At 57.5% G+C, this 57,671-nt stretch carries 49 protein-coding genes and 3 pseudogenes (1 of these 52 running past the window's edge); 15 read left to right on the forward strand and 37 right to left on the reverse strand.

The features are described 5' to 3' along the window. The first annotated feature begins 239 nt into the window (after positions 1 to 239). Positions 240 to 635 (forward strand): hypothetical protein, encoded by a 396-nt coding sequence (locus tag VDP61_RS06900; protein WP_323006213.1) that lies wholly within the window; start codon positions 240 to 242, stop codon positions 633 to 635. A gap of 208 nt (positions 636 to 843) precedes the next feature. Here VDP61_RS06900 and VDP61_RS17830 read toward each other — a convergent pair. The 4 genes and pseudogenes from VDP61_RS17830 to VDP61_RS06915 all read right to left on the reverse strand — a co-directional run. Next, positions 844 to 1,347, reverse strand: a pseudogene (locus VDP61_RS17830) (Stf0 family sulfotransferase); the annotation flags it as partial. Then, positions 1,307 to 1,633, reverse strand: coding sequence for a hypothetical protein (locus tag VDP61_RS06905; RefSeq protein WP_323006214.1), 327 nt, complete (start codon positions 1,631 to 1,633; stop codon positions 1,307 to 1,309). The pseudogene VDP61_RS17830 and the gene VDP61_RS06905, both read right to left, overlap by 41 nt. Next, positions 1,560 to 2,672, reverse strand: a complete 1,113-nt coding sequence (locus VDP61_RS06910) for a glycosyltransferase (protein ID WP_416236502.1) — start codon at positions 2,670 to 2,672, stop codon at positions 1,560 to 1,562. Before VDP61_RS06910 ends, VDP61_RS06905 begins: the two co-directional genes overlap by 74 nt. A gap of 34 nt (positions 2,673 to 2,706) precedes the next feature. Then, positions 2,707 to 4,248 (reverse strand): glycosyltransferase family 2 protein, encoded by a 1,542-nt coding sequence (locus tag VDP61_RS06915; protein WP_323006216.1) that lies wholly within the window; start codon positions 4,246 to 4,248, stop codon positions 2,707 to 2,709. Positions 4,249 to 4,438: 190 nt separating this feature from the next. Between VDP61_RS06915 and VDP61_RS06920 the strand changes: the two are divergent. After that, positions 4,439 to 4,651 (forward strand): annotated as a pseudogene (locus tag VDP61_RS06920) (IS3 family transposase); the annotation flags it as partial. Positions 4,652 to 4,801: 150 nt separating this feature from the next. Here the strand turns inward: VDP61_RS06920 and VDP61_RS06925 are convergent. Then, the gene (locus tag VDP61_RS06925; protein ID WP_323006217.1) at positions 4,802 to 5,068 is read right to left on the reverse strand and encodes a spike base protein, RCAP_Rcc01079 family; all 267 of its coding nucleotides are present in this window, start codon (positions 5,066 to 5,068) and stop codon (positions 4,802 to 4,804) included. A 316-nt stretch (positions 5,069 to 5,384) separates the two neighbouring features. Between VDP61_RS06925 and VDP61_RS06930 the strand changes: the two genes are divergently transcribed. After that, positions 5,385 to 6,407 (forward strand): NAD-dependent epimerase/dehydratase family protein, encoded by a 1,023-nt coding sequence (locus tag VDP61_RS06930; RefSeq protein WP_416236498.1) that lies wholly within the window; start codon positions 5,385 to 5,387, stop codon positions 6,405 to 6,407. A gap of 125 nt (positions 6,408 to 6,532) precedes the next feature. On the opposite strand, the gene VDP61_RS06935 is transcribed toward VDP61_RS06930, so the two are convergent. Then, the gene (locus VDP61_RS06935) at positions 6,533 to 7,672 is read right to left on the reverse strand and encodes a GSCFA domain-containing protein (protein WP_323006218.1); all 1,140 of its coding nucleotides are present in this window, start codon (positions 7,670 to 7,672) and stop codon (positions 6,533 to 6,535) included. 538 nt (positions 7,673 to 8,210) lie between these two features. Between VDP61_RS06935 and VDP61_RS06940 the strand changes: the two genes are divergently transcribed. Next, positions 8,211 to 9,221 carry a DUF2793 domain-containing protein gene (locus VDP61_RS06940; RefSeq protein ID WP_323006219.1) on the forward strand — a complete coding sequence of 337 codons (1,011 nt, stop codon included), beginning with the start codon at positions 8,211 to 8,213 and terminating at the stop codon, positions 9,219 to 9,221. Positions 9,222 to 9,379: 158 nt separating this feature from the next. Here the strand turns inward: VDP61_RS06940 and glmM are convergent, their stop codons facing one another. From glmM to rfbC, 10 genes are all read right to left on the reverse strand, one after another. Next, positions 9,380 to 10,720 (reverse strand): phosphoglucosamine mutase, encoded by a 1,341-nt coding sequence (gene glmM, locus VDP61_RS06945; RefSeq protein WP_323006220.1) that lies wholly within the window; start codon positions 10,718 to 10,720, stop codon positions 9,380 to 9,382. Positions 10,721 to 10,859: 139 nt separating this feature from the next. Continuing rightward, the gene (locus VDP61_RS06950) at positions 10,860 to 12,311 is read right to left on the reverse strand and encodes a glycosyltransferase (RefSeq protein WP_323006221.1); all 1,452 of its coding nucleotides are present in this window, start codon (positions 12,309 to 12,311) and stop codon (positions 10,860 to 10,862) included. Further along, the gene (locus VDP61_RS06955; protein ID WP_323006222.1) at positions 12,304 to 15,648 is read right to left on the reverse strand and encodes a glycosyltransferase family 2 protein; all 3,345 of its coding nucleotides are present in this window, start codon (positions 15,646 to 15,648) and stop codon (positions 12,304 to 12,306) included. Before VDP61_RS06955 ends, VDP61_RS06950 begins: the two co-directional genes overlap by 8 nt. A gap of 25 nt (positions 15,649 to 15,673) precedes the next feature. Next, on the reverse strand, positions 15,674 to 16,471 hold the full coding sequence (locus tag VDP61_RS06960) for a sulfotransferase (RefSeq protein WP_323006223.1): 798 nt from the start codon (positions 16,469 to 16,471) through the stop codon (positions 15,674 to 15,676). 217 nt (positions 16,472 to 16,688) lie between these two features. Then, a complete protein-coding gene (locus tag VDP61_RS06965; RefSeq protein ID WP_323006224.1) occupies positions 16,689 to 17,744 on the reverse strand; it encodes a polysaccharide biosynthesis/export family protein in 1,056 nt (351 codons plus the stop codon). Between the two features lie 263 nt (positions 17,745 to 18,007). Beyond that, positions 18,008 to 20,503: a calcium-binding protein gene (locus tag VDP61_RS06970; protein WP_323006225.1), complete on the reverse strand. Its 2,496-nt coding sequence runs from the start codon at positions 20,501 to 20,503 to the stop codon at positions 18,008 to 18,010. Between the two features lie 121 nt (positions 20,504 to 20,624). Continuing rightward, positions 20,625 to 21,506, reverse strand: a complete 882-nt coding sequence (rfbA, locus tag VDP61_RS06975) for a glucose-1-phosphate thymidylyltransferase RfbA (RefSeq protein WP_323006226.1) — start codon at positions 21,504 to 21,506, stop codon at positions 20,625 to 20,627. Then, entirely contained in the window at positions 21,506 to 22,375 is an 870-nt protein-coding gene (gene rfbD, locus VDP61_RS06980; RefSeq protein ID WP_323006227.1) for a dTDP-4-dehydrorhamnose reductase, read from the reverse strand. Before rfbD ends, rfbA begins: the two co-directional genes overlap by 1 nt. A gap of 76 nt (positions 22,376 to 22,451) precedes the next feature. Beyond that, positions 22,452 to 23,501 (reverse strand): dTDP-glucose 4,6-dehydratase, encoded by a 1,050-nt coding sequence (rfbB, locus tag VDP61_RS06985; RefSeq protein ID WP_323006228.1) that lies wholly within the window; start codon positions 23,499 to 23,501, stop codon positions 22,452 to 22,454. Then, the gene (rfbC, locus tag VDP61_RS06990; RefSeq protein ID WP_323006229.1) at positions 23,498 to 24,082 is read right to left on the reverse strand and encodes a dTDP-4-dehydrorhamnose 3,5-epimerase; all 585 of its coding nucleotides are present in this window, start codon (positions 24,080 to 24,082) and stop codon (positions 23,498 to 23,500) included. Before rfbC ends, rfbB begins: the two co-directional genes overlap by 4 nt. A 239-nt stretch (positions 24,083 to 24,321) precedes the next feature. On the opposite strand from rfbC, the gene VDP61_RS06995 reads away from it, so the two are divergent. Beyond that, the gene (locus VDP61_RS06995) at positions 24,322 to 24,447 is read left to right on the forward strand and encodes a hypothetical protein (protein ID WP_323006230.1); all 126 of its coding nucleotides are present in this window, start codon (positions 24,322 to 24,324) and stop codon (positions 24,445 to 24,447) included. Between the two features lie 665 nt (positions 24,448 to 25,112). Next, positions 25,113 to 25,562, forward strand: a complete 450-nt coding sequence (locus VDP61_RS07000; protein WP_323006231.1) for a hypothetical protein — start codon at positions 25,113 to 25,115, stop codon at positions 25,560 to 25,562. A gap of 120 nt (positions 25,563 to 25,682) precedes the next feature. On the opposite strand, the gene VDP61_RS07005 is transcribed toward VDP61_RS07000, so the two are convergent. From VDP61_RS07005 to VDP61_RS07050, 10 genes and pseudogenes are all read right to left on the reverse strand, one after another. Further along, positions 25,683 to 25,847: a transposase domain-containing protein gene (locus VDP61_RS07005; RefSeq protein WP_416236499.1), complete on the reverse strand. Its 165-nt coding sequence runs from the start codon at positions 25,845 to 25,847 to the stop codon at positions 25,683 to 25,685. After that, positions 25,817 to 26,533, reverse strand: a complete 717-nt coding sequence (locus VDP61_RS07010; protein ID WP_323006232.1) for a hypothetical protein — start codon at positions 26,531 to 26,533, stop codon at positions 25,817 to 25,819. The genes VDP61_RS07005 and VDP61_RS07010 overlap by 31 nt, the downstream gene beginning before the upstream one ends. A gap of 37 nt (positions 26,534 to 26,570) precedes the next feature. Beyond that, complete coding sequence (locus VDP61_RS07015; protein WP_323006233.1) at positions 26,571 to 27,224, reverse strand: hypothetical protein; 654 nt, start codon at positions 27,222 to 27,224, stop codon at positions 26,571 to 26,573. 459 nt (positions 27,225 to 27,683) lie between these two features. Next, positions 27,684 to 29,207 carry a murein biosynthesis integral membrane protein MurJ gene (murJ, locus tag VDP61_RS07020; RefSeq protein WP_323006234.1) on the reverse strand — a complete coding sequence of 508 codons (1,524 nt, stop codon included), beginning with the start codon at positions 29,205 to 29,207 and terminating at the stop codon, positions 27,684 to 27,686. A 39-nt stretch (positions 29,208 to 29,246) separates the two neighbouring features. Continuing rightward, a complete protein-coding gene (locus VDP61_RS07025) occupies positions 29,247 to 30,341 on the reverse strand; it encodes a hypothetical protein (RefSeq protein ID WP_323006235.1) in 1,095 nt (364 codons plus the stop codon). Between the two features lie 19 nt (positions 30,342 to 30,360). Then, positions 30,361 to 32,232, reverse strand: a complete 1,872-nt coding sequence (locus VDP61_RS07030) for a glycosyltransferase (protein ID WP_323006236.1) — start codon at positions 32,230 to 32,232, stop codon at positions 30,361 to 30,363. Further along, positions 32,229 to 33,203, reverse strand: coding sequence for a glycosyltransferase (locus tag VDP61_RS07035; protein WP_323006237.1), 975 nt, complete (start codon positions 33,201 to 33,203; stop codon positions 32,229 to 32,231). Before VDP61_RS07035 ends, VDP61_RS07030 begins: the two co-directional genes overlap by 4 nt. Beyond that, the gene (locus tag VDP61_RS07040) at positions 33,200 to 34,198 is read right to left on the reverse strand and encodes a haloacid dehalogenase-like hydrolase (protein WP_323006238.1); all 999 of its coding nucleotides are present in this window, start codon (positions 34,196 to 34,198) and stop codon (positions 33,200 to 33,202) included. The genes VDP61_RS07035 and VDP61_RS07040 overlap by 4 nt, the downstream gene beginning before the upstream one ends. Beyond that, positions 34,134 to 34,784: a phosphoribosyltransferase gene (locus tag VDP61_RS07045; protein ID WP_323006239.1), complete on the reverse strand. Its 651-nt coding sequence runs from the start codon at positions 34,782 to 34,784 to the stop codon at positions 34,134 to 34,136. The genes VDP61_RS07040 and VDP61_RS07045 overlap by 65 nt, the downstream gene beginning before the upstream one ends. 229 nt (positions 34,785 to 35,013) lie before the next feature. Further along, positions 35,014 to 35,412, reverse strand: a pseudogene (locus tag VDP61_RS07050) (transposase); the annotation flags it as partial. A gap of 70 nt (positions 35,413 to 35,482) precedes the next feature. Between VDP61_RS07050 and VDP61_RS07055 the strand changes: the two are divergent. Then, positions 35,483 to 36,916: a mannose-1-phosphate guanylyltransferase/mannose-6-phosphate isomerase gene (locus VDP61_RS07055; protein ID WP_323006240.1), complete on the forward strand. Its 1,434-nt coding sequence runs from the start codon at positions 35,483 to 35,485 to the stop codon at positions 36,914 to 36,916. Between the two features lie 554 nt (positions 36,917 to 37,470). On the opposite strand, the gene VDP61_RS07060 is transcribed toward VDP61_RS07055, so the two are convergent. The 6 genes from VDP61_RS07060 to VDP61_RS07085 all read right to left on the reverse strand — a co-directional run bounded on the left by VDP61_RS07060 (position 37,471) and on the right by VDP61_RS07085 (position 41,468). Next, positions 37,471 to 38,295, reverse strand: coding sequence for a replication initiator protein A (locus VDP61_RS07060; protein ID WP_323006241.1), 825 nt, complete (start codon positions 38,293 to 38,295; stop codon positions 37,471 to 37,473). Beyond that, positions 38,292 to 38,552, reverse strand: coding sequence for a hypothetical protein (locus VDP61_RS07065; RefSeq protein WP_323006242.1), 261 nt, complete (start codon positions 38,550 to 38,552; stop codon positions 38,292 to 38,294). Before VDP61_RS07065 ends, VDP61_RS07060 begins: the two co-directional genes overlap by 4 nt. Beyond that, positions 38,536 to 39,213, reverse strand: a complete 678-nt coding sequence (locus VDP61_RS07070; protein WP_323006243.1) for a ParA family protein — start codon at positions 39,211 to 39,213, stop codon at positions 38,536 to 38,538. The genes VDP61_RS07065 and VDP61_RS07070 overlap by 17 nt, the downstream gene beginning before the upstream one ends. A gap of 348 nt (positions 39,214 to 39,561) precedes the next feature. Beyond that, a complete protein-coding gene (locus tag VDP61_RS07075; protein ID WP_323006244.1) occupies positions 39,562 to 40,176 on the reverse strand; it encodes a recombinase family protein in 615 nt (204 codons plus the stop codon). Positions 40,177 to 40,602: 426 nt separating this feature from the next. Next, a complete protein-coding gene (locus tag VDP61_RS07080; protein WP_323006245.1) occupies positions 40,603 to 41,223 on the reverse strand; it encodes an IS630 family transposase in 621 nt (206 codons plus the stop codon). After that, the gene (locus VDP61_RS07085) at positions 41,220 to 41,468 is read right to left on the reverse strand and encodes a hypothetical protein (RefSeq protein ID WP_416236500.1); all 249 of its coding nucleotides are present in this window, start codon (positions 41,466 to 41,468) and stop codon (positions 41,220 to 41,222) included. Before VDP61_RS07085 ends, VDP61_RS07080 begins: the two co-directional genes overlap by 4 nt. Before the next feature lie 600 nt (positions 41,469 to 42,068). Between VDP61_RS07085 and VDP61_RS07090 the strand changes: the two genes are divergently transcribed. Both VDP61_RS07090 and VDP61_RS07095 read left to right on the forward strand, forming a co-directional pair. Continuing rightward, positions 42,069 to 42,845, forward strand: a complete 777-nt coding sequence (locus VDP61_RS07090) for an enoyl-CoA hydratase/isomerase family protein (protein WP_323006247.1) — start codon at positions 42,069 to 42,071, stop codon at positions 42,843 to 42,845. A 32-nt stretch (positions 42,846 to 42,877) separates the two neighbouring features. Beyond that, positions 42,878 to 43,777 carry an FAS1-like dehydratase domain-containing protein gene (locus VDP61_RS07095; protein ID WP_323006248.1) on the forward strand — a complete coding sequence of 300 codons (900 nt, stop codon included), beginning with the start codon at positions 42,878 to 42,880 and terminating at the stop codon, positions 43,775 to 43,777. Here VDP61_RS07095 and VDP61_RS07100 read toward each other — a convergent pair. The 5 genes from VDP61_RS07100 to VDP61_RS07120 form a co-directional block, all read right to left on the reverse strand. Beyond that, positions 43,766 to 44,449, reverse strand: a complete 684-nt coding sequence (locus tag VDP61_RS07100) for a TetR/AcrR family transcriptional regulator (RefSeq protein ID WP_323006249.1) — start codon at positions 44,447 to 44,449, stop codon at positions 43,766 to 43,768. The two genes, VDP61_RS07095 and VDP61_RS07100, sit on opposite strands and share 12 nt — an antisense overlap. A 339-nt stretch (positions 44,450 to 44,788) precedes the next feature. Further along, on the reverse strand, positions 44,789 to 46,228 hold the full coding sequence (locus VDP61_RS07105) for an aldehyde dehydrogenase family protein (protein ID WP_323006250.1): 1,440 nt from the start codon (positions 46,226 to 46,228) through the stop codon (positions 44,789 to 44,791). 48 nt (positions 46,229 to 46,276) lie between these two features. Next, positions 46,277 to 47,167, reverse strand: a complete 891-nt coding sequence (locus tag VDP61_RS07110; RefSeq protein ID WP_323006251.1) for an enoyl-CoA hydratase — start codon at positions 47,165 to 47,167, stop codon at positions 46,277 to 46,279. Continuing rightward, a complete protein-coding gene (locus tag VDP61_RS07115) occupies positions 47,154 to 48,338 on the reverse strand; it encodes an acetyl-CoA C-acyltransferase (RefSeq protein ID WP_323006252.1) in 1,185 nt (394 codons plus the stop codon). The genes VDP61_RS07110 and VDP61_RS07115 overlap by 14 nt, the downstream gene beginning before the upstream one ends. Positions 48,339 to 48,373: 35 nt before the next feature. Beyond that, entirely contained in the window at positions 48,374 to 50,476 is a 2,103-nt protein-coding gene (locus VDP61_RS07120; protein WP_323006253.1) for a 3-hydroxyacyl-CoA dehydrogenase NAD-binding domain-containing protein, read from the reverse strand. Positions 50,477 to 50,736: 260 nt separating this feature from the next. Here VDP61_RS07120 and VDP61_RS07125 point away from each other — a divergent pair, with 260 nt between their 5' ends. From VDP61_RS07125 to VDP61_RS07150, 6 genes are all read left to right on the forward strand, one after another. Further along, on the forward strand, positions 50,737 to 51,954 hold the full coding sequence (locus VDP61_RS07125; protein ID WP_323006254.1) for an ABC transporter substrate-binding protein: 1,218 nt from the start codon (positions 50,737 to 50,739) through the stop codon (positions 51,952 to 51,954). A gap of 82 nt (positions 51,955 to 52,036) precedes the next feature. Further along, complete coding sequence (locus tag VDP61_RS07130) at positions 52,037 to 53,776, forward strand: AMP-binding protein (protein ID WP_323006255.1); 1,740 nt, start codon at positions 52,037 to 52,039, stop codon at positions 53,774 to 53,776. Between the two features lie 66 nt (positions 53,777 to 53,842). Next, a complete protein-coding gene (locus tag VDP61_RS07135) occupies positions 53,843 to 55,453 on the forward strand; it encodes an AMP-binding protein (RefSeq protein WP_323006256.1) in 1,611 nt (536 codons plus the stop codon). 75 nt (positions 55,454 to 55,528) lie between these two features. Further along, entirely contained in the window at positions 55,529 to 56,281 is a 753-nt protein-coding gene (locus VDP61_RS07140) for an ABC transporter ATP-binding protein (RefSeq protein ID WP_323006257.1), read from the forward strand. Between the two features lies 1 nt (position 56,282). Further along, the gene (locus VDP61_RS07145) at positions 56,283 to 57,005 is read left to right on the forward strand and encodes an ABC transporter ATP-binding protein (protein ID WP_416236501.1); all 723 of its coding nucleotides are present in this window, start codon (positions 56,283 to 56,285) and stop codon (positions 57,003 to 57,005) included. A 14-nt stretch (positions 57,006 to 57,019) separates the two neighbouring features. Then, on the forward strand, positions 57,020 to 57,671 hold the 5' portion of the coding sequence (locus tag VDP61_RS07150; RefSeq protein WP_323006258.1) for a branched-chain amino acid ABC transporter permease. The gene runs 236 nt beyond the window's last position; the window shows 652 of its 888 coding nt (coding positions 1-652); the start codon lies at positions 57,020 to 57,022; its stop codon lies beyond the right edge, outside the window.

Below are 57,671 nucleotides of genomic sequence, written 5' to 3' on the forward strand. Positions count from 1 at the left end.
CGGCGCGGGCCTGGGTTGCGCTGTCGGATCAAGATGATGTCTGGCTGCCGAACCGGCTTGAACATGCTGTGCAGGTCATGATGGCCCAAATGAAAACCGGGGGCGGGCAGGGCTGCGTCTATGCCAGCCGAACTATTATGACCGATGCTTAGTATTGGCCTTGCGGGGAGGCGTGCCGCCACCCCAAGGCCCCGGATTTTGGCAATGCGCTGGTGCAAAATGTGCTGGCCGGGAACACGATGGTCCTTGATCCGGCCGCCGCCGCATTGCTGCAAGCGACGGCCCCTGCCGCAATGCGGGCGGGGATCAACCATCATGACTGGTGGATTTATCTGCTGTTGTCCGGCGCAGGGGCTGTAAAAATCAATGATGATGGGCCCGGTCTTTATTATCGCCAGCACAAAAAAAATCACGGTGGCGCCAACCGCGGCCTTGGCAAGGCCTGGAGCCGCTTTGCCATGATCTGGGATCGGCGTTATGCCGATTGGATCGGGCGCAACCTGGCGGCCCTGACCGAGATGTCTGACCTGCTGACCCCGGAAAACCGGGCCCGTGCCGCGCTGTTTTCTGCGTGGCTTTCGCGACGCCACTCTTGCCCCCGGATCCGGAGCAGGATTTGGGGGGCCAGGAACTAAGGGGCCAAAGCTTGGCGATCTGGGGCAGATTGGCGTCTGGCGGCAGAGCCGGGCTGGAAATCTGATGCTGCATCTGGCGGCGGCGGCAGGGCGGCTGTAACCCGTCAGGGGGGTGCCGCATCTGGCGTCGGAAGGGGGTGGATCTTGCCCAGCATGGTGGCGCGCTGCGCTCCAGTTGGTTTATCAGGGCCGGGTGTTCGTTGCGGAACCGTTCGGCAAACTGCTGGTTTCTGTCATTGCCGACCTTGCGGTGAGAGCTGACAAAGGCTAGGCCTTGCGGCAGATCAACCCCGATATGCGCGGCGATTGCCCGGATACAGGCCGCAGCCGGCGCGGCGGCGTTATCTTCATAGCAAAGCCGCAGGGGGGCCTGCGCGCCTGTTTCTTGCAGCCGGGCAATCAAGGCTTCGGTCGCGCGCTCGATATGGCGCAGGTGGTCTATCCAATAGCAAATCGCGGCCGCGTAATAGATCAGGCCTGCCGCCGCGTGGTGCAGCGCATCTGCGGATAGGTGGGGGGAATGCGAAACGCCAGTTGTGACCATTTTATACAGCGATACCGCCTGAAGAACCAGATCACGGCGGATCAGCCAGATGGTGGGGCAATGCCCGTATCGCGCAAGATAACCGGCTCTCGTTGCCAAAGACCACTTGCAGTTGTGGCTGGGTAATCTAAAACCCCGCCACCCGACCTTTTTGCATGCGGCGCTCAAGCATCAGGCAATAGTCTTCCAGACTGGCCGCATTCATCGCGCGGGTCATGTTTGGCATGAAATTGGGGTTGAAGCTTTCGGTAACGCGCCCCATCCGCTTGGTGCGGCTGAGCATATCCGCAACGCGGGAACTGCCCGAACGCGGGGTGAAAAACATTACATATTGCTGCTGCGGGACGGGGCGCAGCATGTCTTGGTCAAACTGGGCCCGGTCAAGCGCGCTTATCGGGGCGTATCCCGCCCATTTGCGGCGCAGCAATTGGCGCAAACGGGCGATACCCCTCATGTAGGTTTCCGGTCCCCTCCTGCGCCGTCTCAACCTGTCGGGGCGCCGCGCCCAGAATTGTGCCCAGAACGGCGCCCAGAACCGCAGCAGCAAGCCCGCCGCCGGGGGAATAGCGCAGGGCAATCCCGTTCGGGGCGGCCCGCACCGCCTCGCCTTGCGCGCCGATGTCAAAGGCCAGAACCGGCAGGCCGGTCGCCAAGGCTTCATGCGTTGCAAGAGAGAATGTTTCCGGCCAGATTGAGGGGATAAGCCAATGTGTGATCCCGTAATGGGCCGCCAGAACCGGAATATCGGCCGGGATATAGGTACCGTGGACAGGGCAGCTGCGGGGCAGGGCATAGGCCGGGTCAATATTCCCGATCAGCGCCAGTCGGCACCCACGCTTTGCATCGCCCATCTGCGCCAGCTCTTGCACAAGGGCCGCCCCTTTATGCGGCGCGATATTGCCGAGGACCCCAATTCCAAGGCCCTGCACCCGGCGGTTGTGCAAAGGGTCACCCCCCGGACCCTTGGCGGAAAGCTGGTGCGGCTGAACGGTTATGCGGTCACGCAGGCCGGGCCAGGCCGCAGCAACCAGGGCGGCACCCGAAGGGCAGAACACCCGGATTTCATCTGCGGCCTGTAACAGACAGCCCCAGGCGTGCTGCCATTCGGCCAAGCCTATGGCCTGCCCACCGGGGCGGGTGCCCTGATAGGCCGCCGCCGCTTTCGCAGACAGTGGCGCTATCGTTTCGGACGTGACAGGGCCATGAAAGCGCCCCACGCCATCCAGCAGATGAAACGACGGCGAGACGGGCAGAAAATCATGGAACAAAACCTCAACCCGGTCTTGTGGTTGCCGTTTCAATGAAATCAGCCGGGTGGGCAAATCAAAAGGGTCGGGGTCGCCAACACCGCAGGAATAGATAATACGGCGCTGTGTCAGCGGTTCTAAAAGCCTTTCTATCAATGAAAAATCATTGGTTTGCCCGATCACATTGCCTGTGGCTGCATGCACCTCTATTTGCCAGCGATCCGGGCCGCCCACCCGCAGCACCACCAAAGGGCGGCCCGCCCTGCCCGCCGTTGCGATTTCAGCCGCCAGCCAGCCTTCTGGCCCCCCCCCCCAGCGAATGCGCCAGATAGATCGGTACAGGCGCGTCCGGGGTGGCCGATGCGGCCCAGGCAACGGCAAGCGCAAGGCGCGGTCCCCGCAGGGGGTCTTGGTGCAAAAATGCCTGTACGTCCTGATCATAGCCAGAATAACGCGCGGTGATCAGTGCCGCATTCCGGGCGATCTGTTTTTGCTTTTGGTCCGTGCCAAAACTGCCCCCGCCGCGATGTTCGACAAAAAGACGCGCCGTGCCCAGATGGTGCCCCCCGCTTGCGCGCAGTTTTTGGCACCAATCCACCTCTTCGCCGTAGCCCCGGCCAAAGGCTGTATCAAACCGCGGAACGCGGGCCAGAAATTGCGGGGCGATGGCCATGCAAAAGCCGACGCCGGTAGGGGCCCGGGCAAGGGCCGCTGCAGGCAAAAGCTGTTGGGCAACGGCATCAATCGCCTCTGCCTGACCGGGTTGCAAATCGCTGCGCGCACAGATCTGCGGCACCGAAAAGATTTCGGCATCATTCGACAGGGGTGTCACGCTGGCCACTGTGGCATCGGAAAGCGGTTCCGTCAGCCGTGACGCCCAGCCCTTCGGCACCAGCGCGTCAGAATTAAGCAAGACAACAGGCTGTCCGGCCAAATCTGGCCGCGCCTCCAGGCAGGCAAAGGCGGTGTTCATACTGGTGACAAATCCGCCATTCACCTCTTGCTCGATCAAAATCACAGGCCCCTCGCTGCGCATTTGCGCATTATTGCGGGCCTTGGCAAAGGCGCGCAGATAGGGCCGAACCCTGACATCTGTAGAGACATCTTCAACCAGGATCAGTGTCCATGGCAGGTCAGTATGGGCGACCACCCGTTCCAGACACTCGCACAACACATCAAAGGCATTGTAAACGGGCACGATTATCACGATAGGCCCGCCAGCAGGGGCGCGCCTTTCGAAAGCAGGATCGGACTGAGGGGCCGGGGTGAACAGACCCGGTGCAATCGGCCCGCCATCGGGGGGCGGATCAATCCGCAGCGCGTGTTTGACCCGCCTGCGTTGGCCAAGGTCACCAGCGACCCGCCATTTCAAGATTGCAGGGCCGAGGCGCAGCAAAATCCAGATCAGTTCCATCGTCAGCAAGGCGGTTTGCCGCCGCACGGGACCGAGGGCGATAGAGGTGCGCTCGTATCGTGCGGTTTCCGCGTCCGGTGCCTCATCCGACGCTATAATCTCGGCCAGGCCGCTTTGCGGTGTCAGGTTCATCGGCCAGGGCAGGGTCACTGAAAACGGTGCCATTGAGGGGGATGGCGGTGAGGCGGGGGCCGGGAGCCGAACTATCGTGCTGATATCACCAAGCCGCAACGTGACGGTTCCGCAGCCTGCCTGCCCCGAAACATGCAGCCTGTTACGCCGCCACCGCACGGTATCCCCCCGGATCAAGACCTTGCCGTCCGGGGCCTGTAGCGTGAAGGGCTTGCCGTCAAGTTTCAGGTTGGCAAAAAGAAAGCGGGCGCGGAGTGAGGCCATCTGGCGAAACATATATGCGGGCCCTCTACCTTTCAGGAACAACCATAAGTATTGCAGAGCCAGCCTAGGCAGAAAATCCTGACACGTCTTTAACGCCGTCGGAGCTATGCGGGAATTTGGGTGATGGCGTGAATTGAAAGGCGATGCTTGCATTCATTGCCAGGCAGTAAATGAAAGCAATCATTTGCGAAACGGGCGGCGGATGAGCGGCAAGGGAAATTCTTATGACAATTCGATGGTTGAGACATTCTTCCAATCCATCAAGGCAGAGCTGATCTGGCGCAATCGTTGGGACACAGGCCGCCAGGCAGAAGGCACGATATTCCAGTATATCAAGGGCTTCTATAATCCGCGCCGACGTCACTCATCGCTCGGCGAGAAAAGCCCCTTGGCCTTCGAAAGAAAGACCGCATGAATGAGATGAGAGATCGAAACCAAACCGCAACAAGGCCAGTTTGCAACGGGTCAAAAAAGAACCCCTTGGTGCCCGCCGAAAACAACCCGGCGGGCAGGGCGGTTGATCATTGCACTTGCGGGCATGTAATCCCGATGCCGAAATCCAGTCTCATCCGATAACCAGTGCATGAATGCCGGTGGCGGTGGTTCCCGTTGCGCGCACACGCAAGGCCCCAACCGGTAGGATCGAATTGCCCGCCACCTGGACCGTACGGGTTTGCCCTGCAACCGTAATAAAGCTGATTGCCCCCGCCGATTCGACGTAGAGCGCCAGCGCAACCTGGCCAAGGTTGACGCTGTCGTTCGGAATGACCGGCAGAATATCTGTGGCCGGACCGCTAAGCGAGCGGGCACGGTTTTCAAAAGGGTTTGTCATCTCTGTTCTCCAGTTGGGTCAGCCGGATGCATTGAAGGCGCAAAGCGGCCCCTGCATCGGTCGCTACAAATCTGACCTGCAAAGGTTAACTCTCTGCAACGGGACCGTACGCTTGAAGACATGGGTGCGGATGGCGGCGCTACCGCCCTTTGATTGCCCGCTGCCCGTAGGGGGCTTGCCGTTTCTGGGGATCGGTGCTGTTAAGGAAGGACGGCTGACGGATGCGATCAAGACCGTCCCACCAACACCCGGCTAAACCTGCCGCGGGGGGCTTTGAAATACCCCGATTGACACCAACACCCTAATATCCGAGGCCATGATGATTGTAAAAACAGGCAGCCCCCTTCTGGTGACCGGATCGGCCGGATTTATCGGCTTTCACCTTTGCAAAAGACTGCTGCAAGAGGGATGCACCGTGATTGGTCTGGACGCGATGACCGATTATTATGACGTGACCCTGAAACAGCGCCGGCATCAGATCTTGTCTGATATGGCTGGGTTCACCGCTGTCGAGGCCCGTCTGGAAACGCCAGGCCTGTTGCGGGATTTGATGGCGCAGCACCGGCCGAGGGCGGTGGTGCATCTCGCGGCGCAGGCTGGGGTGCGCTATTCCATAGAGGCGCCCCGCTCTTATCTGGACTCGAACCTGATTGGCACGTTCGAGTTGCTGGAAGCGGCCCGCGCCTTTCCGCCAGAGCATTTGCTGATGGCCTCGACCTCATCGGTTTTCGGCGCGAATGAGAAGATGCCCTATGCCGAAACCGATAAGGCTGATTTGCAGATGTCGTTCTATGCAGCGACCAAGAAGGCGAATGAGGCGATGGCGCATTCCTATGCCCATCTTTATGATTTGCCGACAACCATGTTCCGCTTTTTTACCGTCTATGGCCCTTGGGGGCGCCCGGATATGGCGCTGTTCAAATTCACCCGCGCCGTGCTGCAAGATGAGGCGATCGATATTTATAATAACGGCAATATGATGCGAGATTTTACCTATGTGGAGGATCTGGTCTATGCCGTGCGCAAGCTGATGGATACAGCCCCCCTGCGTGGTGCAACGCCGCTGTTTGGGGATAGTCTTAGCCCGGTGGCCCCGTTCAGGGTGGTCAATATCGGCAATTCAGAGCCGGTCAAACTTATGGCTTTCGTCGCCGCGATCGAAGCTGTGCTGGGGCGTGAGGCCAAAAAGAACTTTATGGAAATGCAACCCGGCGATGTGCCCGCCACCTGGGCCGATGCCAGCCTGCTGACCCAATTGATTGGCCCGATGCCAAAGACCGATATCGGCACGGGTGTTGCGCAGTTTGTAAGCTGGTACAGGGATTATTATGCGGTCTGATGGCAGTTTAGCGGCGGCCCGCGCCCGCGCAGTTCAGGTTGGGCCTTTGTGGCTGGGCAAGAGAAGATAAGCCTTGGTGTTCGAACCTGCTACCGCTTTGATCGGTAGCAGGGTTCATGCGCAGATCAGCCCTGCACCTGGCGCAATTGCTTTTGTAGCTGCAAGACCATGTTCTTGTATTTATTCACTTCCTGATTAAGTTTTACCAGCAGTGCATCATGGCTCTCTGCGTTTTCAGACCATTTGAGAAACATCGGATCTTCATAAAGTGCGCTGATCATGGCGCTGTCGGGTTCCATAATATCGGCAATGACGCCATAGCGCTGCATGAAGGTCTGAATGATCTGTCCTACAACCACATCACTGACATGGCGCAGGTCGCGCTGCCAACTCAGGGCGGGGTCGCTGTGGAGCACGGCCTCATAGCTGGGAAAATAATCCATATCGACGTATTTTTCTGTCAGCCGCAGGGCTGCGACCCGAAGGGTGGATTTGGACGTGGTATTGGCAATGATAATGTCATCTTCGGTAAATGTCCGGCCAAGCGGCACCGGTGACACCGTGATGATCTGTTTTTGATCGGGCCTGCCATGCGCCTTCAGGATCGCCGCGATATCCGCCAGCGCCGCCTCGCATTGCTCAAGGCTCAGACGCTCAAAGGAAAAGCGCTTCGAATAGCGCAGCAAAACTTTCGGGTGGGGGGCCTCATTCAGGCTTAGCCCGGTTTCAAGGTCGGTCCAGGATTCTGTCAGCCCCAGGGTTAAAACAGCAATATTGGCCGAAAATATCTGGGCAAAATACTGCCCGATCTGGGCGCGACGTGTCATCAGGCTTTCAACCGGGCCGCGCCCTGCCTTTCCCGAAAGATAGGGGTCATAGCAGTCGTCTCCGCCCCCGACCGGCAGCAGCGCTTCTGCGGGATAAACCTCCAGCCCGGCCGCCCATTTCAGCTCCTGAAGAATGGAAAGGGGGGTATATTTGTTGAACATGCCCCCGGCGCGCGCCGAGCCATTCCCGAGATCATCAACCTTGATATCCAGGCTGGTCACCCTTGCCCCGGCCTGGGCCAGACGTTCCTCGACATTACGCGCAAAGCAGGAGCCCACAGCAAAAAACGTATCCGAGGGGGCGGCCGTAAAGCTTTGCCGCCCAAGAGGAATGACAATCCGTTCCTTGATCCTTTGCTCGGCCGATCCTTCGGCCCCTGTCCAACGGTCATGGGCATTCGCACGGGCGGTATTTAATGCGTGTTGGGTCGATACCATGTGTCGTCAGTCCCTCTGATGTATATGCTTGTCTGGGGCCACAGTGTGGCATGGCGGTGTTTAACGAATGGTCACTGAAGGTGCGGATTTGGCTGATACCGAAACTGGATCCGGGAAGGCGTGAAACGGGTCCAACATGCAGCCTGCCTGATAATTGCCCTGCCATAAGATGCCGCATTTTTGGTCTTGTTGCAGTTTTGTTCCGAACTCAGGCCTATGTTAAGCAAAGCTTTGTGCGGATGTCACTGAAGTTTTGCACGCCAAGGTTGAGCGCGTTCGATGCCACCAAAGCCCCCTATTGTTCAAACCCGCAATGTAGCCCGATTGAAAGGCGGGCCGGTTCAGCAGGGGGGCCATTAGCGGGGGGATAGATCGGGGGCTTCATAAAACATTAGCCACTCTCTCCTAGCTTCCGGCTCTGCAATCCCTATCGGAGCCGTCGCCATGTCGCAGTCCTCTTCTCTCCTCGCTTTGCCCTATATTCAGGCGGCGCAGGCCCAAAAGCACGTCACCCACAACGAGGCGCTTCGCATCCTCGATGCGGTGGTTCAGCTCTCGGTTGCGGGTATTTCCAACACGCCCCCCCCCCGTGCCCCTCTCTGGAAGTCGGTGGATTGTGGGCACCAGCGCGTCAGGGGCCTGGGCCGGGCAGGCAGATAGGGTCGCAATCTGGCAAGACGATGGTTGGTGGGAGTTTCACACCCCCAATGAGGGTTGGACGGCCTGGGATGCACAGGGCCGCCGATCACTGTTATGGGACGGGACCGCCTGGATCGCCGCTGCCGAGCGCGTTGCACGTTTGGGGATTGGGGCGGATGCCAGCGCAATAAACCGCCTTACCGTTGCCGCCGAGGCAACGCTGCTGACCCATGACGGGGCTGATCATCGGCTGACCGTGAACAAAGCGGCGGCAGGCGACACGGCAAGCCTTCTGTTCCAGACTGGCTGGTCAGGCCGTGCCGAGATGGGCACAGTTGGCGATGATGATTTTGTGGTGAAGGTCAGCGAGGACGCGACCACCTGGCTTGAGGGTCTGCGGATAGCGGCGGCAACGGGGGCAGCAAAGCTGCAGAGCCTGACGCTGCAGGGGGCGGCCGGTTTTGATGACTATCTTGGCCGTGCTGGCGCCTATCCCGATGGGCTTCCGGTTGATCTCGCGGCCTTCGATTTGATGCTGGCGGGCGGTAGCACCACCAATATTGTGCTGGCCTCCAAGGCCAACTCTGCGGGAGAGGGGGTTTCCTTTGGCTGGCTGGCGGGCGGGGCCTATACGGAACGGATGCGGCTTGATGTGGTGGGCGGGCGGCTTGGCATTGGGACTGCGGCCCCCTCGGCGGCCCTGCATGTAGAGGGGCCTGTGCGGGTGGGGCAAACGAATGTCGCCAGTTTGCCAACCGCCGCCTCTGTGGGGGCAGGGACACTTCTTTATGTGTCCGACGCCGTGGGGGGGGGCGATCCTGGCCTTTTCGGATGGTACGGTGTGGCGGCGTTCAGATACAAGGGCGGTGATTACCTGACAATCGGGCCGGCTGGGGGGCCAAGACCATGACGACAGGCGCGGGAAGCGAACCCAAAGCACGCACGCCCGTCTTGGTACGGCCCCTTAAAGCGTTTCGCCTTGAAGCCTTCCTCACATATCGCGGCCTGAAATCAAATATTTCAACGCGTTATGTGATAGGGCTTGGTTCAAGTCAAAGGCGAAACGCGCTAGCTGGCGGCTTTCACGGCTTTGACAATCCGCTCCATCACCTGATCCAGTAGCGCCAGATCTTCGGTTTCGCCCATGACCCGGATCAGCGGTTCAGTGCCGGATTTGCGGATCAGCAACCGGCCAGCCCCTTTCAGCGCCGCCTCGCCCTGGGCGATTGCTGCCTGTACGGCTTCGGTCTCCAGCGGTGCGCTGCCTTCGGGGATGCGCAGATTGACCAGACGTTGCGGCACTGGCACAAACACCTGCGCCAATTGGCTGGCCTTTTCGTCCGACCCGACCATGAAGCCAAGAAACTGTAGCGCCGCGATCAGCCCATCGCCGGTGGTGGTGTGGTCGGTCATCACCAGATGGCCCGATTGCTCGCCTCCCAGGTTGAACCCGCCCGCCAGCATCCGCTCAACCACATGGCGATCGCCGACAGCAGTACGCTCCATGCCGATCCCCTGTGCTGCCAGATGTCGTTCAAGGCCCAGGTTTGACATCACAGTTGTGACCAAGGTGTTGCCCTTCAGCTTGCCCTCTTGCGCCCAACGCGAGGCGATCAAACCCATGATCTGATCGCCATCCGCCACCCGCCCCGTCTCATCTATCAAGATCAGGCGGTCGGCATCGCCATCCAGGCAAATACCGATATCGGCGCGGGTCTCCAATACCTTTCTTGCGGCAGCCTCAGGGTGGGTGGAGCCGCATTGACGGTTGATATTGGTGCCGTCCGGCTCAACCCCGATGGCAATCACATCGGCGCCCAATTCCCACAGCACGGCAGGGGCGGTGCGGTAAGCGGCCCCATTGGCGCAATCGACGACGATACGCAGCCCATCCAGCCGTTTGCCGCTGGGAAAGGTGGTTTTGGCATATTCAACATAACGGCCGCGGGCATCATCAAAGCGGCGGGCGCGGCCGATGTTTTCAGGGGCGGCGGGCGGCACGCCGGTGCCCAGCAGCCGGGTAATCTCGGCCTCGGCCTCATCCGACAGTTTGAAACCATCGGGACCAAAGAACTTGATACCGTTATCGGTGGCGGGGTTATGGCTGGCCGAGATCATCACGCCGACATCCGCGCGCAACGAATGGGTCAGATAGCCGACCGCAGGCGTCGGCACCGGCCCCAGCAAAAACACATTCATACCAGATGAAACAAACCCCGCCGTCAGCGCGTTTTCGATCATATAGCCCGACAGCCGGGTATCCTTGCCGATCACGACGCGGTGGTCTTGCTTGTCGCGCCGAAAGTAGCGCCCGGCAGCGGCCCCAAGCCTTAGCGCAACCTCGGCGGTCATCGGCCAGCTGTTGGCCCGTCCGCGTACACCATCCGTGCCAAAAAGCTTTTCTGCCATGATACCCTCTTTCCTTCGTCAGACTATCCCGGCCCCTGCGCGGCCTGTCGGGGTTATCTTCCTTTAAAGCCAGCGGCCGAGACTGTCCAACGCTGTGTGAAAGCAGGTCTGTACCCATCGCACCCTTTTTTGGGGGCGGTCAGTATGTCAGCCGTTTGCGGGCGGCAATCACGTCGATGATCCTGGCAAGCTCTGCCGCGCGGTGGTCAAAGGTATGGGCCGCCTGAACGATATCATGCGCCCGCATGGCCCGTTCCAGGTAAGGGGTGGGCGCATCAAGACAATCTTCAATGATCGCGGCAAACTGGTCGATATCCGCGGCAACAGAAATTGTATCGCCGAACACATCCGCCAGCCCCACCACAGGATCGGTCAAAAGCGGCGTTGCCACGGCGCTGCCATCAAACAAGCGGTTGGACAGAAAGCCAAACTCTCGCATACTGTCCCAATGGTCATTCAGCAAGATCAGGTGCGCGCCATAAAGCCTTGGCAGGTCAGCATTGGCGACCGAGGTGCCGCGCACGCTGCCTTGTGGTAAAATGCCCTCCCACCCGCCGCCGTACAGATCCAGTGCGATCTGTTTTTGGATACACCACTTTACCATCGTCCGGTATTCACGGCGTGAATTGCCAACGAAAAGGCTGGAGGCCTTGCGAACGCGTGTAGGATCACTTTTGAACAATGTGGCATCTGCCGCCTGATGCAGCACACTGACCGAGGGCACCCCCTTGGCCCGCAGGATTTCCGCATAGACATCCGAGGCGACGGCAATATGGTCGTAATCGGTGTATTCATCCTCTGGGATCCGGTCAGGATGCGAGATGATCCACATGATATTGATCTTGCTGCGGTCCACCTTGACGCGGTGGCGGCCCCGGATAGACAAGACCACATCTTCCTGCTGCGACTGCTGATACCACATATCGGCGGTATCGACGGTGGCCTGCTGCCCGACCCGCTCAAAAGCGGCGGCCAGCGAATTGGCAAAATGAAAATCACCCCACATCGGCGCCTCTTTCAGGCTGGGCGTCGAGATCTTGATACGGATGGCCATATCCTGCAAAGGCCGGGGGGTCAGGCACAAAGCCGCAGCAGGCCGATGCCGGGGCTGAAAAACCAGCTCGCCGCCCTCAAGCACATAGTCGGACCCGGCAATCCCCAGCGTCAAGGCCGAGGCGCTGCCCGCACCGGTCACCTGGGGGGGCAAAACCATTAAAAACCGCCCGCCCTCAGCAGCGCAGGTTGTCGCAACAGCCTTAACCCCGGTCTGTGTATAGGCAAGAATGGCGAGGTTTTGGCCGGGGCGGCGCAGGTTGCGCGCCCAGCCGGTAATGACCCCGCCCTGAACCCGGTCAACCCGGCCAGACCAACCGCCCACCTGAATGGCCAAGGGGGCGGCCCCGGCCTGCATGACCCGCAGGTCACTGTCAGGGAGCTGCTCGATCAAAAGTTGGCCCGTCTGCCCAATGGCAAGCAAGACCGGGCTGCTGCCATCCGCAAGCGTGACCGAAATATCCTTGGCTGCTGCACGGCTTGCCACGATAATCCCATCGCGGACCACCGGCACAAGAAAAGGCTCTGCGTCAGCCATCAATCACCTCACGTTCCGGGGTTTCATGCAACAATCGGTACAGGGCATAGGCCATCCGCTCTCGCGCAAGTTCGGGGTGATAGGCAATGCGGTGCGCCGTCTGGCTGCGTTCGCCAAGCCGTTCCATACCGGCCGCATCCCCCAGCAGCTTGCGGGTCTTGTCAAAAATCCATTTCGGCTCATTGACCTTGATTTCATAGGCGGCGCTGGCCTCTAGCCATTGGCGGGCAAAACCTGTGGCGCGGGCGCGGCCCTGATCTTGCAGAACGGCAGCCGGGGCCCCCCTGCCCTGAAGCGCATTCAGCAAGGCCAGCTCAAAAGGCATCAGCTCAGACACCGGGGCCATGCTGACGGTCATTGCGACCTGCCCCAGACAGCGGGGCAAGCGCGTTACCGGATCCATCAGCAAGGGCGTCACCCCGTCGCCATCAATCTTTGTCCAGCCCATACCATCACCGGGCAGCAAGACAAGCGTCAGGCCCCGGCGCTGCGCCTCGGCTATCAACTGCTGTCGCAGGATCTCGCGGGCTTTGGGGGGGCTTTGCTGCGGCAACAGCACCAAAAGCGTCATATCTGCCGCCGCATGCCCCCCTTCGGGCAGATGCAGCGGCACAGCCCCCAGATCGAACATCACCAGCGGGTCGGCCAAACCTTGCAGGCTGCTGCCCTCGCCCGAGTTGCGCAAACGATAGGTCAGCTGCGGGTCCAGCCCGGCAATCGCCCCAAGATAAGGCCCGTCACAGCCGACAGTCAGAACGGGACGCCCACGGATCAGCCCGCCAAGCGCCGCCCCCAGACGCCCCGGATCGCGCTGAAGCGCTTGCGGAAGCAAATGGCGGGTCAGCCCTGCCGGGTCGGCCGCACTGCGCATTGCATTTTCGGCAGTGTCGCCGCCCAGTTCAATCAAATCAACATCGGCCACCGTCAACGCCAACCGCGCCAGCCCCTCAGCCATCACGGCGCTTGCAACACTGGGAAGATGCCCGTTCCGTGCGCCGGCGATCACCGTAATGCGACCCCGTGCCGGCCAGGCAATGCGCAGCCGCTCATGTGCCTCTTCCAGGCGGCGCCGGGTTTTATCATTGACCGTGTTTTGTGCCTGCGAGCCCATGAACAGATGTGTCACCTGCCCCCAGGCTACATTTCTGCGATAGAAAACCCCGATATGATTGACGAAAATCGGGCGAAAAATCGACGTGTAGCGCAGTGACAGGTCCCAGTCTTGCAGCCGTGGCAAAGCCGTATCAAACCCGCCAAGCCAATCATATAGCCTGCGGTGATGCACAATCGAATTCAGATCCATGAAGTTTTTGGAGGACAGGCGGATCGGGCGAAACGGGGCGCGCGCAAGGCTGGACAAGCGCACCTTTGCCCCCTCGATCACGGTATCAAGATAGCCGCTGTAGGCAATGGCGCTGCCCGGTGCCGCCATAAGCCGCCGCAGCATCATGTCCAAAAACAGCGGATGCCAGATGTTATCGCTATCCAGATAGGCGATATATTCGCCCCGCGCATGGCACAGCCCTTTGTTGCGCGCCCCGGCCCCGTTGGATTTGAGAAATTTCATATAGCGAATACGCGGGTCATCGAACTGGCGGACGACCTCGATCGTGCGATCCTCAGAGGCGTCATCGCAGATGATCAGTTCCCAGTTGGAATAGCTTTGTTCCAACACGCTTTGAATCGCCTCACCGATCGCAAAAGCCCGGTTCCAACTGGGCATGATGATGCTTACCAGCGGCGCACGGGTCAGCACTGCCGCGCAGACCGCATGCCTGACCACCCGCTCATCACGGATCAGTTCGGCGCGCATCTCTTCGGTGGTTTCCAGGCGCGCAACCCAGGCCGCATAGATTGAATCGGCCGGGCTTTGGCTATGGATAGGCGGGGGCAGCCGTGTTTCAACCGGTGACGGCGGGGCCGCGGGGCGGATATGTGAAAGCTGATGCGGCACCGCATCGGCCTTGCCCTGTACAAGCGCGTCCCGCAGCGCCGGGTCAACGCCTGACAAGCTGGCAACACGGCCCCGGCCCATCGCAAGCTCCAAGGCAAAGGCACAGGGTAACCGCCGCTCTGCGATTGCAAGGGCCACATGGGGGTGCAGGGCCCGGGCCTGAGCCTCGTTGAAATATGGCCCCGGCCCATAGCCGCCCTGTGCGCCTGTGCTGTGATAATGGGCCAACAGCTCTGCCGGGGTTTCCAGAGGATGCGCCGCAGGATGCGCCCAGCGATACCACAGCGGGTCAAACCGATCATCCGGCGCGGCACAAAAGGCCTCAAAGGCGCGGGTCGCGGCGGCGCAATGCTCTGACCCCAGAACATCCGCAGGCAAATCCTGCCAGGCAGGCTGATCTGCGACAGTGGCCAAAAGATCGAACCGCGCCAGAATATCCCCTTGGGGCGTGCCAAGCACAAGATGTCTGGCCCCTTCGGGCAGGTCGACACTGATATCGCCCCTCAGGCCCTGCACCTCTAGCCGCTGACCATCGGCATAGACCTCGGCCAAACTATCCGCCGGCTGACCATCGGGCAGACGCAGGCGAAAAGTGGCGCGCCGGTTTTCCAGCCGGGCCAGATCTGCAAACACCGACTGCCTTGCGACCGAAAAGCGCACCGGAGAGCCGTCTAGCGGGGCGGTGCTGTTGCCGGCTGTGACATGCGCCTCATGCAAGGTTCCGTCTTGCAACGCCGCAGGGATAGGCACCCGAAATCCGGGCCGCAGCCCCGAACCGAAACCCGCAACCTCGCGGTCAAGCAGCAAGGTGCGGGCCGTCTCGCCGTCAAACCGGATGGTGACGCTGTTGCAGCCTGTCGCCCAGCCCGAAACTGTTCTGCCAAGGCTATCGTAAAACGCAACGCCTTCGGTGGTTGCGGGGGCGGCGGTTACGGCGGTGATGGGTGCCGCAGCGGTGATCCCCAAGGCTGGTACAGCGTCAGAGGTATCGGGGCGGATACCATCCCTGTCCGGCTGACTGCCTGCCAGGGGCCGCGCCTTGATAGTCAGCACGCCGCCCCGCAGCACAGGCCCCTTGGCCCCCAGCCGCAGTTCAACCTTATGCGCGCGGCCGTCGCGCAGCCGTCGGGGCAGCGGCACGTCAAATCCGCACCGCAAAGGCCCAAGCCCTGATGCCTGTACATCCGCACGCGGGATATCGGCGACGATGTTCATTTCCGGCCTGCCGTCGACGAAAAGGCCAAGCAGGGCGGGTTCGCCCGGATCGTCCTTGTCAAAGGCCCAGCCCGCAATGCGGGTGGCATCAAAGTGATCCACATAGCCCGGCCCGGAGTTCAGGCCGAGACGGCGGGCCAACTGACTGAGGGTCGCCTTTGATATCATGCTTCCTGCCCTGCGATAGTGACGATCAACCCGAGGTATTTCGGGCCGCGAAAGCATCAGATAAGGTCATCATCTGCTCGCTGGCTATCTTGCGCAACCCACGAATATAGCCCTGTTTCACCGCCCGATAGATCCCCTGCATGGCTTCAGGCACCTTTGTTGCACGTTTCGCCGCAAAGAAGGCGGCATGATCGTGCAAGGTCTTTGTAAAACCCTCATCCGGCTCCAGACCCAGAAAAGACAAGATCGCTGCGGCTGTCTGCTCAGGCTTCAGATACATTGAATCATAGTCCAACAGCAGCACCTTGCGTCGCAAATCCCGGTTGCCCATCATATCATGCAGGCCGTGATACTGATCTTCCCAGCTTTGGCAGGCGGCGGCAAAACCCTTGGCCCTGGGCCAGCTGTCACGGGGCTTGTCAGCCCGCTTTTGCCAGGAAAGCGCCACATCCTTGAGGTTGCGCAAAATGCAGACATAGCGAAAATCAGGGTTCTGGGTCATGAAATCCGGCAGATGCGGCAGCAGATCGGGAACCTTGTCGCCAATAATCCGGGCCTTGTCCCATTTCCGGACAATCTCATCATAAACCGGCTTCCAGACTGGCCGTTTTGCCGGATCAAGGTTGGTATCTTCTTCCCGAAAATCAAAGAACCGGTCTTTTTCAAACAGGTCCCGCGAATAGTTTCCGGCAAGCAGATATTGAAACTTGAACCGCTCAATCCCCAGGCAGATGTCAGGATGGGCATTGAACAGCTCGCCAAGCGCCGTTGTTCCGCTGCGGGCCACCCCGGTTACAATCAAAGAGGATTTTTCTGCAAACATAAACGCCGTTCTCTATGCTTTTGACCGGGGGCCTTTTGATCTGGCCCCTGTGTAGCCGGGCCAGCCAAGGGCTTCTTCAACACCTACGTCCCGTCTTTGCCGTCGCGCCGGGTATCTGCACTGATGGCGACAGGCCGTAGTGACAGAAAGCATATCTCTGTCAGGTTTTTATTTATGGCCAAACATCATGTCCGGCCACTTCATAATCCCTAAAGTTTTAATTTCCGACGGAGGACGCCGCATTGCTGACACCAACAAGAGAGCCAATCATGCCCATTACAGCGCGGGCCTTGGTCACCGAAGCTTCGGTGGCAAATACGGTATCCATCGGGTTGATGCCAAATTGGCGCGCGGCAAACAGCCCCTCTGCCCTGGTCAGGTCAAAGGTAAAAATGACCTGACGGTGCTGCGGGCCAGTGCCATCCTGGCGCAAGGCCGCCACCGGATAATCGCGCAGCACCAGCACAGAGTTCAAATCGGCGCGGGCATCTGACAGGCCGCCGATCATTGCCAGCGCCTCCATAGCCGAAATTCTTTCGCGGTCAAAATAGACCAGCTCTTCATTGCCGGTGGCACCGAGGGCGGTGAAATACCGCCGGTCAGCATCAACCACAACCTTGTCATTCCCACGCAGGGTGGTGTCCAGCTTCGGCTCGGCCAACAGCTTGTCGGCCCGCACCTCATAATTGCGACCATCGCGGATAAGGCGGACAACCGGGTTTCGCAGGCTTTCCTGAATGCCACCACCCTGTGACAGCAGGCTGAGGATCGTATAGTTGCGCCCCGGAAGCGGGTAGCTTCCCGGCTTGGCGACGCCGCCAACCAGATCAACCGAATTCTGCTGCCCCGGCGAGACCGAAAGCTGCACCTGCGCCGAGGAAATGATTGGCTCCAGCGCGGTCTGAACTTTCTCACGGGCCTCTTCCGGGGTCAGATTGCGGATCTGCACATCGCCCACATAAGGGATGAAAACATTGCCCCCGGCAGAGACAACAAGATCAAGCAGCCGCGCCTCTTTGGCTGAGGGCGTGGTCAAAAGAGAGTTTTCCTGGCTGTCCCAGATCGAAAGGCTGATCTGATCGCCAGAGCGTATGATTGGGCTGGAAGGCCCGCGCGCGTTCAGAATCCAGTTGTATGCCCCGTTCCAGCCGGTTACGGGCCAGGTCGCTATTCTCTGCGCATTGCTGCGTGAGACAGCGACAACCTGATAGCCGGCATCGGGCTGACCCTGCTCTTTCAGGATTTCTGACGAAAGTGCTGCCCCCCGTGGCACGGAACACCCCGCCAGCAGGCTGCCCCCTGTGTCAGGCTAGTTGTCCGCTGCTCTACTTTTCTCTATTTTTGGCTGGAAAGCAGGCACATCGCGGCCAATGCGGAAAAACGCTGCATAAATTGCCGCCCCAAAAAACCGATTTACTGCGATTATTCTTTTATCTGCGCCCCTGCATCAACAACAGGTAAATCTCTGGATTTGTGTTTTTCGAACCCGATCTGTGCTCTTTGGGCAAGGTTTGCAAAGCCCGGCAAACCGCCAGATCAGAAAATCCAGATATCATCTGCCAGAACAAGCGGGCTGCCGTCCAACACAAAGGCCAGCATCTGCGCGGCGGGTCCGCTGCCGTCAGGGTCAAGCCAAAGCCTGCCCGATGCCTGATCATAGATAAGTTTGTCATTGGCATCGGCGGCTGACAGGCCCCGATGATAAATCGGGGCAACAGGGGTGCCCCCCGACAGCCCAAAAAGACTGCCCTTGATCCACAAAATATCCTCTGCAGGTGTAAAATCCAGAATTCGGTCGATATTGTCAGGGCCCGGGCTGCGGTCAAAAACAAATGTATCGGCCCCCCCCTGCCCCCGCAACGTATCATTGCCCTCACGGCCGATCAGAACATTGTTCTTCATGTTGCCAATGATCAGATTTCCAGCCTCATTCCCGATGCCGTTGATCGCGACGGTGCCCATCAAATACATGACCTCAATGTTTTCAGGGATCTGAAAGGAACGAAACGCCCGTACCGTATCATAGCCCTCGCCGGGTTTTTCTATGACGGTGTCATGCGGGGCACGCACATAATAGGTATCATTCCCCAGCCCCCCCAGCATCGTGTCATTGTTTTTGCCCCCATCCAGAATGTTGTTCCCGTCATTGCCGATCAGGGTATTGGCCAACCCGTTTCCGATGCCGCGGATATTGCCGCTTCCTGTCAGGGTCAAATCCTCGATATGCGCGCTTCGCAGCCAGAAATCGACCTCGCTTCTGACAAGGTCATGCCCCGACCAGCGGCGGCTTTCGACCACCCGGTCACCGAGATTGTCGACAATGAACACATCTGATCCCGGCCCGCCGTTCATCAGGTCGGCCCCTGCCCCACCATCCAGCCAGTCATCGCCCCCCTGCGCCAATATCGTATCATTGCCCGCCCCCCCTATCAAAATATCATGCGAGAGCGTGCCGAGTATGGGGCCGATAACCGGCTCTTCTTCCACCATCTCCTGAATGGCCAGCCAGGATGCCAGCATCCTGTCGCCGTCCAGCACATCCATGGCGCGGATCGTCGCGGCGCTTAGCGGCATGCCATCAAGGGTCGTGATGATCAGTTGTTCATTGCCAAAGGAAATGCTGGCGCCATTGCTCAGCTCTGTAATTGTCAACTGACCGGTATTTCGCAAGAAGGCCCAGCCGGACAGGTCCAACCGGTCTATGCCAGGCTCGAACCCGATAATCCGGTCAATTTGCCCGTCGGCCGCAAAGATGAAAACATCGGCCCCTGCCCCACCGTCCAGCACATCGCTGCCCGCACCATCCATCAGCACATCATTGCCGGCCCCGCCAAAGAGGCTTTCTGCCCCGCTTCCGCCGACCAGAATATCATCAAAGGCTTGCCCCGACAGGGTGGCCGCATTGCTCCCGCCGCGAAGGGTAAGCCCCGGCGCGGGGGGCGAAAATTCAAGCCAGGTAAAGCCCGGCACCGTGCTGCCAGCCACAACGATTGCCAGCCGGTTGTTCACAGCCGTCAGGGCCAGGGCGGAAATATCGGCCAAAGGGGTCGCAATGGTACTTTCCAGGGTGTGAAGATGCAGCAGGCGCCCCCCTGGCAAAAGCTGAAACAGGCTGAACCCGTCCTCATCCCCTGCCGCCAGAACATAGCTGATCCCGCCCAGCACGCCCACCTCAAGATGCGTGACATGACCAAAGCGCGTGTCGGGCGCATCAAGAAGATGATCCCTCGGCGTCAGCCTGCCGTCAGGGCTGATCTCGAACACCGTCAATGTGCTGCTGCCACGCCCGGCAACGATGGCATAGGCCTGCCCATCGGCGGTTGCCGTGCGAAGGGCTGAAGCGTTTCCTATTCCCAGACCATCGGACTGGCTGTGCTGGCCGGTCAGCACAAGCCCCCTTGTCTCGCTGACCCTATAGGCCGAAAGAATATCCTCTCCGCCCGTCATCACAAGCATCAGCGGCGCCAGCGGGCCCGGCAGAATGGCCGTCGCCAAAATGCCCTGCGGCCCGGAGGTCAGGCCCAATGTCAGGCTTTGCGCGCCTGAAAGCGTCAGTCCGGGGCCGACCTGCCAGCTCAGGATACTGGTTCCGCCAGCGGCTGTGCCAAAGATGAACTGGTTGCCGCCCATCTCGAATGTTCTGGAATTGGTGAAGGTCACAGGGATGCTCTGCCCCGGCAGGGTAAAGCCATGCAACGCCACGGCCCCGTTCTGTGCCAGGGTGTAGCTCCACAATCCCGCCCCGCCACCAATCCCTGAGGCCAGCAAAAGCGGCGCGCCCTGCAGGTTCAAAACCGAAAGCATACTGGTTTGGCCAACACCGCCCAATGCCGCAAAAGACGAAAACCCCAAACGCTCTGCCAGACCGGCCTCCAGCGTATAAGAGGCAATCCCCGCACCGCCGCTCTGGGTGCCTGTATACAGAACCAACCCTGCCGGACCGGCCACAAGTTCGATATCCGTCACGCCAACAAGAAACGGGTCCCCGCCACCGGGAACTCGGACCTGACGGACCAAATTCATCTGTGCCATTCCACGCCACCCTAACATCACCCACAGCAAGGGTTGGGGCAGCGCCGCTAACACACGCTTAAGACTTAGTGGCGGAAAAAAGGCTCTTTTGGAAAGTTTTCAAAGAACGGGCCGGCAAAAGTCAGACCTGACTTTTTATCAGCGCCTCCAGATAGGTCCCATAGTCATTCTTTGCAAAGCGCTGTGCGCGGTCAAGCAAGGCCGCCTCATTGATCCAGCCCTGCAAAAAGGCAATTTCGTCGGGGCTGCCGACCTGCTGCCCCTGGCGCTGTGTCAGCGTGCGCACGAAATTGCCCGCATCCAGCAAAGAGCCATGGGTCCCGGTGTCAAGCCAGGCAAAGCCGCGCCCCATACGTTTGACCGAAAGCGCGCCATCGCGCAGATAGCTTTCCAAAAGCGAGGTGATCTCCAGCTCTCCACGCGCAGAGGGCTGAACCTGGCGGGCCCGGTCCGGTGCCGTACCATCGAGGAAATAAAGGCCGGTCACAGCATATTGCGAGGGGGGAACCCTGGGCTTTTCAACAATCGCGCTGACGGTGCCATCCTCCTCGAAGGCAACCACCCCGTAGCGCTCTGGGTCTGCAACGTGATAGCCAAAGACCGTAGCGCCCGTATTTTCCGCATCAGCCTCGTGCAGCATATCGGGCAGCCCATGGCCGAAAAAGATGTTGTCACCCAACACCATCGCCGAAGCTGCGCCCTGCAGGAAATCCTCGGCCAGCAAATAGGCCTGCGCCAATCCATCCGGGCTGGGCTGGGTGATATAGGTCAGTGAAATGCCCCATTGGCTGCCGTCCCCCAGGGTGCGGATAAACTGCTCTTGATCATAGGGCGTGGTGATCATTGCGATCTCACGAATTCCGGCCAGCATCAGCACGCTGAGCGGGTAATAAATCATCGGCTTGTCGTAAACTGGCAGCAACTGCTTGGACACACCGATGGTGATGGGATAAAGTCGCGTCCCCGATCCTCCGGCAAGAATGATACCTTTGCGGTCAGTCATCAAAACAGATCCTTTTCATTGAATGAAGGCCCCTTCAGGGCCTTTACGATATCTGCCGTTGCGGCCCGCCAGTCGGGGCGGGAAATGCCAAACACCCTGTGCAGATCCGCGCATTCCAGACGGGAATTCAGCGGGCGGCTGGCTGCTGTGGGGTATTCTGCCGTCGAAATGCCTTTTACAGTCACCCCGCACCCGGCAAGCGCGAATGTTTCGCATGCGAAAGCTTTCCAGCTGACATCCGGCGCCCCGGAAAAATGATAGGTTCCCGACTTCGACGGGTCCTGACGCAATTGCGCGGCAATGGTCAGGCAGGCGGCCGCAATCGCTGCGGCCGGGGTCGGCCCCCCGATCTGATCCTCGACCACAGACAGGGTGGCGTGGGTCTTGCCAAGCCGCAGCATGGTTTTGACAAAATTATTGCCATGCGCCGAGAAGACCCAGGACGTGCGCAAAATTGCATAGGTGCCGCCCGCGGCACGGATCGCCTCTTCGCCTTTCAGCTTGGACCGCCCGTAAGCATTCTGTGGGGCCACCGGATCTGTGGCAGACCAGGGCCGAGTGCCGCTGCCGTCAAAGACGTAATCCGTTGAGAGATGCACAAAGGGAATGCCAGCCACAGCGCAGGCCCGGGCCATGGCGCCCGGGGCATCGGCATTGATGGTTGTGGCAAGGGCCTCTTCGCTTTCGGCGCGGTCTACCGCCGTATAGGCCGCCGCATTGATGACCACGCCGGGGGCATGGGCGCGGATGGCGGCGGCACAGGCCGCAGGATCGGTCAGATCTGCCAGATCTCGACCCAGGGCGGTGACATGTGCCTGCTGCTGCAACTCGGTTGCTACCTGACCGGTTCTGCCAAAAACAAGAATCATCCTATCCCCTTCACGCTGTGCCGAGCCGCTTTTGCCCCCAGTCGGGCGCGTCCCGTCGCCCTTCGCCACTGAAAGCTTAGCCCCCTGCCCCCAAACGGTGTCCAACGCCCTGCCGGTTCAGCAGGGGCTGCCACCAGTCTTCATTGGCCAGATACCATTGCACAGTCTTGCGCAGCCCCTCTTCAATCGTCACAGAGGGGCGCCACCCCAGTTCGTCGCGAATACGGGCCGGCTCTATCGCATAGCGGGCATCATGGCCGGGGCGATCGGCGACAAAGGTGATCTGCTGGGCATAGCTGCCCCCGACCCTTGGCCGCAGATCATCCAGGATCGTGCAAAGCGTCTTGACCAAGTCAATATTGCTCCGCTCATTCTCGCCCCCGATATTATACGACCGCCCCACACGGCCTTGTTTCAGCACCAAAAGCAGGGCGTCGGCATGGTCTTCGACATAAAGCCAGTCGCGGATATTCAACCCGTTGCCATAAATCGGCAGGGGCTTGCCTGCCAAGGCATTCAGGATAATCACAGGAACCAGCTTTTCAGGAAAATGATACGGGCCGTAATTGTTGGAGCAGTTGGTCAACACAACCGGCAAACCATAGGTTTCATGCCAGGCCCGGACCAAATGGTCCGAAGCCGCCTTGGAAGCCGAATAAGGGCTGCGCGGATCATAGGGTGTGGTTTCGGTAAATTTCACCGTGGGGTCATCCGGCAAAGAGCCAAAAACCTCATCGGTTGAGATGTGATGAAACCGGAACCCGGCAGGGCGGCCTTGGGACACCCAAAAGCTGCGGGCGGCCTCAAGCATGTTATAGGTGCCGGTGATGTTGGTTTCGACAAAATCACCAGGGCCGTCGATCGAGCGGTCCACATGCGATTCCGCAGCAAGATGCATCACGGCATCGGGCCGGTGCCCCGCAAAAATCCGGTCCAGCGCCGCCCGATCCCGGATATCGGCATGTTCAAAAGCATAGCCCGGATCTTGCGCCACCGCAGCCACGTTTTCAAGGCAGGCCGCATAGGTCAATGCATCAAGATTGACCACCTGATGGCCGCGTGAAACCGCCAACCGTATAACGGCCGACCCAATAAAACCGGCCCCGCCAGTGACAAGGATTTTCATGGCTGACCTTTCAAGAGGGATGGACCCTTCCAGAAAAACGGGCTGTCAAAGCCCTGCAGAGGCGGGGCCCCGGCGTCTTTTTCGCTTAGAACAGGGTCGCCGTGCAGGGGCCAGTCAATTCCGATATCAGGGTCATTCCAGAGCAATGCGCCTTCGGTTTCCTGCGCATAGTAGTCCGAGCATTTATAGATGATCTCGGTATCGGGCAGAAGCGTCACAAACCCATGGGCAAAACCGGCGGGCACCAGCATTTGCCGGCCATTTTCAAAGCTCAGCTCATGCCCGACCCATTTGCCATAGGTCGGGCTGCCCTTGCGAATATCAACGGCCACATCAAACAGCGCACCCCGACCACAGCGCACCAGCTTGTCTTGTGCATGGGGGGCGGCCTGAAAATGCAGGCCGCGAATGGTCCCCGCCTCGCGTGAGAGGGAGTGGTTGTCTTGCACAAATTCTATATCAATGCCCTGTGCGGCAAGGGATTTGCGGCTGTAACTCTCGGAAAAAAAGCCCCGGTTATCCTCAAAGCGCCGAGGCGAGATCAATTTTACTCCGTCCAACGATGTATCATCTAGCTGCAAAACGTACCTCTGAAAACGGCATGATCCCCTTGGCTATAGCAAAGGGCGCAGGGAACTGTCTACCAAGGACCGCAACAGCCAGGAGAACGGCCCGCAAATGGCCGCACTTTCCTTTGCGGCAGCGTGGCCGCCCGGTACCGCGCGCTGGCATTAACACTTGTTAGCCATTTCATAGCATCTTCCGGCACTGCGCCCTCCCCCGTCACCAACCGGGCGCGACCCAGATCAGGAGAACAGACATGACCCATCCATTCCAGTTCCGCAGCGCCGAGGTTGTCGGTCACACGTCCCCCCCTGTTACCAGCGGCCGCGTGAATGTCACCGAAACCACCGCCACCCGAACCCATGCCTTGGTGCTGACATGATAATCAGCATCGGAACCGGGATCACCTCACCTCTTTGTCTGGGGGCCATTGGTACACCGCGTAGCCTGTTCAGGGCGGGGGATAAAGGGTTTTGGCTTGATCCAAGCGATATCACAACGCTGTCGCAAGACGCCGCCGGTACGGTGGCAGTGACAGCTTTTGGTCAACCGGTCGGGCGGTTGTCTGATCGCAGCGGTAACGGCCTTCATGCGGTGCAAACAATTGCAGATCTGCGCCCTCTCTATGCACGGGCGCCGCGAGGTGGGGCGCGCAACCTTTTTCGCAACAGCCGGTTTGCGGGATTTTCGGCGGGGCCTGTCATAACATGGACAGTATCTTCAGAGGGTGTGCGCGTCGGTGGGACGGGCGGTGCCGGCAATCCACTCATCAGTATTGCCGCCGTTGGTACGGACAGCGTAGGAGAGTGGATCGACGTTAGGGTTCACGGTGCCAATACCACTGGGAGCATCCGATTTATCAACATAATTGACGCATTGCCTGTGGCCGCTACTCCCGGAAGTTCGCGCGTAATCTCTGCGGACTTGCAGGTTATAGCAGACCTGGGGCCAAATACCCCCGTGGTGCGGCTTTACTCTCATTGGCGGGACGCAGCTAACATATATCTTTCTGGGGGCGATGATGCCATCCCCGCGCCGACAACAACCATGACCCGCTACAGCACGGCGCCATCCATCGCGCCTGCGAATACCGCTATGCTTCATAACAAGGGTGTGTACCTGCGCTGCGATGATGGCGAAGCCTTTGATTACACGCTGCGCATACGCCGCATCCAAGTGGAGTTCGGTTCGGTGGAGACGGCCTATCAGGCGACAAGACAGTTTGGAGCGGACATAACCGAACCAGACCAGTCCAACCGCTTTGCCCTGCTGAACGATCAGCCGGATGGCGCGTTGATGGCCACACTGCCCTCAGGCACCTATACCGTGGCATCGGCCAATAATACGGGCGTGACGATCCAGACCGGCCTGTCGCTTTCGGGAGCCTTTGCCATTCCGGCACCGGCGCGGCTTTATGGCTGTGTTGCCATCAACCGCACACTCAACCCGGGGGAAATTGCCAACCTCACCGCATGGCTCAACGCGAAAAGACTCTGATACAGCAGGCAGCGCTCTTGCAGGGGCGGGTTGCCTGGGCAGAAGTCGTTCGCTCTGCACAACGTGCATGCCTTTTATTTTGTTCTGAACCGTGGGGTTTTTGCGTAAGCGGTGCCACGATCACACCTTGGTGGTATAATTCCATGGCAGCAGGTCGTCGGTTTGGCTTTGTTTATGCCCATTGACGGTGGCTTGGAGAGTTTGCGTCAGATAGGCGTATGGCTCAACGGCGTTGAGTTTGCAGCGCACACTGCTTAAGTGCGCACCCGCAACAGCAGCTTCCACATCGCAAGCGGTATCAACACCATGGCAAAGACCAACTCACTTTCCGAAGGTCCCGTATAGATGAGAAACTTGAACATGAAGAAGTACAGCCAAACGCTGTAAAACTGCACGCGCCAGAATTCATATTCAGAGCGCACCAGACGAATATAGGCCTGACCGAATAAATAGCCGAAGAGCGGGAATGCCAAATAGGCAAAGAGACTAAAGCTTAAATAAAGCTCGCCCACCATAGGGGCCCCCGGATTTCCGGCGTCGATGTTCCCCGAAAAGATAAAGTTCTGAAGAACCTCCGAAGCGTTCGGTATCGTCTCGATACCGAACAGCTTGCCAAATATCTTGCTGGGGTACCCGAGAAATGGCGCGCCAAAAAGTAATTCTGTGCCCGAGCCACCTTGGAAATAATCAGTAAACATCACGATCGACACGTCGATCCGGTTAAAGTCACTCATAAAGTGCAGCAGATCTAGGGTTTTGCCCTCCCCCACCCGGAATGTCGCCTGTACCGTGAAGGCAGTAACCAGAAGTCCGCCGATCATCAAGATCAGCATTTTGCGCAGATTGCGCAGCCGCTGCATATTTTCATTCCGAGACAAGATCATGAGCGAAAGAACGAACAAGATCAGCGGCAGGATCGCCTTTTCACGAGAAGCCTGCGTGAACATTAGCAAGGCGGAGCTTAGTACCATAATCAGGACGGCCCCCAAAGTTTTTGTGGCACCCTTCCTATGATATATCATCAGAGTTGCCAGCATCGGCGGGGCGGTCAACAGTAACATGCCGAAGTAATAAAGCGGACTTCGAGGACTCGCGCCATATGCGGCGCGCGGCAATCGACGACATCTCTTGCACGACTTGTTTAATCCCGCCGATGCTCTCCGCATAGGCAAACATTCCCCCAAAACCGATCGCAACCGCAAGGACCATGAGGCCGATACCAAATTGCGTTGGAGTATTGCTGTGGGTCAGCGGCTTGTAGCTCGATGCAGTTTCACGAATGGTTCCAGCCGAATACCCGAGCTGGAACAAAACCAAGGCAAGGACTGTCATGTAATTGGTTATTGCGAGCTTTCGAGAAAACTCAGAGGCCGAAAAATATTCAAAATACCATTTTCCAAGCTCGGGAAACTCAAGGTAAACTAATGAATAAAAAGGGTAAAACAGGAAGATAAGTCCGGCCATTACGCGAGGGGGGCCCAAGATATCCTTATTTTGGGATGGCATTACGAAAATAAAAATGCAGATGAGGCCTGAAAGGGCTATCGAGAGATAATCAACCGTCAGTTCTGGGGCGCTTCCAAAAAGGAATATCGTTTGCACAGCCAAGATCAGCCATGCCATGATAGAGAATAATGTTGAGAGTTTAAATCTGAGTCCCAATTACCATTCCTTCTGCATCTGGAGTGACCCAGTTTAAATGTTAATACATGGCCGGTCCATGGGCATCAGGCTGTTTGGTGCCGGTGGATGGTGGCCCAAGGCGCTGTGGTGGTCTTGTCCCGTTTTAGTTTCGGTCTCTTTCGAGCAATGTTTGCTGTGCAGGAGATATGGAATGGCAAAAAGCTACACAGACGAGTTTCAGCGTGATGCAGTGCGGATGGCGACGTCCAGCGGCTTAACGCGCCCGCAACTTTCATCGAATTTGGGCGTTGGCCTTTCCAGGGGTCTGATGCCGCAGAATGCAGAATCCTACGCCTAAGGTGGTTTGATCTTCTATGATCCACGCCGGCGGCACTCATCGCGCGGCGGGGAAAGCCCCTTGGCATTCGAACGAAAGGCCGCATGAATGAGCTGAGAGACCGGAACGTAACCGTGACAAGAGCACTTTGCGACACAAGCCTAGCGCCTCATGGACCACAAATAACCCAGTTCCTTGCGCAGCCCGACCCATCCCAAACCCAGTATAAGGATAATGCCGCAGCCGCTCACCACCACAAAGGTCAGGATTTGACTTGTATTCCCGGCAACAGAGATCCAGCTGGAAAGCTCACGACGCAGGCCAAAAAGTATGCCGGTGGTAAGCGCACCAACCACAAATATGCGCATAAAGCTGGCCAGAAATACTGTGCCGAAGGGGCGGTCAATCCGGCGGTTGATCGAAACCATCATCAGAATGGTGTTAAGATACGTCGCTACGACAGTCGATATCGCGATTGCATCTATCCCGACCCAAGCATGGAGCCCAAAGGCAAGGCCCAATTTCACGACGAAAGCGATCATCACCGCGACAAGCGGGGTTATCCAATCACGAGAGGCGTAAAGCACGCGCAAGAGGGTCACATTGAGCGTGAAGGCCGGCAACGACAGGATTAGCACAACGAGCACGCGTGTTGTTTGAACAACAGCCTCTTGCGAGAATGTCCCACGCCCAAAGACGATTGCGACGATCAGGTCTGCCTGCGCCAGCATAAGCGCACTTGCCGCCACCGCCAGAAGGGTGATCAGGATTGCCAGCCTAGTTGTCAGAATGGCGGCCTCAGCCGTTTGACCAGATTGCAGCATCCGGCTGATCGTTGGGTAGAGGGCAGTGGTCAGCCCCATGGCGATGATGCCCTGCGGTAGCTGGATGAGCTTGGACGCCACGTTGACTGCGGTCACCGTGCCAGCCCCGATTTTCACCCCGACCGAGATATCCACAAAAGCATAGGCATAGGCAATCAGCGCGACTGCGACCACCGGCAAAGCCGTGCCCAGAAAATGGCGGGCGGCGGGATCGCGCAGAGAAAGCCGCCAGTGGTGTTTGTGGGCGACACCGTAGAAAGTGGGCAACTGGATCGCAAGAAACAGGACTGCCCCGACAAATGTTGCGAAGACAGCGGCGCTGATGCCCAGGGTGCCTGCAAAGGCCATGACGCCGATCACCACCGAGAGGTTTAGCACCAGCGGAGCAAAAGCAACCGGCAAAAAAACATTGTTGTAGTTGAGCAGTCCCGAAAACATCCCTGCTACCCCCAACAGCGTGATGGTGGGTAGCAGGATAAACATATAGTCAGCCGTAAGTGCGATAGTCTCTTGGTCACCGCCAGAGGCTAGAAAGCCTGCGATTGTATCGGCATTTGCCATGCCTATCCCAGCCATCACCGCCAAACCGACAAACACTAGATTGAACAGGTTGCTGAAGGTTCGGCTGTCTATTTGGCCAGTCGCGTCGGCATGTTTTGAAAGAAACGGTATTGTCGCACTGGTCAGCGATGCCGCAATAACCACATAGGCGGCGTTCGCGACCGAGGCGGCAATATAGAAACTGTCAGTTTCAGCGTTTGCACCAAAGGCCCAAGTGATGGCTAGGTCACGGCCAAGCCCGAACAAACGAGACAGCAAGGCCAGAACTGTTAACGCCAGAGACGTGCGTAGGATGCTCACCTGCGCCCCTCGCCATTAAAAATCTGGCCCCAGCATGGCTCAGTTCTGTTCATACACTCCGCCTTTGACAGTGCGGCGCCATACAATACGGACCACATCTGCAAAGAAAATCGGGTTCAGCATATGGGCAAACTGCTTCAATGTTGACAGGAACGAGGTACGGTCACGCTGTTTGGAAATGAACGCCCACCAGAATACCTTTGCGGGAAGCTCATAGGGAAAGGCGCCCGCAGGGTTAAAACCCTTGATGGTCAGGTCTGCAAATCCAAGCTTTTCAAGGATACGGGTGATCCGCTCATCCTTGTGGCCGAACTGAGCCTTGTCGATTTCACGCGTCATAACAAGATTGGCAGCGCAGGCATATTCTACCTTCTGGTCACGGCAAACGTCGACAAAGGCATCAAGTGTGCCACGCTCTTCCATCAGGTCAAGGTAGCGTTTGACCAGATAGTAGGATTCGATGGTAAAGCTTTTCTCGGGGAAAATGTTGTGGAACATCATTGCCGTCATTTCAGCATGCGGCTGAAGGATCGGGATCGGGTAGCCCGCAACATCCTGAATTTCAACATAGTCACGCATCCGGCGCGGATCGAGATAGATGAAATAGTCAGTGGATGGTGCGACATAGCAGTCGATGTAATAGATACCGCCCTTTTTGGTGGTATCGGTAACGCCCTCGCCAGCGTCTTCGATCAGCGTTGTCTGGCGCGGCGCAGTTTCCATCCATTTGAAGCCGCCATCTGGGGCGCAAAGATGGTCAACCAACCCTTGGTGCCGCTTGGCATCAAACGGAAACCAATCAGTGTCGTTCGGGGTCGAAGCGAAGGGCTTGATCGATTTGAACAGCACCCACTCGCCCTTGGCGACCTCATCCAGTTTACGGGCGAGTTTTGCCACAACTCGGTCCGTTTCGCGCCGACGGTTCATCAAGGATGCGTGCAGATCAAGCGCCTTCGGCCCAAGCGCCACGCCGCGGTTGACGCATTCATCCAAGAACAACAGACCGACGCGGCTTTTAAAGGCAAACTCGGTAATCTCTTCAAGATCTTCGGGCTTGGGCGTTACGGTGCCTGTGCCGATCGGCCAGCCAATCGTCTGGAAAATAAGCCGAGATTTCTCTGATTTGGTTGTCATTTCTAAATCTCTTTCGTTCTTAAATGGCGTTTGGCCTATTGGCCATGTCGCGATAGACCATCTGCAAGGCAGAATCAACAATTCGCGAATCTACGAGTTCTAGCGCACGCGCCCGTGCCGCACCACCAAGCCTTGCACGGGGCGGTACGGGTGCGTCCAGCAAATCTGCAAGGGCGGCTGCAAGGGCGGCAGAGTCACCGGGGGCTGTGAGACGGCCGCTTTCACCATCGACAATCATCTCAGTCGCGCCACCCGCGCGGGCCGCAATCGTTGCGGCACCGGCCAGAAGGCTTTCGATCACCACACCGGGGAACGGGTCGGGCGAGACAGAAGCATGCACAGAAATATCGGCAGAGCGAAGAAGGGCGGGCACATCATTGCGCGCGCCAAGCATCAGTATGCCCGCTTCAGCAGCCGCTTTGCGCACGCTTTCAAAGTAGTCTTCCTTTGCCTCTACCCCGCCGCCGACAAGGGCAAAAACGGCGCTTTTTCGGGTGGCTTCGGGCAGAGAACGAACCGCCTCGACAAAAACATCTTGCCCCTTCCAAGGCTCAATCCGGCCAACCATCAATACCAGCTTACCCCCCTCAGGCAGGCCGTCGGGGCGCGCCGCGCAGATGCTCGGATCACGGTCGTCGGCAATCAGCTCGGCATTGCCGAGATCGTGAATTACCAGCGCCTTATGGGTCGCTTGAGGCACAGGGAAATAGTGGTCACGCACGGCTTTCGAAACCGAAATCGAAACCGGCGCAAGACGTGTCACCAGCCATGCAAAACCGACGCGCATCTTCTTTCGGGCAACGATCATGCGAATATGCCAGACCACCGGCACGCCACGCAGTCGGGCCGCCAAAGCAGGCACGAAGTCATAAAGATCGTTGACGTGAACAATATCAGGGCGTGCGCGCCCGATCAGCCGCCAGAAAAACCAAAGACTTGCCGGTGCAGTCAGCGCAAAACGGATCAGCCCGCCAAGGCCCTTGCTAACCTGCGGTCTGATAAACGGATGGTGGATAACCGGAATGCCTGCGCGCGTATAGCTGTCGACAATATCCGTCTGCAGGCGCAGGGCTACCGCGACCTTACAGCCGCCATCCGGACGGCCAAAGTCGCGCATATGCTCGGCCATCAGCACCAACACCTTATCCGCACCACCAATATCAGTGTTGTTGGCATGAACATACAGCACGAAAGGCCGTTGCTCCTCGGCTTTGAATTCATCCAGCAGCCAGTCACGATTGGTCACAATAGGTTGTGTCCCATCCCGTTGCGTGAAACCAAAAGCCTGCGCAATCGCCTCGTAATAGCTGAAACGCAGCCGAAGATAGTCGATATCAAGGATGTCGTCCTTGCGTTGTAGCGACACCTCTGGCTCTACGCGCAGGAACACCCGCACCTGCGGCAGGGCCAGTTTGGCAAGCCTGCTGCGGGCAAAGCGCACGACTTCATCCGGGCTCCAGCCCAGCGTAAGCCCGATGTTCACCGCAACATCGAATAGATAGCGGTCCGCAACAATCACTTGGGCCTTGCGGGCCTTCCAGCGCTTGATCGCCAGTTGTAGCCGATAGTCAGACCAGACGAGAGCAAGATAAATTCGCACGGCCCAGGCGTATTTTTTTGCCAAAGCATTCTTACGGGCAATCTCGGCGGCATAATCCACACGCTGAGATCCTGAACCCGGCTTGGGCGCGTTCGCGTCGCGTTTGCCGCGCTTGCGCGACCAGAACAGCTTTAGCAAACTGCGCACAGGCGCCATCAGATAGCTTTCGGCACCCAGCCAGACCTGCTGCGCCGTGGTTCCCTGCGCGCCAAGTTCTGCCACGACAGAGTCGGCCAAAGTGGTTTTACCGCTGCCATCGGTTCCGATAATACAGATCATTTGCTGTTTCATGTGGCCCTCGTAATCGCAAGTACCCGTTCGGCAAGTCGGTGGGCATTCAGGCTTGGTGGCAGGCCTTGAGGCCGGTCAACCAGCCCTGCCACGATAATTTTCTCGGCTGTATCGGCAAAAAGCGACCCATCCACAAAATGCACCCCTGCCACGCCATTCAATGCGCGAGGCAGGGCACCGAAAGCGGTAGACACCACAGGCAACCCGCAGGCCACCGCCTCAAGCACACTCAGCGGTAGTTCAATCGCCCCTTCGGAATGCGGCGGTGGCGGGAATAGGTAAAGATCGGCCGAAAGATAGACATCGGCAATGGCGGCGATGAAGCCACGGTCAATATGCACGCCTGCAGCTTTCAGTTTCTGAGTAATCTCCAGCTCTGGCTCAAAGTAGGGGCTGGCCACAACGACGATTTCGATCTGGTCACCCAAGCGGGCCTTTACCTCTATCAGCCGGTCAAGCCCGCGCGTGCGCCTGAGGTGACCGACATGAACCGCAATCGGCACCCCACGCGCCCGCAGCTCAGGCCAGCGACGCTCACCGCTGCTGACCAATCGCTCGGGGGCGATGCCTATCGGCTGCTCAATTACTTCGGCACCCTGTGCAACTGCGGCAAGATCTTTGCGCGCGCGATTGCAGATAAGGGTATGGGCTGTGCGCCAGCCCTTAAGCCAACCGGGACACTTGGAAATATCGGGACGCGTGGCAATCCAGACGATGTGCGTTGACGATAGCAGGCGCAAAATCCGGCTGACCAGAACAGTACGCACGCCCGGCCCATGTGTGAACACAGTCAGCCCCGCACGGTCAAACAGCAGGCTCGGCAACCGCCGCAGCAAAGAGGCAGGCGGCACCACGCGAACCTCGCGGCCCGCAGCCCGCAGATCATCAATCAGTGTCTTTGAGACAACGTTGATCCCTTCGGCCGGTGCATCATGATATTCTGCTACGACAGTTATACGTGTGCTGCTCAATGGAATACCCCAAACCAATCTCGTTTAATGCGTCTGTGCAAATGTATCGTTAGTCGGCGGCGTGACCCTGGCGGACGCGGACAGTTCCGGCGCAGCACGGCAGGTTGCAGTGCCTGCCCCGGCCCTATCGGGCGCCACCCCCCTGCCCCACAATAAATCTGGGCATAGCGATGCTTGCTCAGGATGGTCTTCACCTCCCAAGCATCAAGTGGCCCACTTGGCCTATCATCAATCCAAAGCCAATAGCCGCCGTCAGCTTCGGCAGCCAACGGGTCGATATGTTGCAAAATTGGGCGCGTCGGATCGAGTTTGCCGCGAATGGCGGCAAATCCGGCAGGTGAGGCCTGAATAAAAACCTCATCAGCCAGCCGCACCAACGGCAGGTCATCCATATGGTCGGTCATCACCACGATACGCGGCGTGCCGTCATGCCCGGCCAGCCATGCCTGACAGGCCTCAACCTTACGCTCAGCCAGAAGTTCGCACCATCCTGCATCAACCGTAGAGCGGGTCGCAATGCAATCAACCGCTCCCATCTTTTTAGCAAAAGCGCGGGCGTAGACATCTGGTGCAGCTGTTGCAAGAACGATAGCAGCCCCGCCGTCGGCATAGCCCCGAAGCGCTGCGTGAATTGGCGTTGAAACCGTGGTTTGCAACCGCACGAGCGTGGCTGCAACCACTGCATTGCACCAAGCCTCCGGTTGCGCGGCAAACCATTGCAAAGCGCGCCTCTTCATGCCGGCATGCCCCCCGGACAGCTGGCCAAGCACTCTTGTTCCCAGTCTGACGGCAAGCGCAATGCGCTGTCGCGCGCCGGCATGGGCCCAAGCCGAAGCAAGAAAGATATGAAAGGAGTTATCGAGAACAAGTGTTCCGTCCAGGTCGCAGAATACCACGACGCTCTTAGAACTTTCCGTTGCGCTGGCCATGTTAATTGCCTCGGAAATCGAAAGACCATGGAAAGCGGCACAGCGTGTTGCGGTACAACGATACATCCGGTTCAAAGGCCACTAACGACCGGGTTTGCGTAATCACTGCTGTTGTCAGCGTTGTTTCGGGCGGAAGCGCTGCGCGCAGGGCTGCAACAACACTGCCAAGTGTAACACCGCTGTCGACAGCATCATCTATCACCAGAACATGGCGCAGCCCCTTGTCAGTGACAAAACGCGTGATGGTTTCAACATCAGAACTTAACTGCTTGCTTTCAGAAGGATTCGTTCCAGATGGCTTATTTTCTCGCGTGGCAAGAAGTCGGTCTTCAATGCGGCGCATCCAATTTGATATGCCATAAGGCATGATTCCCAACAGGCGCTTAATCCCGCTTATCTTCTTAATCTTCGTCCCCGGCCTACGCAGCGCGCAGGATAAAACAGGAATATCGACAGTCGGCTTCAGCTTTTCAGCACACAGAAGCCCGCCGGTTGCAATCCCTACGATACAATCCGGTGAAACGTTTGTTGTGCCGACTTTCGCCCAGAGTTCCTTCATCACTTTTTCAAGCGCAGCGTCATCTAAGGTCACTACAGGTTTGAACCAAGGTGTGGTGTACTTATCAGCAGTCATTTCTTCAGATTTTTTCATATTAAATTCAATTTCGCTTTTAATAAAGTAACAGCGGTGTAACGAAGGGTGTTGTCAAGGCTTTGGATGCTATTTTTAGACTTCGAAACGGCTGCACCGAGGTGCCGAGATATATCCCTTTGCGCAATAATTAAGCTACCCCCCCCCCCGATGTTTGGACAGTTTCTGGCGCTGTTTAAGCTACTGTCTGCTCCTGTTGATCGGGTTGCATGATCACTCGTCTCTGCCAATAGAGCACGGCGGGTGGCTTTCCGCCAAGGGCAGTATGGGGGCGCTTGCGGTTGTAAAAGTCGATCCCTTTCCTGACACCATTCCTAGCCTCTGATCCGGTTTCAAAGGCGTGCAGATAGACGCATTCGTATTTCAGGGATCGCCATAGCCGCTCGACAAAGATGGTGTCCAGAAATCGCCCCTTGCCATCCATCGAGATATGCACGCCTGACCGCCGCAGCCGGTCGGTCCAGGCAAAGGACGGGAACTGGGGGCCCTGATCGGTATTCATGATTTCGGGTGGGCCGAACTTTTGGACCGCCTCGCTCAGCGCTTCGATGCAGAAGTCGGCCTCCAGCCTGTTCGAGATGCGCCAGGCCAGACCCTTTCGGGTATGAGTTCTTTTTTTGGCCGCCAAATTGTAGCGCATACGCCTCAGCTTCGTGTTAATGTATCCTATTGAAGCATTGATGAGATACTGGGCGAAAATGATCTATCCAACGATACTTTGCGGCGGTTCCGGAACTCGGCTGTGGCCACTGTCGCGTAAAAGCTATCCCAAGCAATTTGTACCGCTCATCGGCGATGATACTTTGTTTCAGGCGTCCGCTCGTCGGGTGGGCGCGCCAATGTTCGCGGCACCGATCGTGTTAACCAACAGCGATTTTCGCTTCATTGTAACCGAGCAGCTTTTTAATGTCGGCATAGACCCTAGTGCAATTATCATCGAACCTGAAGGTCGAAACACCGCTCCGGCGGTTTTGGCCGCTGCATTGCATGTGCTTGCGCAGGACCCAGATGGCATTCTTCTTGTGACCCCCTCGGATCACGACATCCTTGATGCGGAAGCCTTTCGCGCTACCGTGTTGCGGGGGCTGACTGCCCTTTCCGAGGGACAGATTGTCACCTTCGGCATTACGCCGACCCACGCCGAAACAGGGTATGGCTATCTGGAACTTTCATCGGCCCCGACATCGGATGGCGCGCCGATTGCCCTGAGCCGCTTCGTTGAAAAGCCTGATCTGATCGGGGCAAATGCGATGCTGGAGGCCGGTAATTTCCTCTGGAATGCAGGAATTTTCCTATTCCGCGCGGCGGATATGGTCGCGGCGTTTGAAAAGAATGCACCGGACGTTCTGGAACCAGTGCGCAGCGCTCTGGATAACGCGAAGGTAGACCTCGGGTTTCTGCGCCTGGACGCAGAGGCTTGGGGCAGGGCTCCTGATATCTCGCTTGACTATGCCGTGATGGAAAAATCAACCAATCTTTCTGTGGTTCCCTTTGGGGATGCTTGGTCCGATCTCGGCGGTTGGGATGCTGTCTGGAAAGCATCAGAGCCTGATGCCACGGGGGTGGTCACATATGGTGCCGCGACCGCTCTCGATTGTCGTCAGAGCTTGTTGCGTTCAGAGATGGATGGTCTTGAAGTCGTCGGCATAGGGCTTGAAAATCTCATCGTGGTCGCAATGAACGATGCAGTTCTTGTGGCGGATATGAGCCGTGCTCAGGATGTGAAAAAGGCCGTTGATGCGCTTAAGGCCAAGGGTGCCAAGCAGGCGGTACAATTTCCGAAAGACCACCGTCCTTGGGGCTGGTTCGAAACACTGGTGCTGGCGGATCGCTTTCAGGTCAAACGGATCGTGGTGCATCCGGGGGCGAGCCTGAGTTTGCAGAGCCACCATCATCGCGCTGAGCACTGGATTGTTGTTGCAGGCACAGCCAAGGTGACAGTCGATGACACCGTCAAACTGCTGACCGAAAACCAATCTGTTTATGTACCGCTTGGTTCGGTCCACCGAATGGAAAACCCCGGTAGGGTGCCAATGGTTCTGATCGAAGTGCAGACGGGGACGTATCTCGGTGAAGACGATATCGTACGCTACGAAGACGTTTATGCCCGTGGTCAAGGCGCCAAGGGATAAATGCCGAGGGTCCAAACCCAACCAACCTATTGATTTACTTTATCTGACGGATTCACTCTCTCCGGCGCTTCAGGGGAGGTTTGCCATGGGGGCAGGATTTTGGCTTTCAGACTGTGCTTGGGTGGTGATTGAGCTGCTTTTGCCCAGGAACCAGCCGGGGGCGCGGTGGGTGGATGATTGGCGGGTCATCAGCGGCATCACCCCTGTGCTGCGGGTCGGGTGCCGGTGTTGTAGAAGGCCAGATACCGGCCGATGCCTGCGCGGGCCTGGGGCGACCTTGGGCATTTTCTTAATGCAGACTTATCCACAAGTCTGCGGCTTTTCTGAACTGGGGTCATTACAGTTATATAGTTTGTTAAATAAGTTAGACCGAATCATAACTAACGTTTTTTACATGAAAAACAAATGTTTATCTGAAATGGCCTGTGTGTGATGCACCGTGTCTCAATGTGTGAAACACCGTGATTCGGATGTGTGATGCACCGTGATTCCTTGAGAGGCAGGTTTGAAAAGTGTGTGATGCACCGTGTCTCGAAAGTGTGTGATACACCGTGTCATAGTAGCAGGCGACGCCATTCAAGCCGCACCATGGGCCCATTGGCACCCTTTTCCTCGGTCATCGTATAGGTTGGTAGGGCATTTCTTTTGATCGCCATCCGCAGATCTCGTGAAAATTGCCCGAAGGGGGCTGGGGACCCTGTGCGTTTGTGGAGATCTTTGAAAGTGAACACCCAGCCATCAGGGTTATCCAGGCCGTTGCCGGCATGACGGCGCGCAAGACGGTAAAGAAAACGGTCTAAACCACTTGTCAGATCGAAATAGAGCGGTGAAATGGCGAGAACCTCTCTGCCTTCGACGACTGCGCGGTGAATCCATCGGGGTAACGTCATTTGGGCACCGAGCGGGCGGCCGTGATCGTCCTCATCAAGGGTGTAATCCGCCAGAAGATTGAAAACCTCCATGCGTTCTTTGTCGCGACGACGAATTGTCGTCTCTATGCGTGTGCCCTGCAGGCGGGCTATTGCCGCCTTGAACTGCTGGTAGTTTTTACCGCCGGTGGCGCGCCCTACTGCCTTCAGTAAGTCGTAGGGTCGAAACATGATTGTCGCAGCTGGTTTTTGGCCGCGCTCTACGCCGGCATTGATCTGAGATATCGCCCAGAGCAAAATGTCAAAATCATAGATAGTGGCGATCCCGCCTGTCTGCTCCGATGCGGTGATGGTCACCTTCTGGCCCGATGGGCCCTCCCAGTCCAGGCGCATGGGGCTTCGTTTGGCCAGGCTCACCATCGGTGCCGACATCATTTCCCTGTCGTCTCGTAAAGGGATATCGCCGATAATCGCGACAAAAAGATCCAGCTGTTCGCGTTGGGTGCTCATTCTTTCGACCCGTAGCGATCCATTAAGATTCCGAGCATATCTGCATATGTCCGTCGGTCATCCTTGCAGAGGTGCTTGAAGCGCTCGATGACATCAAGGGGTGCCTTGATGCTGATCTGACCGTCCCGGACCGGCTCGCGGCTTGGCCAGCGTTCTGCAAGGCCTCCGGCCTTTTCGGTGGGGGAAGGATCAACTTCCCGGATGACGGGTTGGCTCTCGAATTGCTTCAGGCGATCTGCATTAAGCGGTTTGGGCATCGCGGGCCTCCTCCAGCAAGTCAATAATTTCCGATGCATAGGCTTGTGCGTTGACAAGGGCTTTCTCTATTCCGTTGACATCCGCCGGGTCCAGTTGTCGAAGGCCTCCGCCCGCGTTGTGCAGCGAAGAGAACGCGGTGCGGCGATGCAGTTCCGTCTGCATCACACGGCCAACCTTGGCCAGTTCGGCATGGATATGTTTTTCCAGCTTGCTTTTTACGGCAGCCGAGGTTCTGGCAAACAGAATGGCCGCCGGAATGGAGCGCCGCCGCGCCCTGCCCTCCATCTCTATCTCGGCGAGGGTGTCGATCGCTGCATCGGCGTCTTGCTGCTCTTCGCCGGAAGGTATGATCACGAGATCTGACTCTGCGATTGCGAAGGATGTGAGACGGCTTGCCGATCCTTCAAGGTCGATCAACACGAAAGTCGCTTTCTGTTGCGCTGCAGCGATCTCATCTTGAATGGAGCGCTCTCCGTTGCTGGTGATTACCTGGAGACGCGCCGGAAGGGGGGCCAGCGTTGACCAGCGGGTAAGCCGCTTGGCTGGATCACCATCTATCAAGATGACGTCCGTCGCTTCTGCGAGCTCGGTTCCCAGCACGATCGCGGATGTTGTCTTGCCCGCCCCGCCCTTTGATGTCGCAAAAGATATAACAGGCATGGCGGAATCCTTTCAAAGCTAAACAACCCTATACAGAGTTACCTCAAGGAAGCAATGAGTTTCCATTCCTAGGCTACTATACCCTGCCATAAGGTATAGTAGTCTATAGTATGGTAGCCCATGGTATAGTAAGGTACCTTAACATACCCTACTATACCTTTATCGCCTCAAGATGCGCCAAACCGTGACATTCCATTTCTGTCCAGCAGGGCGCCGACGTCGCGCAACATAGCAAAAAGAGCTATCGTCAACTCCGCTGAAACCGTGTAAATTTTTCGCTCAAAAGGGCGATGCAGAGTTCCTCGGTTGTTAATTGTCACTGAGAACTGACCCTGCGGGGGGTGGACCCTAAGGCGTTTTGAGGACGCGGCTTCCGTATTCACGCAGATTTCCGTTTGGGTCCACATATCGATAGAGCGTAACGGGCTTGATCCCCAACTCCTTGCACAGATGGCTAACAGACGTGTCGCGATTGGCCATGGCGGCCTGCGCCATGCGGACCTGCGCTTTTGTCAGCGCAAATTTCCTGCCACCTTTCTGACCACGGGCGCGGGCTGCTTGGAGGCCGGCCATTGTGCGCTCGCGGATCAACTCACTTTCGAATTCGGCCAAAGCCGCAAATATGCCAAACGACAGTCGTCCCGCCGCAGTTGTTGTATCGATCTGCGCGCCTTGTCCGGTGAGCACCTTGAGACCAACGCCCCGCTCGGATAGCAAGCTGACGGTTTTGACAAGGTGGTGCAGGCTGCGGCCCAAGCGGTCGAGCTTCCACACAACCAGAACATCGCCATCCCGCAAGGCCTTGAGGCAGGCCTCCAGACCGGATCGGTCATCCTTCTTGCCGGACGCCAGATCCGAGTAAATCTGATCTTCTTCGACGCTTGCCACGATCAAGGCATCCCGTTGCAGGTCGAGCGACTGGCTACCGTCTGCTTTTGAGACGCGAGCGTAGCCGATCAGCATGTTTCACAAACGAACGTTTGGGATACCCTGAAAGGCACTCTGCTTTTATTCATGAAACCTATTCCTTATTCAGCATCTTAATCAAAGATAAGCAAACCTTAAAAAGAAAGCAAAAGAAACATGGCTCACCGCAGCATCCTGACCCAGCGCTCGGCTCTTTTTGGTCTTCCGCGCAATGAATTTTCATTGCTCCAACATCATACGCTAGCCGACGACGATCTTGCGCACATCACCGAATGGCTCGGTCGGAGAACCGGATTCCATATCGCGACCCGGGGTTTGATCGCTGCATAGCGTTTGGGGATGTTTCGCCGTAGGACCCAGCCGGCATTTCGATGAAGATGCCATTGTCCTTAGGGTTTTTGGACGATCCATTTCACCTCAAAGTGAACCGCCCGGCTTTACGGAGGGTGATTTGTTCAACGTCTAAGCAGAGATTCTCGGGTTGCCCAACGGATCGCGGTTTCGTTCAGCATTCAATGCCTTGACGGCGGCATGAATTGCCCGATCGAGATCCTCGGGGTCGTTGAAGGTCTGATGGGCGAGGTGGTTGGCCTTGAGATCCAGCCAGACGCGCTCGATGTCATTGAGCTCGGGGGCGTATTTCGGCAGCCATTCGACCGTCAGCCAGTGGGTGCGTTCCGCCAATGCCGCACGCGACGCCTTGCTGGTATGGATCGGGCCGTTGTCGAGCACAATCACGACCGGCCTCAGGGGGGCGCCGGGTTTGGGACCATACCGTTGATCGAGGCTTTGCAGATGGGCCCTGAAATCGGTGCTGCGTTTTGTTCGGGACGTGGTGACAACCAGTTTACGCCCGGCCCATTCGAGCGTGCCCATCATGGCAACCTTCTTCGACTGACCCGGAGCCGAAACCCGCAGGTCGGCACCGCGCCTGGCCCAGGCACGCGCGAGATATGGATGCGTCAGCGCTGCGCTTTCGTCGCTGAACAACAGCACGATATCGCCGGCTTCGGCCTGTGCTTTGCGCAGTTTCAGCCGCACCCCAACCCGATCAACGGCGTTGGCATCCTGACGTCCCTTCAAGGTGTGGCGTGGCCGCCGGTAGCGATACCCCCTTTTTTGCGCAACACCTTGGATAACTGCGACAAGGAGATCGTCACACCCTCGCTCCTTGCGATTTCGGCGGCAAGGCGGGCCAGCGTCCAGTTTGTCCGGTCCGCGACGGGCGCAGATAGAAGCGGAGCGACCACCCGCAGAGCCGCCTCTGCCTTGACCGGCGCGGGCCCCGCCGCAACACGCGCCCTGAGGGCAACGACCCCGCCGCGCATGAAGTCGCCGCGCCACAGCCGAACCGTACCTCGCGCACACCGAATGCCTGCGAGATGCGGTTGCTCGCCCACCCGGCAAGTGTCAGCAAAATGGCCCGGGCCCGATCAGCTTCGCCTCGCGCACCGCTGCCGGCCAATGCCTCAAGCACCAATCTTTCCGAACCCGTCACCCGCAATGGTGATTTGCCCACCATATCCCGCCCTCCAAACCAGATAGGGCAACAGAATCACACCAGCCAAGCGTTGGCCAGCCAAGATCAATCTGCTTAGGCGACCTATCGAGTGTGATCAAATTTGCATAGAGCGCCTTCTTTGCTTCTGCGGATGTGATGTATCCGATGGGGCCAAGAAGGTGGCGATTGTTATACCAACCCACCACAAGCAAACTTCCTTTGATATAGAGCCGTGCCGACAACATACTCAGATCATTTGTGGCATCATTGCTACTTTCAGGTAGATACGACTCTTTGGTATGAAATGCTCATGGCATTGGAAGCAAAGGTCAGTTAAGTGGATGCTGGGACCTGAACAAAGCCAGAGGTTCGGGGTGCGGCACAAGGTTGATATGCGGCACTTCCCAAGCGCAGGGGAACAAGTTGAATGATCATGCAACATGTAGAAATAACGCGACCTGAGCAGGGGCTTGCAGTGGTGCATATGAAAGGGGCAGGCCGGTTCAACCTGATGTCCTATGCGATGCTGCACGAGCTATGGGCGGCCGCCAACCAGATCCAGAGCGAGCCAGACATTCGGGTGGTTGTTGTCACCGGGTCCGAGACCCAGTTTTCCGCAGGCATGAACCTGAAACAGCCCGAGGTAAAGGGACACCGCGATCTGTCCATCGAGCAGCGCCTGGCGATCCATTCCATCGGCGCGCGTGCATGTGCCGTTTGGGAAGGGCTGGATGCGGTTACGGTCTGCGCCATCGAAGGCTATTGCCTGGGCGGCGGGCTCGCATTTTCGGCGGCTTGTGATTTTCGCGTTGCTGCTAGGGATACAACATTTGGCGCGCCCGAATTGTTGAACGGGATGAGCATGAGCTGGCAAAGTCTACCGCGTCTCGTCTCTCTTATAGGCGCGGCACGGACGCGCAAACTGGTGATGCTTGCTGAGAATATCGATGCGGGGACCGCTGAAAAATGGGGTTTCGTCGATAATCTGACAGAGCCGCAGGGCGCTTTGAGCGAGGCGATGAACATTGCCGGGCGCTTGCTGAAAATCCCTGCGGCACCATTGCGTATGACCAAACACGCCATCGGTACGGCGGCAAATGCGCTGAACCATGCCGTGAGCTTCATGGATCTGGAACAATATGTCGTCAGCCAATCCACAGAGGCACATGGTCACGCGCTCGATGCGTTTTTCAAAGGCCGCTAACGCCGCCCTTGCGCGCAATTAAAAGGAAAGACATGAGCAAGACGCTTTATTCGAACGTTGTGGGCGTTGATCTTGCGCCGTCGGAGTTCACCATCACTGCGCGGCGACTGATGAGCTATGCTGCGGCCCTGGGCGCGACGGAGGATGTCTATCTCAACGATTTGCGGCCCGAAGGCATCATCGGCTTGCCGACGTTCATTATTTCGCCGGAATGGCGGGTGATGAATGGTCCGGCCTATCGCGGCGTGCTGGGGGCGGGTGACGAGCAGATGTGGCGCTGTATCCACGTCCGGCAGGATTCCCGTCTGTTTGCACCGCTGAGGCCGGAACAACGCATCGTTACCAAGGGCAAGATATCCGTGCTTCGCAAAACCCGGATCGGGGCCTATATCGCGGTACGTCTTGATACGACGCTGGCCGATACCGGACAGGACATTGCACAAAGCTGGTTCTGCGGCATTTTCCTTGGTGACGATGTGGCCGGCGGCGACAGGTCCATTGTAGAGCCGCCGGATGTTCCGACCATATTGAACACCGACAGCCTTGTCATCAGCCCCGAGCCGTATCTGACCATCTCACGCGCGTTGCCCCATCTTTACACCGAGGCGGCGGATATCTGGAACCCGATCCACACCGAGCGCAGCGCCGCGCGCGGTGCCGGGCTGGATGACACGCTGCTGCACGGGTCTTGCAGCTGGGGAGCAGCCGGCTTGCAGATCATCCGGCAATTTTGCGGTGGGGATCCCGCCAGGTTGCGTCGTCTTGGCGCCAGGATGAGCGGCAAGGCATTGGTCGGTGATAGCCTTTTCCTGCGCAGTCAGGCAGATCCGCGTCCTGTTGCCGGGGGCGTGGAAGTGTTGTTTGATGTCGTGAATGCCGAAGGCAAGCCGGTGCTGTCGGACGGCATTGCTGAAATCGCTTCAGCCCTCTGAAGCGGCAAGCTTTGCATCTGGAGCCAGGTGTATGGCCCGGTAGTCCGGCGCCAGAACGATCTTCATCAGATTGGACACCATCAAATCCGCGATTGCTGTGGGGGACAACGCGCCGTCTCGGCGGTACCAGGTGAACATAAACCCGATGGACCCGCCGATCATCAGGGCTGCCAGCTTGGTATCCTCGTACATGAACTCACCCGATTTGCGCCCATCTTCAAGCACATGCATCAGATCGGCATGCAGCTTCACCGCATTGTCGCGGATGCAGTCTTTGGCATCGCTGCCCAGAAGGCCCGGCTCCTTGTAATAGAGTGCGCCGCCAACGAAGGTGTCGATATAGTTCAGGATCATGTTGCGAAGGCCGCATTGCAATCGTTCGGTGGCGGTCATCGTTTTGTCGTTCAGCACTGCGAATGAGGTGTAGGTCTGATCCGAGGAGTCGACACAAAGTGTTTCAAAAATTGCTGCCTTGTCCTTGAAGTAGTAATAAATGAACGGCTTTCCGACGCCGAGTTGCGCCGCTATGTCATCAATGCTGGTGTTGGCATAGCCTTGCTGAAAGAACATCTCGCCCGCGACATCCAGAATTTGCTTGCGTTTCTGTTCGTGATTCACGGCTTTGCGCACGGCTCGCCGCTTCGCCGCTTCTTTCTTTTGCGTGTCGATCATTGGGCTCTATTCTCCTGTTGACTACGAGCCGGTGCTGTAGTCGATATTGCAAATGCAGGTCTCAGGTAATCCGATGTGGATTCCGGACAGCTTTGCAGCCGCCAGTTGCCCGAACGAGACCAAAACGCATACCAGCCGTAGAACGATTGGGTTTGGCACTTCTGCCGCTATAAGCCTACCGAAGAGTAGATATTGCCGTTTGGCAGCGATTTGTTCAAGCCTTTTTTGCGATCAAGGACTGCAAGCGATGTCGCCAACATAACTGTAGGTCCTAGCCAAGACCACAGCCTTGTCCGCAAAATGCCGGCGCGCGCGCCTGTTTTCAGATTACTGTAATGATCAGGCGTCCGTCCAGCCTGAAACGGCCTTGATCTCGCAGAAATCCTCGATGCCCCAAACACCACCTTCACGCCCGTTGCCAGATCGTTTCATGCCGCCGAACGGCGCGCCTGCACCAAGATTTTGGCCGTTCATCTCGACCATGCCGGAGCGCAGTTTTTGCGCAAGACGATTGCGGCGGGCGCTGTCTTCGGTCTGGACATAGTTGGTCAGGCCGTAAACCGTATCATTAGCCATCCGAACCGCATCATTCTCGGTTTCAAACTTCATGATCGATAGAACGGGGCCAAAAATCTCCTCATGGCCGATTGTCATTTCATTGGTGACGTCGGCAAAAACCGTGGGCTTGACAAAAAAGCCGCGGCTCAACCCCTCGGGGCGTCCCGTGCCGCCCGCGACCAGTCGTGCGCCTTCATCTATGCCCTTCTGGATTAGCGCTTGGATCTTGTTCCACTGGCTTTCATTGACGACCGGGCCGATGTGGCGCCCTTCCTCGCTGGCAGGGCCGACGCGCAGGCTCTTCGCGACATTTGCAGCGGTTTCCACCGCCTTTTCATACGCGCTCGCTTCTACCATCATGCGAGTCGGCGCGTTGCAGCTTTGGCCGGAGTTGTTCATCACATGAATGACGCCACGCTTGACCGCCTTCTCATCAGCATCGGCAAAGATCAGGTTTGCGCCTTTTCCGCCCAGCTCCAGATGCACTTTCTTGAGCGTGTCGGCGGCAGTCTTGGAAATAGCGATGCCTGCGCGGGTAGAGCCAGTGAAGGAAATCATATCCACATCTTCATGGGCAGAAAGCTGGGTACCCACACCTGCACCATCGCCATTGATCAGGTTGAAGACGCCGGGCGGAAAGCCTGCCTCATCCATCATCTCGGCCAGCAGAATGGCGCTGAGCGGGCTTTCTTCAGAAGGTTTCAGCACCATGGTGCAGCCCGCCACAATCGCCGCGCCAAGTTTAAGCATGACTTGGTTCATCGGCCAGTTCCAAGGTGTGATCAGGCCGGCCACGCCGACGGCCTCATACAGAATCCGGTCATTCGGCGCGTGCTCACCCAATCGACGATTGAATTCAAACCCTTTTGCCGCCCGGATGAAGTTCTTGAGGTGGCCGTAGCCCGCACCCCATTGTGCAGTCTGCGCAAGGTCAATGGGCGCGCCCATTTCAAGGCTGATTGCCTGCGCCATCTCGACGGAACGAGCCTTGTAGATACCGGCCAGCTTTTCCAGAAGTGCGATGCGTTCTGCGGGAAGGGTGGCCATCCAGCCGGGCAGCGCTGCTTTTGCGGCGGCCACGGCGGCATCTGTATCGGCTTGCCCACCAAGCGATATAACCGCGCAAGGCTCCTCGGTTGAAGGGTCGATCACCTGATGATCCCGGCCCTCTTTTGCATTAACCCATTTCCCATTGATATAGAATTGGCGTTTCTCGATCATGCTGGTCTCCGTCTCTATTGGTCAGTCATCACTGCTTGAGGTATGGCCTCATCGGCCCGTGAAGTTCGGTTTACGCTTTTCCAGAAAATGCGCGACGCCTTCGGTAAAATCCTCACTCTTGATGCTGTCGAACATTTCCGCATTGGCGACCGTGATCGCCTCGCCCAGAGTTTGAAAGGGGGCATCCCAAAGCTGGCGCTTCATCACCCGGACGGAGCGAGGGGAAACCTCCTCAGACAGGGTCTTGGCCAGAGTCTGCGCCTCGGCCATCAGGTTCTCGGGTTCCACGACGCGGTGTACTAGGTTCATCAATAGCGCCTCATCCGCACGAACCTTGCGCGATGTCAGCAGCAGGTCGGTTGCATGGGCGTGACCGACGACGCGAGGCAAAATCCAGCTAATTCCGTGTTCTGCAATAAGCCCACGCATGACGAAGGCGGTGGCAAAGACCGCCTTCGTCGATGCGATGCGGAAATCGCTGTAAAGCGCGAAGATCATACCGAGCCCAGCCGCCGCACCATTCACCGCGGCAATCACGGGCTTGGAAACAGCAGGAAAGTAGGAATAGCGCGCCTGATAGTCTGCCCGGCTGTTCATGTCATAGGGGCGCATCCATTCGCGCGCAGAAATATCACCGGGTGGAAGCACCTCAAGCTCATCCATATCCATTCCGGCGCAGAATGCCCGCCCGTTGCCGGTCAGGATGATGGCGCGTACGTTCTCGTCACGGTCCGCAGTCTGCATCGCGTCATGAAGTTCGCGCTCCAGCACCTTGGTCAACGCATTCATGCGTTCCGGGCGGTTGAAGGTGATCGTGGCGACATGCCCGTCCACCACATAGATTATTTCCTTGTAGTCCATCCGCAGATCCCCCGGATTGAATGTGGTTTTCCCGGCGCTTCCAGCGCCGGGAATTGGCGTATTTTCAGCAAATTTCAAACAACGCAGCAGCCCCCATACCGCCGCCGACACACATGGAGACGACGGCGTATTTCTCGCCGCGCCGCTTGCCTTCCAGCAACGCGTGGCCAACCATGCGCGCCCCCGACATGCCGTAGGGATGCCCGATGGAAATCGCGCCGCCGTTGACGTTGTAGCGCGCCGGGTCAATCCCGAGGAAGTCGCGACAATAGAGCGCCTGACAGGCGAAAGCCTCGTTCAATTCCCAGATTCCGATATCGTCGATCTTTAGCCCGTGCTGTTTCAGCAGCTTGGGAATGGCATAAACAGGCCCAATCCCCATTTCTTCGGGCGCATTGCCAACGGCCATCATGCCGCGATAGATGCCCAGCGGATCAAGCCCACGCCTTGATGCGACTCGCGCCTCCATCAGGATACAGGCCGAAGCACCATCGGAAAGCTGGCTGGCATTTCCCGCCGTTACGGTCCCGCCCTCAATCACCGGTTTCAGCGAGGCAAGCGAGGCAAGCGTGGTTTCGGGCCGATTGCCCTCATCTTTTTCAAGCGTCACTTCCTGATAGCTGATCTCTCCGGTCTCCTTGTCGCGGATCATCTTTTGTGCGGTGATCGGCACAATCTCGGCATCGAGAAGCCCCGCCTTTTGTGCGGCGGCGGTGCGCAGTTGCGACAGCAGCGCGAACTCATCTTGTTGGTCACGGGTGATGTTGTACTTGCGGGCAACATTTTCGGCGGTTTGCAGCATTGGCATATAGGCATGCGGCGCGCGTGCGACGACATTCGGATCCTGTTCGCGGGTGGTCCATGCGAAATAGGCCTCCTGCAAGGCAGAAATGTTTTCCTGCCCACCTGCCGCGGCAATATCGACGCCGTCCACGATGATTTCGCGCGCCGCTATTGCCAGGGCCATCAGGCCCGAGGCGCATTGGCGATCCACCGTTTGCGCGGCAACCCCGATCGGCAGGCCGGCTGCCAGACCGGCGGTGCGCGCGATGTTCAAGCCTGCGGTGCCCGCGCTCAAAGCTGTGCCGACGATCAGATCTTCGATCTCTGCCCCGTCGAGCTTCGCCCTTCTGGTGGCGTGTTCGATGGCGTGAGCCATCAGGGTCGGTGATTTCATGTTGTTCAAGGCACCACGATAGGCCTTGCCGATCGGGGTACGGGCGGTCGAGACGATGACGGCTTCACGCATTGCAATTCTCCGATAGTGGGGTTTTGGAAGGGGGGTCAGGCCTGTTCTGCGGCGTTGCGGGTCAAAAGCGGGGCCGGGTCCCAAAAACCATGGGGATCACCTGTCACACTGGCAAATTCGGCAATCCGGTCGCGGATACGGCGCTCACCGATCTTCTGCGCCAGATGCATCGGCCCCCCGGCCAGGCGTGGAAAGCCGTAACCTGCGGTCCAGACCACATCAATATCACCGGAGCGGTAGGCGATACCTTCCTCAAGAATGCGGTAGCCCTCGTTGATCAGCGGATAAAGCAGGCGCGCGCGGATCTCTTCATCGGGGATGGCGGTACGGCGCGTGATGTTGTGTCTGGTGGCCAGATCAATGCAGATCCGCTCCACTTCATCATCGTGGATCGGCGTGCGGCCGTCATAGCGGTAATACCCCACGCCATTCTTCTGCCCGTTCCTACCAAGTTCGCCCAGCTTGCGAACTACCGCGCGATAAGCGGGATGGCCGGGTAGATGCCCCTCTCTTTCGCGTTCATCCAGAACGCGGGCATTCACGTCCACCCCGGCCATATCGGTCATGCGGCACGGACCCATTGCCATGCCGAATGATTCCAGCACGCTGTCGATCTGTGCAGGCGAAGCCCCTTCCATCAAAAGGAAATCCATCTCGCGCAGATAGCCTTCCAGCATCCGATTGCCGATGAAACCGTAGCAGACACCGGAAACAACCGCGATCTTGCCGATCCGGCGGGCCAGGCCCATCACGGTGTGCAGAACGTCCGGAGCGGTTTCAGCACCGCGAACGACTTCGAGCAGGCGCATGATCTGGGCCGGGCTGAAAAAATGCATACCCAGAAAATCTGCTGGGCGGCCGGATGCGTTGGCCAGGATATCGACATTGAGAGTGGAGGTATTGGTCGCGATGATGGCACCCGGCTTGCAGATCTTGCCCAGCCTAACGCAAACCTCTTTCTTGATGTCCATGGTTTCAAACACTGCTTCGATCACCAGATCGCAATTGGCCACGTCATCATAGCTTAGCGAGCTGGCAAGCAGCCCCATCCGCGCGTCCATCTCGGCCTGGGTGACGCGGCCCTTCTGGACGCTTGCGGCGTAGTTCTGAGAAATTTTTGCGATACCGGCATCAAGCCATTCCTGCTTGATGTCCAGCAGCACGACAGGCAGTCCGGCATTCAGAAAATTCATCGCGATGCCGCCGCCCATCGTGCCGGCACCGATGACGCCGATCTTTGCAATCGGTCGCGCCTTTAGGTCCGCATCCAGACCGGGGATCTTGACCGCAGCTTTTTCGGCAAAGAAAAGATGTCGCAGGGCTTCGGATTGGTCGCCGTTCATCAAATCAAGGAATTTCCTGCGCTCGAAGGCCAGACCATCCGCCAATGACGCGCCCGATGCGGCGTATTCGATACAGTCCACAATAGCTTGGGGCGCTTTGGCACCTGGCGCTTTTTTTTGCCATTCAATACGGGCCTCGTGCAATTGCGCAGCGGTTGTTTTGTCGGCAGCCACGGGAAGCGCACCTGCCACCCGCATATTCTGCGGATTTTCGGCAGCGTTTACTGTGAATTCAATCGCTCGTTCCAACAGGTCGCCATCGAGTACCGCGTCAATCAACCCGTCAGCCTTGGCTCGGGATACCGAAATTACAGTGCCGGTCAGAATCATGTCCAGTGCTCTGGCAACCCCGATCAGTCTCGGCAACCGCTGGGTGCCACCCGCGCCAGGCAAGACACCCAAAAGAACCTCGGGAAAGCCGACCTTCGCGCTTGGCGCTGCGACCCGGTAATGGCAGCCAAGTGTCAACTCCATGCCCCCGCCCAAGGCGTGACCGTGGATGGCCGCGACTACAGGTTTATTCAGGCCTTCTAGCACGGCACAGACGTCATTCAGGTCGGGTGGCGCAACCTTTCCGTCCGAAAACTCTTTGATCTCGGCGCCGCCGCAAAACATCCGCTCTGCCCCGACAAGCACCACACCGCGAATCGCGGCGTCAGAACCCGCAAGTGTCACAGCATCCAGAATTGCCGCACGCATGCCTTGCGACAGGCTGTTTACGGGCGGCGCATCCAGCATGATGACCGCCACGCCATCACGGACGGAATAATGCACTGGGGTAGATTTTTCGGACATGCGGAGATCCTTTGCTGACCGGACACTATTACGACTTTTAAGTAGTAGCTACTATATAGTAGTAATAATTGCAGCTTGGCAACCGCTTCCTCCATCGAAATCCCTGCGCCACCCAAGCGACAAGTCCATCGCTTCCGCAGCACAAATCCTACTTTACAATCGCTGCTACTTTCTAGTAGGTTTATTGTGGGTTGGAAGGGGGCGAGCCCGTTCCAGCTTGGTCGTACTTAAAAATTAGTAACGCAAAGGGAGGGGTCCAAATGAAGATAAGTTCAAGGAAGATCGCAGGGGCGTCGATTCTGGCGCTTTGTGCAGTCGGCGTGTTGCCCGCACAGGGTTCCGCTGCCGGTTTGTCAGATGACGTGATGAAGATTGCCGTCCTGAATGACATGACCGGAGTTTACTCTGATTCCAACGGTGAAAGCGCTTTGCTTGCTGCTCGGATGGCGATCGAGGACTTCGGCGGCTTTGTGCTGGACAAGAAAATCGAGCTGGTAAACGCCGACCACCACAACAAGCCTGACCTTGCTGCGACCACCGCACGCCGCTGGTTCGACCAGGAACAGGTTGATGCAATTTTCGGCCTTGGAAACACCGCAGTCCACTATGCTGTCGCCACCATCGCGCAAGAGAAAAACAAGATCATTTTCAACACGCAAGCCGCGTCCAGTTCTATCACCGGTGAGAATTGCAGCCCGCTGGTGGTGCATTACACCTACGATACCCACGCCCTCGCAAAAGGTACCGTGACCTCGATCCTGGCGAACGGTGGCAAGAAATGGTATGTGATTGCGGCGGATTATACTTTTGGTGAAACGCTCAAGAATGATGTGACCAAATTTGTCGAAGAGGGCGGTGGTGAAATCGTCGGCTCGACCAAGCACCCGATCAACGCTTCTGACTTCTCGTCCTATGTGTTGACCGCGCAAGCTTCCGGTGCGGATGTTGTCGCCTTTGCCAATGCAGGTGCCGATACCGTGAATCTCGTGAGGGCGGCGAACGAGTTTGGCATGACTCAGACCATCGCAGCCATGCTGCCGACCATCACCGACATTCACGCGATGGGGCAGGAAACGGCCCGGGGCCTGAACGCGACCACCGGTTTTTACTGGGACCGCACGGACGAAACCAGGGCATGGTCCAAACGTTTCTATGATGAATTGGAGCGGATGCCCAACATGCTTGACGCGGGAACCTATTCGGCAATTGGCACCTACCTAAAGGCCGTAGAAAAAGCCGGAACAGACGAGCCGGAAGCCGTTATGGTAGCCCTGCACGATACCCCGATCAACGACTTCTTTGCAACTAACGGCGTTATCCGGGTGGATGGAAGAATGGTGCATGACATGTATCAGTTCGAGGTAAAAGCCCCAGCAGAATCCGAATACCCATGGGATTACTACAAGATCATCTCCACGGTGCCGGGTGATATAGCGTTCCGGGACCTGGCCTCGGGCGGCTGCCCGCTCGTGAAGTAAAAAGCAGCTATGCCCCCCCTTCGGTCTTTTGGAATAAGGGGGGGTATAGAACTACTTACCCAACAGTTACGGGAGCGTGCGTATGCCTGCGAAAATGGTCGGGATGACCCAACGGGATCTACAAAAGGAGATGGATCGGGATGGCGCTTGCATCATCCCGAAACTGGATCAATGGGCGCGCAAGCTGGGCGACAAGCCCTGCCTCTATTACGGCGAGGATGACAGCACCCTATCCTATGCGGACTTCGGCGCACTTACCGATCAGATTGCCGGCAACCTGGCGCTGCAAGGGGTGAAAAAGGGCGATTTCGTTTCGGTCTTTATGGGCAATGCCAAGATCACGATTCTAAGCATGTTCGCGATCTGGAAAGCAGGTGCGGTTTATTGCCCGATCAACTTCGGCTTCAGAGGTGACTTTCTAGCCTATCAGATCAACGACACCCAGCCTAAACTTTTAATCACAGAACGTGCTATGGTTCCGCGCCTGAACGATATTGCGTCCGAGCTGTCTTCTGTTGAGGGTATTGTCATTTATGACCCGCCGCAGGGCGCGCATGATTTCTGCGCCAATCCGATTGATCTGGACAGCACACTGAACGGGTTGCCGTGGGAGGCGCTTCTTGCCGCTACACAAAGGCCGGATATTGAGATCCGTTTTGATGATGTGGCCAACGTCCTGTACACCTCCGGCACAACGGGTCCGTCGAAAGGCGTTGTTCAAACCCACCGTTGGATGAACCAATATACATTCATGTGCCGCAGCATGATGGCGCAGGATGATATCCTGTACAACGACTTGCCACTCTACCACGTCGGCGGCGCTATTTTCAACGTGGTCCGGGCGATCTGGATGGGTTGCACTGTCGTCGCCTGGGATCGATTCAGCACAACGGACTTCTGGCCACGGATTCGCAAGACAGGTGCCAGTGCTGCATCCCTGATTGATACGATGATCCCTTGGCTGCTCAAGGCGAACCCGACACCGGATGATCGCAACAATTCCCTGAACAAGGTCCATATGCAGCCCTTGCCCAATTCGCATATCGAAATGGCGCAACGTTTCGGGCTGGATTTTATCAGCGTAGGCTTCGGTCAGACCGAAACAGGCATGTCATTCTTTTCGATTGTTGATGAAACGGAGGATGGTTTGACAACATCGCCGGACCTGCGCCGCGGCCATTCCTGGAAAGAGATGCACGACATGGCAGCCCGGCTCGACATTCCGTTCGTGAAAGCGCGGGATGCCTCGACCAAGGGCTACATGGGCATTCCTTCAATTTTCGTCGAAGCCGCGGCCTTTGATGAGGAGGGCATGATGTGCGCTCCGGGAGAGATCGGTGAGCTTGCCCTGCGGCCAAAGCTGCCTGCGATGTTCTTTCGGGAATATCTGCGAAAGCCCGATGCCACCGTAAAGGCATTCAAGAATTTGTGGTTCCATACCGGCGATACTGTGCGGGTGGATGACACGGATGCCTATACGTTCATGGACCGCAAGGGCGACCGTATCCGCGTGCGTGGCGAAAACGTGTCCTCCTTTGAGGTTGAAGATTTTGCAGGCCGTTTCTCCGGTGTGATGGCAAGTGCTGCCTTCGCTGTTCCGGCCGATATCGGAGAAGAAGACGATATTGCGCTGTGCGTAGAAATCAAGCCGGGGATGGCCGTTTCTGAAGATGAATTGCGTGCGTGGCTGGCCGCGCGGATGCCGAAATTCATGTGTCCACGATACATCCGCATAGTAGACGCGATACCGCGCACCGCTACGCAGAAGATCGAGAAATACAAGCTGAAGAAGATGCTTCTTTCGGAATTAGGCAAACAATAGCCCCTTGCACCGGGTCAATTGAATTGATTGGCCACGACCCTTTCTGAACCCTGCTCTGGATAGCTCATGACAAGAACGATCAACTATAGGCAAGGCGACAAACCTCTGCACGAGTATCTGCGGCAGCATGCCAAGGAGCAGCCTGAAAAGACTGCGATCAACTGGTACGGTGCCGAAATCAGCTATCGCGAGCTTGACCGACTTAGTGATGCGTTTTCGGCGCGGTTGCATGAGCGCGGCATCGAAAAAGGCGATAGGATTGCGCTTTTTCTGCAAAATTCGCCCCAGTATGTTATTGCCTATATGGGGATTCAGAAACTCGGTGCGATCGTATGCCCGTGCAGCCCGCTGTTCAAGAAGTTCGAACTTGAAACGCAGCTGTCGGATATGGGCGCGCGGGCCATCGTTACGGCTGACGTTCTTTATTCTGTGGTCGAGCAGGTCCTGCCAATGGTGGCCATCGAGCATATCTTTATGACCAGCTACAGCGACCTGTTGCCAGATCACCCGACGCTGCATATCCCAAAAGAGATTTTGGCCCCCAAGTTGCCGATGGTCGCCGGTGCCGTTGATTTCATGGATGCGTTGCGGGATTTTGAAGGCGAAAGCCCGCGCCCGTCACTCTCTATGAATGATATTGCCGGCCTGAGCTATACTTCCGGCTCCACCGGCAAGCCGAAAGGCGCGATGCTGCCCTATGCTCTGGCCCTGTTCAAATCATCCGTCATGGCGGATGTTTACGACGTTCACGCTAGGGATGTGGTTCTGGCTGTAGCACCACTTTATCACATCGCCGGGATGTCCGCCGGAATCTGCATTCCGATCTATGCCGGGGCAACGACGGTTTTGCTGTTCCGCTATGATCCGCTTTGCATTCTTGAGGCGATTGACCGTAACAAGGTAACCTTCTGGTACAGCGTCACGCCGATGCTTATCGGTGCCATGGAACATCCGGATGCAGCCAAATACCGGCTTAATTCCCTGCGCCTCAATATCGTGACCAGCTTTGGTATTCCGCTGACAGAACATCTCGGCAAAAAGTGGACCGCGTTTACCGGTGGCTGTCTGGTTGCCGAAGCTGCTTATGGCCTGACAGAGACCCACACCTGGGACAGTTGCATGCCACTGGATGATATCAGGTGGGGCACCCACGGAAAGCTGAACCCCGGTGTAGAATGTCGCATCGTGGATATCGACACGCGGGCAGAGCTGCCGCGCGGTGAACAGGGCGAGATACTTCTGAAAGGGCTTGGACTTTTCCAGGGTTATTGGAACAACCCCGAAGCCTATGCAAAGACCTTCGATGGGGATTGGTTCTGCACCGGCGATATCGGGGTGTTGGACAAGGACGACTACCTGACCCTGCTAGGCCGTCAGAAAGAGATGATCAAAGTATCCGGCTACAGCGTTTTTCCGGAAGATGTTGAAAGCATCCTCATCCGGCATCCTGATATTGAACAGGCCGTCATTGTCGGCGTACCGCACGAAAAGAAGGGTGAGGTCGTCAAAGCAGTGCTTGTGCTGCGCAAGGGGGCCCATGCCTCTGCCGATAAGATCACAGCGTGGTGCAAGGAAAACCTCTCTGCCTATAAAGTGCCGCAAGTGATTGTTTTTGTAGACTTACTGCCGACCACACCAACCGGCAAGGTGCTGCGGCGCCTCGTCAAAGACATATGACACAATGCAAAACAATCCATGCAGCAGGCGCGGCTGCGCGCAGCGCAACTTCTCATTCAGCAATAGGGTGAAGATATGAGCAATCATATTCTGGAGGCACGAAAACTGACCAAAAGCTTTGGGGGGTTTACCGCTGTCGACAATATAGACCTGAAGGTCGAGAGTGGCACAATCCACGCGCTGATCGGGCCGAATGGCGCGGGCAAAACGACTTTTTTCAACCTCTTGACCAAGTTTCTTGTGCCGACTTCAGGCCATATCATCTTTCAGGGCAAGGACATCACCAACGCGGCATCGGCCGACATCGCCAGTATGGGGATTGTACGCTCTTTCCAGATATCAGCGATTTTTCCGCATATGACTGTGCTGGAAAATGTCCGGGTCGGGTTGCAGAAGAAGGTCGGAACGACGTTCCACTTTTGGAAACGCGAAGCGACCTTGAACACGCTGAATGATCGCGCCTTGCAGCTTCTGGCTGAGGTGGGGCTTGATGAGTTTGCTGAAACTCTTGCTGTAGAGCTTCCCTATGGCCGCAAGCGGGCGTTGGAATTCGCAACCACACTGGCCATGGATCCGGTGTTGATGCTGCTGGATGAGCCGACGCAGGGCATGGGGCATGAAGATGTGGAACGCGTCACCGATCTGATCCGGAAAGTGGCCAAAGGCAGAACCGTGTTGATGGTTGAGCATAATATGAGCGTCGTGGCAGGGCTTTGTGACCGGATCACGGTGCTGCAACGCGGCGCGGTGCTTGCGGAGGGAACCTATGCCGAGGTGTCCTCCAACCAGCAGGTGATGCAGGCCTATATGGGCACCGAGACCGCTTAGGATGGGTGAATTGATTATGACTCCTGCACTTGAACTACAAAAGTTGAACGTCTGGTATGGCGAATCCCATGTACTGCATGATCTTTCCCTGAAGATCGGCAAAGGAGAGGTCGTGACCCTTCTTGGCCGCAACGGTGCGGGGCGCTCGACCGTCCTTCGGGCCATCATGGGCCTGACCGGACGGCGCGAGGGCTCCATCAAGGTCAACGGAACCGAAACGCTGCATATGCCAATCCATATGATAGCACGTTGTGGCGTCGGGTATTGCCCGGAGGAGCGCGGTATCTTCTCGTCGCTCTCGGTTGAAGAAAACCTGATGCTGCCGCCGAAAATTGCCAATAACGAAAACGCCATGTCGGTTGAAGCTTTGTATGAGATGTTTCCCAACCTGGCAGAGCGCAGATACAGCCAGGGCACGCGCTTGTCGGGTGGCGAACAACAGATGTTAGCAATTGCCCGCATCCTTCGAACAGGCGCGCAACTGTTGCTGCTTGACGAGATTTCCGAAGGGTTGGCACCGGTCATCGTGCAGGCCCTGGCGCAATTGATCGTCACCTTGAAGTCGAACGGGTTCACCGTTGTGCTGGTTGAGCAGAACTTCCGGTTCGCCGCACCTCTGGCGGATCATTTCTACGTTATCGAGCATGGGCAAGTTGTCGAGAGCATCGCCTCGGACGATCTGCCCGCCAACATGTCACTGCTGAACAAATTACTTGGCGTATAGGGGCGGGAAGAAACATGACAGAGATTGCAGGTATTCCGCTACAGGTCCTATATGGCCAGTTATTGCTTGGTTTGATCAACGGATCATTCTACGCCATTCTGTCGCTTGGCCTGGCCATCATCTTCGGTTTGTTGAACATCATCAACTTCGCGCATGGTGCGTTGTATATGATAGGTGCGTTCCTGACCTGGATGGGAATGTACTATTTCAATATCAACTATTTTGCGATGCTGGTGATCGCGCCCATAGTGGTAGGATTGTTTGGCTGTGTAATCGAACGATTGCTTTTGCGCAGACTCTACAATCTGGATCACTTGTACGGTCTGCTGCTGACCTTCGGTATCACCCTTGTTCTTGAAGGCGTATTTCGTTCGGTTTACGGTTCTTCTGGCCAATCCTACCGCGTTCCGGCAGCACTTTCCGGTGCGGTCAACGTGGGTTTCATGAACCTGCCGATCTATCGGGCATGGGTTGTCATAGCCTCGCTGACGGTCTGCCTTGCAACCTGGCTTATCATCGAACGGACGCGGTTGGGGTCTATCCTGCGCGCAGGTACTGAAAACTCCAAACTGGTTGAGGCATTCGGTGTGGATGTGCCGCTGGCGATTACCCTGACGTTCGGTTTTGGCGCAGGGCTGGCGGCATTTGCAGGTGTTCTTGCGGCCC

Origin of the sequence: Pseudorhodobacter sp. (assembly GCF_034675685.1) — a bacterium.
GTDB lineage: Bacteria > Pseudomonadota > Alphaproteobacteria > Rhodobacterales > Rhodobacteraceae > Pseudorhodobacter.

Coding starts and splice junctions, on each gene's coding strand:
- VDP61_RS07100 (WP_323006249.1), bottom strand. CDS start 44,449: ATGATCGACACGCAAAAGAAAGAAGCGGCGAAGCGGCGAGCCGTGCGC.
- VDP61_RS06935 (WP_323006218.1), bottom strand. CDS start 7,672: ATGGTATCGACCCAACACGCATTAAATACCGCCCGTGCGAATGCCCAT.
- VDP61_RS06905 (WP_323006214.1), bottom strand. CDS start 1,633: ATGAGGGGTATCGCCCGTTTGCGCCAATTGCTGCGCCGCAAATGGGCG.
- rfbA (WP_323006226.1), bottom strand. CDS start 21,506: ATGACTGACCGCAAAGGTATCATTCTTGCCGGAGGATCGGGGACGCGA.
- VDP61_RS06940 (WP_323006219.1), top strand. CDS start 8,211: ATGCGGTGGTTCAGCTCTCGGTTGCGGGTATTTCCAACACGCCCCCCC.
- VDP61_RS06950 (WP_323006221.1), bottom strand. CDS start 12,311: ATGGCTGACGCAGAGCCTTTTCTTGTGCCGGTGGTCCGCGATGGGATT.
- VDP61_RS07055 (WP_323006240.1), top strand. CDS start 35,483: ATGATCTATCCAACGATACTTTGCGGCGGTTCCGGAACTCGGCTGTGG.
- VDP61_RS07075 (WP_323006244.1), bottom strand. CDS start 40,176: ATGCTGATCGGCTACGCTCGCGTCTCAAAAGCAGACGGTAGCCAGTCG.
- VDP61_RS06960 (WP_323006223.1), bottom strand. CDS start 16,471: ATGTTTGCAGAAAAATCCTCTTTGATTGTAACCGGGGTGGCCCGCAGC.
- VDP61_RS07060 (WP_323006241.1), bottom strand. CDS start 38,295: ATGAGCACCCAACGCGAACAGCTGGATCTTTTTGTCGCGATTATCGGC.
- VDP61_RS06925 (WP_323006217.1), bottom strand. CDS start 5,068: ATGACAAACCCTTTTGAAAACCGTGCCCGCTCGCTTAGCGGTCCGGCC.
- VDP61_RS07135 (WP_323006256.1), top strand. CDS start 53,843: ATGACAAGAACGATCAACTATAGGCAAGGCGACAAACCTCTGCACGAG.
- VDP61_RS07030 (WP_323006236.1), bottom strand. CDS start 32,232: ATGAAACAGCAAATGATCTGTATTATCGGAACCGATGGCAGCGGTAAA.
- VDP61_RS07010 (WP_323006232.1), bottom strand. CDS start 26,533: ATGGTACTAAGCTCCGCCTTGCTAATGTTCACGCAGGCTTCTCGTGAA.
- VDP61_RS07125 (WP_323006254.1), top strand. CDS start 50,737: ATGAAGATAAGTTCAAGGAAGATCGCAGGGGCGTCGATTCTGGCGCTT.
- VDP61_RS07065 (WP_323006242.1), bottom strand. CDS start 38,552: ATGCCCAAACCGCTTAATGCAGATCGCCTGAAGCAATTCGAGAGCCAA.
- glmM (WP_323006220.1), bottom strand. CDS start 10,720: ATGGCAGAAAAGCTTTTTGGCACGGATGGTGTACGCGGACGGGCCAAC.
- VDP61_RS07105 (WP_323006250.1), bottom strand. CDS start 46,228: ATGATCGAGAAACGCCAATTCTATATCAATGGGAAATGGGTTAATGCA.
- VDP61_RS07120 (WP_323006253.1), bottom strand. CDS start 50,476: ATGTCCGAAAAATCTACCCCAGTGCATTATTCCGTCCGTGATGGCGTG.
- VDP61_RS07095 (WP_323006248.1), top strand. CDS start 42,878: ATGAGCAAGACGCTTTATTCGAACGTTGTGGGCGTTGATCTTGCGCCG.
- VDP61_RS07040 (WP_323006238.1), bottom strand. CDS start 34,198: ATGTATCGTTGTACCGCAACACGCTGTGCCGCTTTCCATGGTCTTTCG.
- VDP61_RS07130 (WP_323006255.1), top strand. CDS start 52,037: ATGCCTGCGAAAATGGTCGGGATGACCCAACGGGATCTACAAAAGGAG.
- VDP61_RS06955 (WP_323006222.1), bottom strand. CDS start 15,648: ATGATATCAAAGGCGACCCTCAGTCAGTTGGCCCGCCGTCTCGGCCTG.
- VDP61_RS06915 (WP_323006216.1), bottom strand. CDS start 4,248: ATGTTTCGCCAGATGGCCTCACTCCGCGCCCGCTTTCTTTTTGCCAAC.
- rfbB (WP_323006228.1), bottom strand. CDS start 23,501: ATGAAAATCCTTGTCACTGGCGGGGCCGGTTTTATTGGGTCGGCCGTT.
- VDP61_RS07025 (WP_323006235.1), bottom strand. CDS start 30,341: ATGACAACCAAATCAGAGAAATCTCGGCTTATTTTCCAGACGATTGGC.
- VDP61_RS06970 (WP_323006225.1), bottom strand. CDS start 20,503: ATGGCACAGATGAATTTGGTCCGTCAGGTCCGAGTTCCCGGTGGCGGG.
- VDP61_RS07090 (WP_323006247.1), top strand. CDS start 42,069: ATGATCATGCAACATGTAGAAATAACGCGACCTGAGCAGGGGCTTGCA.
- VDP61_RS07145 (WP_416236501.1), top strand. CDS start 56,283: ATGGGTGAATTGATTATGACTCCTGCACTTGAACTACAAAAGTTGAAC.
- VDP61_RS07000 (WP_323006231.1), top strand. CDS start 25,113: ATGACCCGCTACAGCACGGCGCCATCCATCGCGCCTGCGAATACCGCT.
- VDP61_RS06995 (WP_323006230.1), top strand. CDS start 24,322: ATGACCCATCCATTCCAGTTCCGCAGCGCCGAGGTTGTCGGTCACACG.
- rfbD (WP_323006227.1), bottom strand. CDS start 22,375: ATGATTCTTGTTTTTGGCAGAACCGGTCAGGTAGCAACCGAGTTGCAG.
- VDP61_RS07045 (WP_323006239.1), bottom strand. CDS start 34,784: ATGAAAAAATCTGAAGAAATGACTGCTGATAAGTACACCACACCTTGG.
- VDP61_RS07115 (WP_323006252.1), bottom strand. CDS start 48,338: ATGCGTGAAGCCGTCATCGTCTCGACCGCCCGTACCCCGATCGGCAAG.
- VDP61_RS07140 (WP_323006257.1), top strand. CDS start 55,529: ATGAGCAATCATATTCTGGAGGCACGAAAACTGACCAAAAGCTTTGGG.
- VDP61_RS06930 (WP_416236498.1), top strand. CDS start 5,385: ATGATGATTGTAAAAACAGGCAGCCCCCTTCTGGTGACCGGATCGGCC.
- VDP61_RS07085 (WP_416236500.1), bottom strand. CDS start 41,468: ATGCGCGGCGGGGTCGTTGCCCTCAGGGCGCGTGTTGCGGCGGGGCCC.
- VDP61_RS07070 (WP_323006243.1), bottom strand. CDS start 39,213: ATGCCTGTTATATCTTTTGCGACATCAAAGGGCGGGGCGGGCAAGACA.
- VDP61_RS06900 (WP_323006213.1), top strand. CDS start 240: ATGGTCCTTGATCCGGCCGCCGCCGCATTGCTGCAAGCGACGGCCCCT.